The sequence below is a fragment of the Candidatus Enterococcus ikei genome (assembly GCF_017316105.1).
Lineage (GTDB): Bacteria > Bacillota > Bacilli > Lactobacillales > Enterococcaceae > Enterococcus_L > Enterococcus_L ikei.
The window spans coordinates 1-57,671 of sequence record NZ_JAFLWD010000006.1 but is presented as its reverse complement, the minus strand read 5'-3'; the positions used below and the strand labels follow the sequence as shown (position 1 = coordinate 57,671).

55 protein-coding genes and 1 tRNA gene are annotated in these 57,671 nt (G+C 34.0%); 52 read left to right on the top strand and 4 right to left on the bottom strand.

Annotated elements, in window-relative coordinates; translation table 11 throughout:
- Genes hisD through hisE form a run of 7 tightly spaced genes read left to right on the top strand, consistent with a single transcriptional unit; the run spans nt 1 to nt 4,668 of the window.
- Nucleotides 1–1,296, top strand: a complete 1,296-nt coding sequence (gene hisD / locus JZO69_RS02010; protein ID WP_207111240.1) for a histidinol dehydrogenase — start codon at nt 1–3, stop codon at nt 1,294–1,296.
- A gap of 55 nt (nt 1,297–1,351) precedes the next feature.
- Nucleotides 1,352–1,936: an imidazoleglycerol-phosphate dehydratase HisB gene (gene hisB, locus JZO69_RS02005; RefSeq protein ID WP_207111239.1), complete on the top strand. Its 585-nt coding sequence runs from the start codon at nt 1,352–1,354 to the stop codon at nt 1,934–1,936.
- On the top strand, nt 1,937–2,563 hold the full coding sequence (hisH, locus tag JZO69_RS02000) for an imidazole glycerol phosphate synthase subunit HisH (RefSeq protein ID WP_207111238.1): 627 nt from the start codon (nt 1,937–1,939) through the stop codon (nt 2,561–2,563).
- Nucleotides 2,541–3,266 carry a 1-(5-phosphoribosyl)-5-[(5-phosphoribosylamino)methylideneamino]imidazole-4-carboxamide isomerase gene (hisA, locus tag JZO69_RS01995; RefSeq protein ID WP_207111237.1) on the top strand — a complete coding sequence of 242 codons (726 nt, stop codon included), beginning with the start codon at nt 2,541–2,543 and terminating at the stop codon, nt 3,264–3,266. Before hisH ends, hisA begins: the two co-directional genes overlap by 23 nt.
- Nucleotides 3,256–4,008 carry an imidazole glycerol phosphate synthase subunit HisF gene (gene hisF, locus JZO69_RS01990; RefSeq protein ID WP_207111236.1) on the top strand — a complete coding sequence of 251 codons (753 nt, stop codon included), beginning with the start codon at nt 3,256–3,258 and terminating at the stop codon, nt 4,006–4,008. Before hisA ends, hisF begins: the two co-directional genes overlap by 11 nt.
- Nucleotides 4,008–4,313 carry a phosphoribosyl-AMP cyclohydrolase gene (gene hisI / locus JZO69_RS01985; protein ID WP_207111235.1) on the top strand — a complete coding sequence of 102 codons (306 nt, stop codon included), beginning with the start codon at nt 4,008–4,010 and terminating at the stop codon, nt 4,311–4,313. Before hisF ends, hisI begins: the two co-directional genes overlap by 1 nt.
- A 43-nt stretch (nt 4,314–4,356) precedes the next feature.
- Nucleotides 4,357–4,668 carry a phosphoribosyl-ATP diphosphatase gene (gene hisE / locus JZO69_RS01980; RefSeq protein ID WP_207111234.1) on the top strand — a complete coding sequence of 104 codons (312 nt, stop codon included), beginning with the start codon at nt 4,357–4,359 and terminating at the stop codon, nt 4,666–4,668.
- A 44-nt stretch (nt 4,669–4,712) separates the two neighbouring features.
- Here the strand turns inward: hisE and JZO69_RS01975 are convergent, their stop codons facing one another.
- The gene (locus JZO69_RS01975; protein WP_207111233.1) at nt 4,713–5,111 is read right to left on the bottom strand and encodes a DUF4828 domain-containing protein; all 399 of its coding nucleotides are present in this window, start codon (nt 5,109–5,111) and stop codon (nt 4,713–4,715) included.
- A gap of 219 nt (nt 5,112–5,330) precedes the next feature.
- Between JZO69_RS01975 and sfsA the strand changes: the two genes are divergently transcribed.
- From sfsA to JZO69_RS01875, 21 genes are all read left to right on the top strand, one after another.
- Nucleotides 5,331–6,068: a DNA/RNA nuclease SfsA gene (gene sfsA, locus JZO69_RS01970; protein WP_207111380.1), complete on the top strand. Its 738-nt coding sequence runs from the start codon at nt 5,331–5,333 to the stop codon at nt 6,066–6,068.
- Between the two features lie 8 nt (nt 6,069–6,076).
- Nucleotides 6,077–7,078 carry a Gfo/Idh/MocA family protein gene (locus JZO69_RS01965; RefSeq protein WP_207111232.1) on the top strand — a complete coding sequence of 334 codons (1,002 nt, stop codon included), beginning with the start codon at nt 6,077–6,079 and terminating at the stop codon, nt 7,076–7,078.
- A gap of 26 nt (nt 7,079–7,104) precedes the next feature.
- The gene (locus JZO69_RS01960; RefSeq protein ID WP_207111231.1) at nt 7,105–8,385 is read left to right on the top strand and encodes a DEAD/DEAH box helicase; all 1,281 of its coding nucleotides are present in this window, start codon (nt 7,105–7,107) and stop codon (nt 8,383–8,385) included.
- Nucleotides 8,386–8,426: 41 nt separating this feature from the next.
- Nucleotides 8,427–11,141 (top strand): sigma-54-dependent transcriptional regulator, encoded by a 2,715-nt coding sequence (locus JZO69_RS01955; RefSeq protein ID WP_207111230.1) that lies wholly within the window; start codon nt 8,427–8,429, stop codon nt 11,139–11,141.
- Nucleotides 11,142–11,289: 148 nt separating this feature from the next.
- Nucleotides 11,290–11,610, top strand: a complete 321-nt coding sequence (locus JZO69_RS01950) for a PTS sugar transporter subunit IIB (protein WP_207111229.1) — start codon at nt 11,290–11,292, stop codon at nt 11,608–11,610.
- A gap of 28 nt (nt 11,611–11,638) precedes the next feature.
- Nucleotides 11,639–11,959 (top strand): PTS lactose/cellobiose transporter subunit IIA, encoded by a 321-nt coding sequence (locus JZO69_RS01945; protein ID WP_207111228.1) that lies wholly within the window; start codon nt 11,639–11,641, stop codon nt 11,957–11,959.
- Nucleotides 11,960–12,081: 122 nt separating this feature from the next.
- Nucleotides 12,082–13,368 carry a PTS sugar transporter subunit IIC gene (locus tag JZO69_RS01940; RefSeq protein WP_207111227.1) on the top strand — a complete coding sequence of 429 codons (1,287 nt, stop codon included), beginning with the start codon at nt 12,082–12,084 and terminating at the stop codon, nt 13,366–13,368.
- A 129-nt stretch (nt 13,369–13,497) separates the two neighbouring features.
- On the top strand, nt 13,498–14,895 hold the full coding sequence (locus JZO69_RS01935) for a glycoside hydrolase family 1 protein (RefSeq protein ID WP_207111226.1): 1,398 nt from the start codon (nt 13,498–13,500) through the stop codon (nt 14,893–14,895).
- 226 nt (nt 14,896–15,121) lie between these two features.
- Nucleotides 15,122–15,442: a PTS sugar transporter subunit IIB gene (locus JZO69_RS01930; RefSeq protein ID WP_207111225.1), complete on the top strand. Its 321-nt coding sequence runs from the start codon at nt 15,122–15,124 to the stop codon at nt 15,440–15,442.
- Between the two features lie 34 nt (nt 15,443–15,476).
- Complete coding sequence (locus tag JZO69_RS01925; RefSeq protein ID WP_207111224.1) at nt 15,477–15,797, top strand: PTS lactose/cellobiose transporter subunit IIA; 321 nt, start codon at nt 15,477–15,479, stop codon at nt 15,795–15,797.
- 160 nt (nt 15,798–15,957) lie between these two features.
- Complete coding sequence (locus JZO69_RS01920) at nt 15,958–17,433, top strand: PTS sugar transporter subunit IIC (RefSeq protein ID WP_207111223.1); 1,476 nt, start codon at nt 15,958–15,960, stop codon at nt 17,431–17,433.
- A 124-nt stretch (nt 17,434–17,557) separates the two neighbouring features.
- Complete coding sequence (locus tag JZO69_RS01915) at nt 17,558–17,755, top strand: DUF3188 domain-containing protein (RefSeq protein ID WP_207111222.1); 198 nt, start codon at nt 17,558–17,560, stop codon at nt 17,753–17,755.
- Nucleotides 17,755–18,168 carry a DUF3284 domain-containing protein gene (locus JZO69_RS01910; protein WP_207111221.1) on the top strand — a complete coding sequence of 138 codons (414 nt, stop codon included), beginning with the start codon at nt 17,755–17,757 and terminating at the stop codon, nt 18,166–18,168. The genes JZO69_RS01915 and JZO69_RS01910 overlap by 1 nt, the downstream gene beginning before the upstream one ends.
- A gap of 169 nt (nt 18,169–18,337) precedes the next feature.
- A complete protein-coding gene (locus tag JZO69_RS01905) occupies nt 18,338–20,116 on the top strand; it encodes an ABC transporter ATP-binding protein (RefSeq protein WP_207111220.1) in 1,779 nt (592 codons plus the stop codon).
- A 62-nt stretch (nt 20,117–20,178) separates the two neighbouring features.
- Nucleotides 20,179–20,340: a hypothetical protein gene (locus JZO69_RS01900; RefSeq protein ID WP_207111219.1), complete on the top strand. Its 162-nt coding sequence runs from the start codon at nt 20,179–20,181 to the stop codon at nt 20,338–20,340.
- Nucleotides 20,341–20,438: 98 nt separating this feature from the next.
- Nucleotides 20,439–21,809, top strand: coding sequence for a glycosyltransferase (locus tag JZO69_RS01895; protein ID WP_207111218.1), 1,371 nt, complete (start codon nt 20,439–20,441; stop codon nt 21,807–21,809).
- A complete protein-coding gene (locus tag JZO69_RS01890) occupies nt 21,809–24,781 on the top strand; it encodes a thiopeptide-type bacteriocin biosynthesis protein (protein WP_207111217.1) in 2,973 nt (990 codons plus the stop codon). Before JZO69_RS01895 ends, JZO69_RS01890 begins: the two co-directional genes overlap by 1 nt.
- Before the next feature lie 16 nt (nt 24,782–24,797).
- Nucleotides 24,798–25,976: a lanthionine synthetase LanC family protein gene (locus tag JZO69_RS01885; RefSeq protein WP_207111216.1), complete on the top strand. Its 1,179-nt coding sequence runs from the start codon at nt 24,798–24,800 to the stop codon at nt 25,974–25,976.
- Between the two features lie 69 nt (nt 25,977–26,045).
- Nucleotides 26,046–27,239: a GNAT family N-acetyltransferase gene (locus JZO69_RS01880; RefSeq protein ID WP_277989616.1), complete on the top strand. Its 1,194-nt coding sequence runs from the start codon at nt 26,046–26,048 to the stop codon at nt 27,237–27,239.
- Between the two features lie 213 nt (nt 27,240–27,452).
- Nucleotides 27,453–27,575: a hypothetical protein gene (locus JZO69_RS16725; RefSeq protein WP_277989615.1), complete on the top strand. Its 123-nt coding sequence runs from the start codon at nt 27,453–27,455 to the stop codon at nt 27,573–27,575.
- A 146-nt stretch (nt 27,576–27,721) separates the two neighbouring features.
- A tRNA-Arg gene (locus JZO69_RS01875) sits at nt 27,722–27,795 on the top strand.
- A gap of 125 nt (nt 27,796–27,920) precedes the next feature.
- Here the strand turns inward: JZO69_RS01875 and JZO69_RS01870 are convergent.
- Nucleotides 27,921–28,565, bottom strand: a complete 645-nt coding sequence (locus tag JZO69_RS01870) for a uracil-DNA glycosylase (protein WP_207111214.1) — start codon at nt 28,563–28,565, stop codon at nt 27,921–27,923.
- Between the two features lie 82 nt (nt 28,566–28,647).
- Entirely contained in the window at nt 28,648–29,886 is a 1,239-nt protein-coding gene (locus JZO69_RS01865) for an aminopeptidase (RefSeq protein WP_207111213.1), read from the bottom strand.
- 255 nt (nt 29,887–30,141) lie between these two features.
- Here JZO69_RS01865 and JZO69_RS01860 point away from each other — a divergent pair, with 255 nt between their 5' ends.
- Nucleotides 30,142–30,708, top strand: coding sequence for a TetR/AcrR family transcriptional regulator (locus JZO69_RS01860; protein WP_207111212.1), 567 nt, complete (start codon nt 30,142–30,144; stop codon nt 30,706–30,708).
- 50 nt (nt 30,709–30,758) lie between these two features.
- Here the strand turns inward: JZO69_RS01860 and JZO69_RS01855 are convergent, their stop codons facing one another.
- Nucleotides 30,759–31,202, bottom strand: coding sequence for a flavodoxin (locus JZO69_RS01855; RefSeq protein ID WP_207111211.1), 444 nt, complete (start codon nt 31,200–31,202; stop codon nt 30,759–30,761).
- Between the two features lie 342 nt (nt 31,203–31,544).
- Between JZO69_RS01855 and map the strand changes: the two genes are divergently transcribed.
- The 23 genes from map to JZO69_RS01740 form a co-directional block, all read left to right on the top strand.
- Nucleotides 31,545–32,309 (top strand): type I methionyl aminopeptidase, encoded by a 765-nt coding sequence (gene map, locus JZO69_RS01850; RefSeq protein WP_207111210.1) that lies wholly within the window; start codon nt 31,545–31,547, stop codon nt 32,307–32,309.
- Between the two features lie 150 nt (nt 32,310–32,459).
- Entirely contained in the window at nt 32,460–33,374 is a 915-nt protein-coding gene (locus tag JZO69_RS01845; protein WP_207111209.1) for a YihY/virulence factor BrkB family protein, read from the top strand.
- A gap of 133 nt (nt 33,375–33,507) precedes the next feature.
- Complete coding sequence (locus tag JZO69_RS01840; RefSeq protein WP_207111208.1) at nt 33,508–34,644, top strand: glycosyltransferase family 4 protein; 1,137 nt, start codon at nt 33,508–33,510, stop codon at nt 34,642–34,644.
- A gap of 270 nt (nt 34,645–34,914) precedes the next feature.
- Complete coding sequence (locus JZO69_RS01835; RefSeq protein WP_207111207.1) at nt 34,915–35,697, top strand: glycosyltransferase family 2 protein; 783 nt, start codon at nt 34,915–34,917, stop codon at nt 35,695–35,697.
- Nucleotides 35,697–36,530, top strand: a complete 834-nt coding sequence (locus JZO69_RS01830) for a glycosyltransferase family protein (RefSeq protein WP_207111206.1) — start codon at nt 35,697–35,699, stop codon at nt 36,528–36,530. Before JZO69_RS01835 ends, JZO69_RS01830 begins: the two co-directional genes overlap by 1 nt.
- On the top strand, nt 36,531–37,247 hold the full coding sequence (locus tag JZO69_RS01825) for a glycosyltransferase family 2 protein (protein WP_207111205.1): 717 nt from the start codon (nt 36,531–36,533) through the stop codon (nt 37,245–37,247).
- A gap of 119 nt (nt 37,248–37,366) precedes the next feature.
- On the top strand, nt 37,367–38,236 hold the full coding sequence (rfbA, locus tag JZO69_RS01820) for a glucose-1-phosphate thymidylyltransferase RfbA (protein ID WP_207111204.1): 870 nt from the start codon (nt 37,367–37,369) through the stop codon (nt 38,234–38,236).
- Nucleotides 38,237–38,250: 14 nt separating this feature from the next.
- Complete coding sequence (rfbC, locus tag JZO69_RS01815) at nt 38,251–38,823, top strand: dTDP-4-dehydrorhamnose 3,5-epimerase (protein WP_207111203.1); 573 nt, start codon at nt 38,251–38,253, stop codon at nt 38,821–38,823.
- 24 nt (nt 38,824–38,847) lie between these two features.
- Nucleotides 38,848–39,876 carry a dTDP-glucose 4,6-dehydratase gene (gene rfbB, locus JZO69_RS01810; protein WP_207111202.1) on the top strand — a complete coding sequence of 343 codons (1,029 nt, stop codon included), beginning with the start codon at nt 38,848–38,850 and terminating at the stop codon, nt 39,874–39,876.
- A 106-nt stretch (nt 39,877–39,982) separates the two neighbouring features.
- A complete protein-coding gene (gene rfbD, locus JZO69_RS01805) occupies nt 39,983–40,813 on the top strand; it encodes a dTDP-4-dehydrorhamnose reductase (protein WP_207111201.1) in 831 nt (276 codons plus the stop codon).
- Between the two features lie 161 nt (nt 40,814–40,974).
- Nucleotides 40,975–42,144 carry a nucleotide sugar dehydrogenase gene (locus tag JZO69_RS01800; RefSeq protein ID WP_207111200.1) on the top strand — a complete coding sequence of 390 codons (1,170 nt, stop codon included), beginning with the start codon at nt 40,975–40,977 and terminating at the stop codon, nt 42,142–42,144.
- A 281-nt stretch (nt 42,145–42,425) separates the two neighbouring features.
- Nucleotides 42,426–43,226, top strand: a complete 801-nt coding sequence (locus JZO69_RS01795) for an ABC transporter permease (RefSeq protein ID WP_207111199.1) — start codon at nt 42,426–42,428, stop codon at nt 43,224–43,226.
- A gap of 2 nt (nt 43,227–43,228) precedes the next feature.
- On the top strand, nt 43,229–44,461 hold the full coding sequence (locus JZO69_RS01790; RefSeq protein ID WP_207111198.1) for an ABC transporter ATP-binding protein: 1,233 nt from the start codon (nt 43,229–43,231) through the stop codon (nt 44,459–44,461).
- A 75-nt stretch (nt 44,462–44,536) separates the two neighbouring features.
- On the top strand, nt 44,537–47,635 hold the full coding sequence (locus JZO69_RS01785) for a rhamnan synthesis F family protein (protein ID WP_207111197.1): 3,099 nt from the start codon (nt 44,537–44,539) through the stop codon (nt 47,633–47,635).
- Entirely contained in the window at nt 47,619–48,971 is a 1,353-nt protein-coding gene (locus JZO69_RS01780) for a DUF2142 domain-containing protein (RefSeq protein WP_207111196.1), read from the top strand. The genes JZO69_RS01785 and JZO69_RS01780 overlap by 17 nt, the downstream gene beginning before the upstream one ends.
- 2 nt (nt 48,972–48,973) lie before the next feature.
- A complete protein-coding gene (locus JZO69_RS01775) occupies nt 48,974–50,227 on the top strand; it encodes a glycosyltransferase family 4 protein (RefSeq protein WP_375270048.1) in 1,254 nt (417 codons plus the stop codon).
- 218 nt (nt 50,228–50,445) lie between these two features.
- A complete protein-coding gene (locus JZO69_RS01770; RefSeq protein ID WP_207111194.1) occupies nt 50,446–51,240 on the top strand; it encodes a glycosyltransferase family 2 protein in 795 nt (264 codons plus the stop codon).
- A 22-nt stretch (nt 51,241–51,262) separates the two neighbouring features.
- Nucleotides 51,263–51,991, top strand: a complete 729-nt coding sequence (locus JZO69_RS01765) for a glycosyltransferase family 2 protein (RefSeq protein ID WP_207111193.1) — start codon at nt 51,263–51,265, stop codon at nt 51,989–51,991.
- Nucleotides 51,991–52,341: a DUF2304 domain-containing protein gene (locus JZO69_RS01760; protein WP_207111192.1), complete on the top strand. Its 351-nt coding sequence runs from the start codon at nt 51,991–51,993 to the stop codon at nt 52,339–52,341. The genes JZO69_RS01765 and JZO69_RS01760 overlap by 1 nt, the downstream gene beginning before the upstream one ends.
- Before the next feature lie 3 nt (nt 52,342–52,344).
- Nucleotides 52,345–53,445: a glycosyltransferase gene (locus JZO69_RS01755; protein WP_207111191.1), complete on the top strand. Its 1,101-nt coding sequence runs from the start codon at nt 52,345–52,347 to the stop codon at nt 53,443–53,445.
- The gene (locus JZO69_RS01750; RefSeq protein WP_207111190.1) at nt 53,438–54,439 is read left to right on the top strand and encodes a glycosyltransferase family 2 protein; all 1,002 of its coding nucleotides are present in this window, start codon (nt 53,438–53,440) and stop codon (nt 54,437–54,439) included. Before JZO69_RS01755 ends, JZO69_RS01750 begins: the two co-directional genes overlap by 8 nt.
- A 131-nt stretch (nt 54,440–54,570) precedes the next feature.
- Complete coding sequence (locus JZO69_RS01745; RefSeq protein ID WP_207111189.1) at nt 54,571–56,013, top strand: lipopolysaccharide biosynthesis protein; 1,443 nt, start codon at nt 54,571–54,573, stop codon at nt 56,011–56,013.
- Between the two features lie 294 nt (nt 56,014–56,307).
- Nucleotides 56,308–57,671, top strand: a 1,364-nt coding sequence (locus JZO69_RS01740; protein ID WP_207111188.1) for a GH25 family lysozyme, incomplete at its 3' end; no start/stop codon positions are given.

Sequence of the window (57,671 nt, the reverse complement as noted above, 5' to 3'; positions counted from 1 at the left end):
ATGAAATGGCTAACAGGAAACACTTCAGAAATTTTGTTAGAATTAGCAAATGAGAATCAGCTTACACAAGAAGACAATCGTCAAGTGGAAAAACAAGTTCAACAGATCATTCAAAACGTGATTCAAAATGGAGATCAAGCGTTGAGAGAGTTTTCTGAAACATTTGATCAAGTGACATTAAACAATTTATTTATAACAGAAGAAACGATCGATCGTGGTTATCAGCAGGTGGAAAAAGAAGTGATCATGGCCTTGGAAGTAGCTAAAGAAAACATTATTAGTTATCATCAAAAACAAAAACAATACGATTTTATGGACACAGAAAAAGCTGGTGTTCTACGTGGACAATTGGTTCAACCTTTGAATCGTGTAGGTGTTTATGTACCAGGAGGAACAGCTGCTTATCCTTCATCGGTGTTGATGAATGTTTTGCCGGCAAAAATAGCAGGGGTCGAAGAGATTATCATGGTCACACCGCCATCAACAGACGGAATTCCAGATGTGATTTTAGCGGCAGCCAAAATCGCCGGTGTGGATAAGATTTTTCAAATCGGCGGCGCACAAGGTATTGCAGCACTTGCGTATGGAACAGAAACTGTACCTAAAGTAGATAAAATCGTCGGACCGGGGAATATCTATGTTGCAACAGCAAAAAAACAAGTATTTGGTGTTGTTGGGATCGATATGATAGCAGGTCCATCAGAGATTGGTATTTTAGCAGATGAGACAGCTAATCCAACCTATGTTGCTGCCGATTTGCTGTCTCAAGCAGAACATGATACGCTTGCCAGAGCAATATTAGTGACAGACTCAGTTGTTTTTGCAGAGCAAGTCGAAAAAGAAGTTTACAGACAATTACAAACCTTGCCACGAAAAAAAATAGCAGAAAAAGCAATCAAAGATCACGGACGAATCATCATCGTTTCCTCAATTGCAGAGATGTTCACGATTATCAATGAGATTGCACCAGAGCACTTAGAAGTCCAATTACCTGATCCAATCAGTTATCTACACGAAATAAAAAATGCAGGATCGATCTTTTTAGGTGAATATGCGTCTGAACCTGTAGGCGATTATTTATCAGGAACAAACCATGTATTGCCGACAAGCGGGACTGCTAAATTTTATTCGCCATTGGGTGTGTATGATTTTGTAAAGTATAGCCAAGTCACCTATTATACAAAAGAGGCGTTAGCACAAACGAAAGAAGCGATAGCTATTTTAGCACGAAAAGAAGGTTTGGAAGCACATGCTCGGGCGGTTGAATGCCGATTTACTTTGGAACACGGAGAATAAAAAGAAATTGCTGCGTTTTTATATTCTAGCTTTTTAAATTGAAAGGAGATAAAGAATGAGAACAGCTGAACTTAAAAGGGAAACTGCTGAAACAAAAATCGAGATGACGCTTGATTTAGACCAGCAAGAACCTGTTACTATTCAAACGGGCGTGGGATTTTTTGATCATATGCTAATTTTGTTTGCTCGTCATAGCCGGATTTCTTTGGTTGTGAAAGTAGAGGGAGATTTAGAAGTAGACAGTCATCATACGGTGGAAGATGTTGGGATTGTTTTAGGTCAATGTATGCGAGAAGCGTTAGGGGATAAATCTGGAATCAATCGGTATGGAACTAGTTTTGTGCCGATGGATGAGTCTTTAGGAATGGCTTCTTTAGATTTAAGCGGACGTTCTTATTTGGTTTTCGATGCTGTGTTTGATAATCCTAAGCTTGGGGATTTTGATACAGAGCTGGTCGAAGAATTTTTTCAAGCATTCGCATTTAATACTCAAATGAATCTTCACTTAAAAATTTTACATGGGAAAAATACGCATCATAAAATAGAAGCCTTGTTTAAAGCGACTGGACGAGCGCTGAGAGAAGCAATCACCAAAAATCCAGAAATTCAAGGTGTGAACTCCACGAAAGGAATTTTATAAATGATCATTATCATTGATTACGATACAGGAAATACCCGCAATGTCCAAAAGGCATTAGACCATGTCGGTTTAGCAAATAAAATTTCTGCTGATCCTAACGAAATTCAGGAAGCCGAGGGATTGATTTTACCTGGTGTAGGTGCCTTTTCACTGGCAATGAAAGAATTAAAAGAGCGCGGATTAGTCTCTGTGATTCAAGAAGCGGCTCAAAAAGGTACACCGATTTTAGGCGTTTGTTTAGGGATGCAATTGTTATTAGAAGGCAGCATGGAAAATGGTTTTACCGAAGGATTGGGATTGATCGAAGGTATTTGTGAAAAATTACCAGAAGATCCTGATTTACCTGTTCCGCATATGGGGTGGAATGAGCTGATTGTTACGAATGAAACGCTGTTAACAAAAGAAATAGATAGTGAATATGTTTATTTTGTTCATTCTTATTATGCTGATTGTGAACCAGATTTGATCGATGCTTTAGTACAATATTCAATTAAAATACCTGCAATGATTTCTAAAGGCAATATTTATGGAACTCAGTTTCATCCTGAAAAAAGTAGTGAAGCAGGGCTGAAGATTTTAAGTGGATTTAAGGAGGTAGTGGAGCATGCACGTTTTACCAGCGATTGATATCAGAGAAGGCAAAGCTGTTCGGTTGATTCAAGGTGATTTTTTACAGAAAACGATCGTAAATCATGATCCAATTGCTCAGGCACAGGAATTCAAAGATGCGGGAATACAAATGATACATGTCGTTGATCTAGACGGTGCTTTGATGGGAAAAGCTGAAAACAGATCTTTGATCGAGCAGATGAAAAAAACAACAGGATTAAAAATCGAAGTCGGCGGAGGCATCCGCACATTGGAGCAAGTCGATGATTATGTGGCACTTGGAATCGATCGAATCATTATTGGCTCTGCAGCCTTGCGCGATCCCGACCTAGTCAAAGAAGCAGTCAAACAACATGGCGATAAAATTGCAGTCGGTATTGATGCTAAAAATGGGAAAGTAGCTATTGACGGCTGGCTGGATGTTAGTGAAACGGATTACCTGCAAATGGCTAAAGAAATGGCTGCGATTGGAGTCAAAACAATTATCTACACAGATATCGCTAAGGATGGTACCTTGACGGGACCTACATTTGCAGACTATAAAAAATTATCAGAAGCTATACCTGAAGTGCAAATCATCGCTTCTGGCGGGATCAGCAGTAAAGACGACTTAGTGAAATTAGCTGAATTAAGAATATACGGAGCAATCGTTGGGAAAGCATTTTATAACGGAGCAATCACTTTAGCAGATATGTTGGAGGTGGCAAAAAATGCTGACTAAACGAATTATTCCTTGTTTAGATGTAACCGAAGGACGAGTGGTCAAAGGTGTGAATTTCGTTGATTTACAAGATATCGGAGATCCAGTAGCAATCGCACGAGCATATAATGAACAAGGAGCAGATGAACTAGTTTTTTTAGATATTACGGCCACCAGTGATGATCGTGAGACGATGATTGAGGTGATTGAGCGAACGGCAGCAGAAGTTTTTATTCCTTTGACTGTGGGTGGAGGCATCCGCAGTATTTCTGATATGAAAAAAATGCTGCAGGCAGGCGCTGATAAAGTCTCTCTTAATTCAGCGGCGATCCAACAGCCGGAGTTGATCAAAAATGGGGCTGAAAAATTTGGCTCACAATGTATTGTTGTCGCAATCGATGCTAAACGGATCGGTGATTCTTGGCATGTTTTTGTTAAAGGTGGACGCGAAGACACTGGACTAGATGCGATAGAATGGGCGAAAAAAGCGGTTGATTTAGGGGCAGGCGAAATTTTACTAACAAGTATGGATGCAGACGGAACCAAAGCAGGTTATGATCTCGCATTAAATCAGGCGATCTGTAAAGCAGTAAATGTTCCTGTAATTGCTTCAGGAGGCTGCGGCAGTGCAAATGATATTGTAGAAGTTTTTGAAAAGACAAAAGTTTCGGCTGCTTTAGCAGCAAGTATTTTCCATTATGGTGAGATAAAAATTCCTGAACTAAAAGAAGAATTGGCTCAAAGTGGAATGGAGGTACGTTGATGAAACCAGATTTTACCAAAGGCTTATTACCAGCAATTATTATAGAAGAAAAAACGAATGATGTTCTGATGTTGGCTTATATGAATGAAGAAAGTTACAAAAAAACGTTGGAAACAGGAACAACTTGGTTTTATTCGCGTTCTCGTCAACAGTTGTGGAATAAAGGCGAAACGAGTGGTCATCGTCAAAAAGTAAAAAGTATCCTTACCGATTGTGACAAAGATACCTTACTGATCACAGTCGAACAAATTGGACCTGCTTGTCATACTGGGGAACATAGCTGCTTTTTCAATGTTATTGTTTAGTTTGAAAGGCTAATTTATAGTCAAGGAAGGTAGGGAATCAAGCATGATTGAACAACTATATGAAGAAATAGTAACACGTAAAAAAGAACCTAAAAAAGGTTCGTACACTAATTATTTATTCGATCAAGGCTTAGATAAAATTCTCAAAAAAGTGGGAGAAGAGGCCACCGAAGTAATCATTGCTGCTAAAAACGATCAACACGAATTAGTTAGTGAGACTTCTGATTTGATTTATCACATGTTGGTTTTGTTAGCTGAAAAAAATATTCCTTTAGAAGCAATCAAAAAGGAGCTAAAGTTGCGAGAGGGAAAATTAAGTAAGACAGAAGATCGTAAGCAAATCAAAGAGTTATAAAAGAAAAAAAGCGACCCTTATAAAATAAATAGAGGTTCGCTTTTTTATTGTTCAATCAAATCTTCTAAAGAATCAGTTGCTTCTAAAACATAAGTAGCATCATCTGCTTCGTCATATAATGAGGCAGGTTTGTCATTCAGACATTGCACAATCAAATGATAACCATATTCATCTTGGGCAACTAATCGTTTATTGGTTAATTCCACCAACATATAACTCAATTTTTTACCATCGATAATGATTTGTAAATCGTCTTTGATTTTTAACGTATGTTGCGTAGCTTTTTGTTTGTTAACAAACCACCAACTACCTAAATAACTTTTATATAAATTAGGAATATCTGAATCAGTCTGCTGTTTCTCTTGTTTCTTTTTCAAGAACAATGAGCCGGCAATACCTGTAATAAGTGATGCACCTAAAAATAATGACCAATGTTTTTTCATAGTATCATTCTCCTCCAAAACAATCATAGCACGAAATTAAAAAACAAACTATTCGAAAATCTCTTCCTATAAAAAAACTTAATGAAGTTGAAATTTTTGTCATTAGAAAGGTGTGTTTCGGTAATAATCAGATGAAATAGCGGAAGGGTTGTCTGAAAAGTTTGACGATGCTTTTTCATCCAAAATATGGTATTGTTTTGAAGAAAGGGTGTTACAATGATTACATATCCGAACGTGCATTTAGCACATTTTATTGATAGACCAAATCGTTTTATTGCTGAGTGTCGATTGCAAGAAACGGGTGAAATGGTAACGGTTCACGTAAAAAATACTGGCCGCTGCAAAGAATTGTTTCATCCAGAAGTTGAAGTTGCGTTGTCGTATCAGCCATCGCCAAAAAGAAAAACAGATTATGATCTGATTGCTGTCAAAAAAGACACAGCTTGGTTTAATATAGACAGCCAAGTGCCGAATGCATTAGCGGCTCATGCAATTCAAAACGGTACGATCATTCTACCTGGTTTAAAAGGAAACATCATTTCAGTAAAAAGAGAAAAACGCTTTGCTCAATCACAATTCGACATATTGGTGGAGACAGATACTGGCAATCAAGCCTTTGTTGAAGTCAAAGGGATGACCTTAGAAAATCATGCAGTAGGTGCATTTCCTGATGCGCCAACATTGCGAGGATTAAAGCATGTGACAGAATTGATCGAAGCGATGCATAAAGGCTATCAAAGTTACGTATTATTTGTTGTTCAATTTGAAAAAATTGAAATGGCAACAATCCACACAGACATGCAGCCAGCTTTAGCACAAATGGTTTTATCGGGTCAAAAACAAGGACTAAGCGTGATTGCTTACAATTGTAGTGTGACTCCTGATACAATAGCAATAGAACATCAAGTGCCATTTGATGTTACAAAAACGTTTGAAGATCCAAATTCAGAAAGGTGAGGGTAAATATGATTCACTTAGGTATTATTGGAACAAACTGGATTAGTCATCAATTTGTCAAAGCAGCATTGGAAACAAATCGTTACGATTTAACGGCTGTCTATTCACGCAAGCTGGAAACAGCACAAAAATTCGGTGAAGAATATGGTGATGTTGAATATGCAACGGATTTAAAAACATTTTTTGGTATTGCACACATGGATACAGTCTATATCGCCTCGCCTAATTCACTCCATTTTGAGCAAGCAAAACAGGGAATTCTGGCAGGAAAAAATATTATTGTTGAAAAACCAGCTTTCTCAACGCCAGAAGAAATGGCAGAAATCATTGAGTTGGCGAATCAGCAAAATGTCTTCTTTTTTGAAGCTGCTCGCAATATTCATGAGCAAAGTTTCAAAAAAATTCGTGATCTATTGCCATTGAAAAATCAAATAATCGGTGCAAACTTTACTTATATGAAATATTCTTCACGCTATGACCAAGTGCTTGATGGTCAAGAACCAAATATCTTTTCTCCACATTTTTCAGGAGGCGCTCTGGCGGATCTTGGTGTCTATTTAGTCTATGCTGCTGTTGGCTGGTTTGGTATGCCGAATGAAAGTCATTATTTTGCAAGAAAAATCCCAACCAATGTAGATGGGCTGGGTATTGCGATTTTAAGATATGATTTGTTTGATGTGACTTTGCAGACTGGTAAAAATGCTGATTCATTCTTAGATTCTGAGATCTATTTTGACGGTGGAACTTTAATTTTAGATAGTGTGAATGCTATTTCTAAAGCAGAATATCACGATCGAAATCATCAAGAACGTGACATCATTTCTGTAACAGCGCAGGAAAATCCGATGATCGAAGAAGCCAATGATTTTGCGGATGTACTTGAAAATCCTAATGATCCAACGCAAGGTGTGCGTTATGAAGAATGGGTAGAATTATCACGCAATGTGAATAAAGTAGTAACAACATTAAGAAAAAGTGCCGGCATTGTTTTTGATGCGGACAAAGAATAAAGCGCGTTAATGAAGAAAGGACTATTATGACATTTATCAAACATTTACCAGAAGCTTTGCAAGAACATTGGCAAGCTTCTGGTTTTAGCGAGCCATCATTGATTCAAGAAAAAAGTTTTCAACCTTTAAAGGACAAGGAAAATGTTTTGGGAATTTCTCCAACAGGGTCAGGTAAAACCTTGGCTTACGTTTTACCTCTACTTTTAAATGTAGAAAAAGATCAAGGGAGTCAATTATTGATCTTAGCGCCTTCACAAGAATTAGCCGTACAAATCAGTCAAGTTGTGCGTGATTGGGCGACATTACTTCAATTAAAAACCCAAAGTTTGATCGGTGGGGCGAATGTCGGTCGTCAAATCGAAAAATTAAAAAAGAAGCCAGAAATTTTAGTAGGAACACCCGGGCGCGTATTGGAACTGATCAAAACCAAGAAAATCAAAAGTCATTTGCTAAAAACTGTTGTGATGGATGAAGTGGATCAACTATTCCATGAAAAGGAACTGAATTTAACGAAACAAATTTTAGCAAGTGCACCAACAGAATTTCAGTTAGTCTTTTACTCTGCAACAGCGGATCGTGTTGAAAAAGAGGCACAAAAATTAACGAAAGACCTGACAATCATTGATGTAACCGAGGAAGATCAATCTGCTGGCGTTGTGAATCATTATTTCATGGCATTATCTCCTAGAAAGAAAAGTGATTATTTAAGAAGTTTAGCTTATACACCAAATTTTCGGGCAATGGTTTTCTTCAATCAAGTGGCTGATTTAGGTTCAGTAGAAGAAAAGTTGATTTATGAAGGTCTGGCAGTAGCTGGATTGGCGTCAGATCAGAATAAAACATTGCGTAAATTAGCAATCGATCAATTTTCTAAAAAACGAGCGGTGTTGCTTTTAACAACAGATATTGCAGCCAGAGGATTGGATTTTGAAGCCATTCCATTTGTTGTCAACGCCGAAGTTCCTTTGTCAGAAGAAAGCTATATCCATAGAGCTGGACGTGTTGGACGAATGGGCGCCGCAGGTTCTGTTATTACTTTTGTTAATGATGCGACTAAGAGAGATTACCAACGTTTAATGAAAAAAATAGAACTACCTTCACAAGAGGTTTTTCTTTATAAAGGTGCGATTCACCTGACTAGAAAAGAAAAAAGATTATCTGAAGAAAAGCTTACGAATGCAAAAATGACTAACAAAAAAGAACACGTAGTCAAACAAACAACAAATGAACGGACGGAAAAAGTTAAAAAGCGTCCTAAAAACAATAAAAACAAAGGGGCTAGACGTAAACCTTCTAACCCTGAGTAATAGAGAATAAGTAAGAACGTCCTGATTTGAGGAGGCTATCCATGAAATCTAGAAAAGACGAGATTTTAGCAGTTTTAGAATTAAAAAAACAAGGTATGACGGCAGCGGAGGTTGCAAAAGAATTAACTATCGATCGTAGTAATGCTAGTCGTTATTTAAGTGAATTGTTCAAAGAACGAAAAATCATCAAAAGTGACGGCCGCCCAGTCATCTATTCAGTGGTCACAGAAGCAGAAAAATTTCATGTAGATGATTCGAGTGAAGTGACTTTTGATAATTTAGTAGGAGCTCAGGATTCCTTAAAAGTCAGTATCCAACAAGCAAAAGCGGCAATTTTGTATCCGCCGCGAGGCTTGCATACGATCATCTTTGGTGAAACAGGTACTGGTAAATCATTATTTGCGGAATGTATGTATCATTTTGCGGTCGAATCTAAAACATTGACGGCTGATGCTCCTTTTGTCTCCTTTAATTGTGCGGATTATGCCCAAAATCCTCAGTTGCTTTTTGGTCATATATTTGGTGTGAAAAAAGGAGCTTACACTGGAGCGAATGAAGATAGCCCAGGTTTGATGTCAAAGGCAGATGGAGGAATTTTATTTTTAGATGAGATTCATCGGTTACCGCCAGAAGGGCAAGAAATGTTGTTCACCTTTATTGATAAAGGGGTCTATCGTCCGTTAGGAGAAAGTGGGCAGACCTATGAAGCGTCCGTTCAAATTCTTGGTGCGACCACAGAATCTTCTGAAAGTTTTTTGACTACATTCAATCGTAGAATTCCAATGGCCATCACGATGCCTTCATTAGATGCTCGTTCACTGGATGAGCGTTATGAAATTATTTCATTATTTATCAAGCAAGAAGCTAACCGTTTAAATCAGCGTATTGATATTAAAAGAGAAGCCATTTTGGCGTTTATGTTGTACGATGCAGAAGGCAATATCGGACAAGTGAAACGAGATTTAAAACTTGTATGTGCAAAATCCTTTCTCCATTATCGAACGCATGATGAGGCGAGCTTGCTGATCCAAAAACGTGATCTTCCTTTACAAGTACAAAAAGGATTACTAAAAATCAAAGAAGTTTCTGATCGTTTAGATCGTTTTGTTGATAGTAAAAGTAATTATTTAAGTTTTGAACCTGGCACAAATGAAGTGGTTTGGTCACAAGATCCAGCTCGTGATATGCAGGTATATAATGAAATTGAAGAAAAAGTTGCGACATTATCCGCGAATGAATTGGAAAATGTCAATTTAGAACAATTGATTTCCAGCGATATGGATGCTTATTTTCAAACTTATGTGGATGAATTGACACAAAACCCTGTGCATAAAGAATTGTTACCAGAACCTATCTGGAAACTGACCGATCAATTATATGACATTGCAGAAAAAAGATTAGAACGCACTTATAACGAAAAAGTCAGATTCGCTTTTGCTTTGCATTTACAAAGTACGATCGAACGGGTCAAAGAAGGACATGTAATCGTTCATCCCAACTTGAATAATGTTCGTAAGAAGATGAAAAAAGAATTCCAAGTAGCGATGGATCTATCAGCTATCATTGAAGAAGAAAATAATATCGAAATTCCTTTTGATGAAATTGGTTTTATCAGTATGTTTTTATCGATCAATGTCGGCAGTAAAGAAAAAGTCCATGCTAATAATGTTGGTGTGGTCGTTTTGATGCATGGGGATTCAACTGCTTCAAGCATGCTGAAAACAGCTCAGGAATTACTTGGAACAGAAACTGGTGTCGCGATGAATATGCCGCTGACCATGGAAGTTCAGACGATGTATGAACAATTGAAAAATTTTGTATTGAGCCATCGTGACAAGTTAGTTAATGGGATGTTGCTTTTAACGGATATGGGTTCTCTGAATTCTTTTGGAAATCTGATCTTTGAAGAAACAGGCATTCGTACAAAGGCGATTACAATGACGAGTACGATGATCGTTTTAGAAGCGATTCGGATGGCTAGTGTTGGACGAAGTTTAGAAGATATCTACCAAAATATTCAAATGTCTTTTGAAAGTATTATCAGAGAACAGTTTCGTACCAGTCCGCAAAATCGGGAAGATGTCAAAAAAGCAGTGATCGTTACTTGCTTCACGGGCGAAGGCGTTGCAGCAAAATTATATCAACGAATTTTACCAGTGATCGATGAAAATAAAGTAGAAATTATCCAAATGCAGTTTTTAGAAAGAGAAGCCTTTAAAAAACACATTGATAGCTTAATGGAAGATTACGAAATCAAAGCAATTGCAGGAACGGTCGATGTGGAGTATCAGAATATTCCATTCTTTTCAGCATATGATATCTTTGATGATGAAAAATTGAATGTCCTAAAACGCATTGCTGGTGATGAAGTTCCGACAGAAAAAATCGTAAAATCATTAGGTGGAACGATTACAGCAGTCGATTCATTGCAAAAATTGATCGTGATGTTGCAAAAAACAGTTCATCAAATTCAAACAGATATGCACATTATTGTTGAACCAGGTGTTGATGCAGGTATTGTGATTCATCTAGCATTTCTTGTAGATGGTATTTTAAAGGGTGAGAAATCGAAAGAATTTGATAATTTAGCTGAATTTATGAAAAAGAATCGTCTAGAAACAGATGTTACTAGAACCAATTTAATGGTGATCGAAAAAGCCTATCGGCTAGCTTTTACTGAATCGGACGTTGCACATTTGACACAGTTATTCTTGGAAAATAGAATCGAAGTAGTCACCGAATATCAACAAAAATGATTAGTGTGTATACCTAAAAATAATAGTGTGTACACAAGATGTATAGACCAAAACCCTATGATTATGGGATTTGGTCTATATTTTTTTTGGCACGCTTCTTGCTTTATATAAAAGTGTAAATACAACTAACTAGAAGGAGAGACTAATAATGACTAAAAAAACAATCATGCTTGTATGTTCAGCAGGAATGAGCACCAGCTTATTAGTAACAAAAATGCAAAAAGCAGCAGAAGATCGTGGAATGGAAGCCGATATCTTTGCAGTATCAGCATCAGATGCTGATAACAATTTAGAATCGAAAGATGTAAACGTATTACTTTTAGGCCCGCAAGTTCGTTTTATGAAAGCCCAATTCGAACAAAAATTAGCACCAAAAGGCATTCCTTTTGATGTAATCAATATGTCTGACTATGGCATGATGAACGGTGAAAAAGTTTTAGATCAAGCAATTGCTTTAATGGACAAATAATAATAAAAAATGAATGGAGTTTTTAACTATGGAAGATCAACAAAATTTAGAAGCAGTTATGGGATTAATCATGTATGGAGGAAACGCAAAAAGCGATGCAATGGAAGCGATTGCTGCAGCTAAAGCAGGAAACTTTGAATTAGCTGATCAAAAAATCGTTGATGCAGAAGAATCTTTAGTTCAAGCACATCATTCTCAAACAGGAATGTTGACACAAGAAGCACAAGGAAATCATATCCAAGTCACATTATTGACAGTTCACAGTCAAGACCATTTAATGACAGCGATTGCTTTTACTGATTTAGCAAAAGAAATCATTGATTTATATCGACGTATGGATAGCGAGTAATTTATTTCGATTTTGTTTTGAATCAAAATAAAAGTTAGTGTTTCATTCGAAACGTTAATAACGAATGATTTGAAGAGCTTAAACGCTTTTTAGATAAATATTGTTTAGGGGGATATACAACTATGGACGGATTTGTTCAATGGATGGAAAAACATTTTATGCCGAAGGCTTCAGTAATTGCAGCCCAACGCCACTTAGTAGCAATTCGTGATGCTTTTGTCGTTACGATGCCATTAATGATTTTAGGAGCACTTGCAGTACTTATCAATAATTTACCAATACCTGGATTTCCAGAATTGATGGATAAATTATTCCCAATGATCGTCAATGACGCACCCATTTGGAAGAGTTTCGGTGGAAACATCTGGAACGGAACATTTGCAATTTTTTCAATTTTAGTTGCCTTTTTAGTAGCGTATAACTTAGTGAAATCATACGGTAAAGACGGAATTGCAGCAGGAACTGTTTCAGTTGCTTCATTCTTTGCGGTTGGTGGATTAAGCGGAACGGATGCTACAGGATTATTTATTGCTTTAGTTATTGCACTTATTTCAGGTGAAATTTTCCAAAGATTAGTTGGAAACGAAAAATTAGTAATCAAAATGCCGGATGGTGTACCACCAGCGGTTGCTAAATCTTTTGCAGCGTTACTACCTGCAATGATCACAATCAGTTTGTTTAGTTTGATTACATCAATTTTATTAGGATTTGGTGTTGAAAATATCGTAGTATCATTCTACGAAGCAGTTCAAAAACCATTTATGGGATTAGCAAATAGCTATCCATCAGCATTACTATTAGCGTTTATTACACCTTTCTTATGGTTCTTTGGTTTACATGGAGCAAATATGGTCGATCCATTAATGCAAACAATCAATGTACCAGCGATCGATGCTAATATCAAAGCGTTAGAAGCAGGAGAAAAAATTCCTTATATTGTAAACAAACCTTTCTTTGATTCATTTGTAAACTTAGGTGGAACAGGTGCTACTTTAGGTTTGCTGATCGCAATTTTCTTAGTGGGACGTAAAAACAAACCATTTAAAGTCATCACGAACTTAAGTTTAGCACCAGGTATTTTTAATATTAATGAACCAGTAATGTTTGGACTACCGATCGTATTGAATCCGATCATGTTCATTCCATTCATCATTACACCGATGGTTCTTGTAACAACAGCATACATTGCAACATCAACAGGTATTGTGCCAGCTGCGACATTTATGCCACCATGGGTAACACCGCCGATTATTGGTGGATTCTTAGCAACTAAGAGTATTGCTGGTGGAGTGTTAGCTGCAGTGAACTTATTGATCTCTGTCTTGATTTATATTCCGTTTGTTAAAGTAGCAACGGATCAATTCTTAAAACAAGAAGCTGAAGCACTAGCTCAAGAAGTAAAAGCGTAAGCTTAATGAAATAACTAATAGATAAAATCTCCTAAAAAAAGGTTGGGATAAAACTAAACAATAGTTTTTCTCGACTTGAAGGAGATTTTATCTATTTTCAAATCAAATTATTTTTAGGAGATGACGATTATGAATTATCAGTTCCCAGAAGGTTTTTGGTGGGGATCAGCAGCAAGTGGACCTCAAACAGAAGGTGTTTTTGAAGGAGATGGAAAAGCACAAAATATATGGGATTTTTGGTATGAGGAAAAACCCGAAAAATTTTTTAATAATTTAGGGCCGGATAAAACTTCTCAATTTTACAAAAAATACCATGAAGATATTCAATTGATGAAAGCGACAGGTCATAATTCTTTTCGTACATCGATTCAATGGAGCCGATTGATTCCTGATCCGCAAACAGGAGAGGTTAACCCAAAAGCAGTCGCTTTTTATAATGATGTGATCAACAGCTTACTAGAAAATAATATAGAACCTTTCATGAATTTATATCACTTTGACATGCCGATGGCGTTACAAGAAAAAGGTGGTTGGTTGAATCGAGAAGTGGTTGATCAATATGTTTTCTACGCTAAAACTTGTTTTGAGTTATTTGGAGACCGAGTAAAAAAATGGTTTACACACAACGAACCTATCGTTCCAGTTGAAGGCGGCTATTTATACGGCTGGCACTATCCTGATGAAGTGAACTTGAAACATGGTGTTCAAGTCGCTTATCACGAAGCCTTAGCTAGTGCTAAAGCAATTGAAGTTTATCACAACATGAATCTAGATGGAGAAATCGGAATTGTTCTTAATTTAACACCTACTTATCCAAGGGATCCTGAAAATGAAGCGGATGTTCAAGCAGCTCGTTTAGTTGATGGGTTGTTTAATCGCTCATTTTTAGATCCAGCTGTAAAAGGTCATTTTCCACAAGATATAGTAGCATGGGTCAAAGACCAGGACTTGATGCCGGAAACAACATCAGAAGATCTAGCGATTATTGCAGAAAATACGATCGATCTTTTAGGTGTAAATTATTATCAGCCACGTAGAGTAAAAGCTAAAGAGACACCAGTAGAAATATCTGGAAACAGTATTTTACCAGAAGATTTTTATGATGTGTACGATATGCCAGGTAAAAAAATGAACCCTTATCGAGGCTGGGAAATTTATGAAAAAGGGATTTACGACACCTTGATGAATATAAAAGAAAACTATGGCAACATTCGTTGTTACATTTCTGAAAATGGGATGGGTGTTGAAGGCGAAGAACGCTTTGTCAATAATGATGGAATGATCGAAGATGATTATCGAATCGAATTTGTAACCGATCATTTGAAATGGGTACACCAAGCAATCCAAGAAGGAAGTCAAGTTCAAGGCTATCATATGTGGACATGTATGGATAATTGGTCATGGCTGAATGCCTATAAAAATCGCTATGGATTTATCGCGGTTGATTTAGATAATGAAGCTAAAAGAACAATCAAAAAAAGTGGGTATTGGTTTAAAGATCTAACAGAAAATAATGGATTTAACTAAAAATTTTCCTTTTTAAATTATGTACTTAAAATGAAACAAATGTACGTATATAAGTAAAGAAAGCGCACACAATTTATAGTGTGTAGTGAAAAAGAACAGTAGTGTGTACACAAGATGTATAGACCAAAAACGTGCTATTACAAGGTTTGGTCTATACATCTTGTTTGGCATGCTTCTTGCTTTATATAAAAGTGTAAATACAACTAACGAAAAGGAGAGAGTAATAATGACTAAAAAAACAATTATGCTTGTATGTTCAGCAGGAATGAGCACCAGCTTATTAGTAACAAAAATGCAAAAAGCAGCAGAAGATCGTGGAATGGAAGCCGATATCTTTGCAGTATCAGCATCAGATGCTGATAACAATTTAGAAGCGAAAGATGTAAACGTATTACTTTTAGGCCCACAAGTTCGTTTTATGAAAGCTCAATTCGAACAAAAATTAGCACCAAAAGGCATTCCTTTTGATGTAATCAATATGTCTGATTATGGCATGATGAACGGTGAAAAAGTCTTAGACCAAGCAATTGCCTTAATGGACAATTAACAAAGAAAAATAAAAAATGAATGGGGTTACAAAGTTGGAAAATCAACAAAATTTAGAAGCAGTTATGGGATTGATCATGTATGGAGGAAACGCAAAAAGCGATGCAATGGAAGCAATTGCTGCAGCTAAAGCAGGAAACTTTGAACTAGCTGATCAAAAAATCGTTGATGCAGAAGAATCTTTAGTCCAAGCCCATCATTCTCAAACAGGAATGTTGACGCAAGAAGCTCAAGGAGATCATATTCAAGTCACATTATTGACAGTTCATAGTCAAGATCATTTAATGACAGCGATTGCTTTCACTGATTTAGCAAAAGAAATCATTGATCTACATCGACGTATGGGTAACGAATAAATCGTGTTCTTTTCTTTTTTGAACGGAAGAAAACAACCACTAAAACGATTGTTTGGTTTAGCATTTGGATAAAACTTTGAACGGATTTTATTCAAATGAATTTTGGTTATCGTGAAGGCAACTTCACTAACAAATAAAATATTTATAGGGAGGTTATACCATGAATGGTTTAACAATGTGGATGGAAAAGTATTTAGTACCCATTGCAGGTAAGATAGGTTCGGAGAAGCACTTAGTTGCACTTCGTGACGCTTTTATTGGAACAATGCCCGCAACGATGGCAGGATCAGTTGCACTGATGATCAATGCCATTATCAGAAATTTACCGGAACAATTTAACAAGAATTATGATTACACACAAATTCCGGTAATTAATGAAATTGTTGGGATCAACGGGTATATTTGGAATGGGACAATTGCTATTGCTGGACTTATTTTTGCTTTTTCTTGGGGCTACAATTTAGCTAAAGCATACAAGGTCAATGAACTAGCTGGAGGGATCGTTTCACTTTCTGCTTTGATCCAAGGTATTGCTTTTTCTGCTACAGGAATCGTCAATGTTCCTCAAGGAGATCTTGGTAAAAAAGCGATTGATGCCTTGACAACAGCTGGATCAGTTGTTTCTACTGTTTCTGAAACAGATCCAGTAACAGGAGAAATTCTAAAATTTGATTCTGTTCAAAATGCAGCTTGGGGTTGGCTGAATTTAAATCATTTAAACGGGAATGCATTCTTTACAGCAATGATTTTAGGTGCGTTGGCGGTAATCATTTTTGCAAAACTAATGCAAAAAAATATTACGATCAAACTACCTGACACAGTACCACCTGCAGTTTCAAAAGCTTTTGCTGCAATTATACCAGCAACAGTTGCACTATATGTGATTGGTATTATAAATTATTTCTTCTTTAGATTTACTGATATGTTGTTGATTGATGCTGTTCAAAAATATATTGCGGAACCTTTGATGGGATTCTCGCAAGGTTTTGTAGCTGTTGTCATTATTACGTTATTTGTCCAAATTTTGTGGTTCTTTGGTTTACATGGACCAAATATTTTAGCACCGATTTTAGAAGGTGTTTTTGGACAAGGTCAATTGATCAACCAAGCAATTTATCAAACAGGATATGCTGGTAAAACTGGTTCGGCTGCAGTAATCGAAGCAGCTAAAGACGGAAAAGCTTTCTTGTGGGTTCGTGGTTCATTTGATGCTTATTCATGGTTCGGCGGATCAGGTGGGACGTTAACCTTGATTCTAGCGATATTGATTTTCTCTAAACGGGCAGACTATCTAACAATCGGGAAATTAACGTTAGGCCCTGGTATTTTCAATATTAATGAACCGATTATGTTTGGACTACCGATTGTATTAAATGCAATCATGTTCATTCCATTCTTACTTGCACCAATCGTATCAGTTTCTATTGGATACTTTGCAACTATACTGGGCTGGGTAAATCCTGTTACACAAGCAGTTACCTGGGTAACGCCTCCATTGTTGCTGTCATTTTTAGCAACCGTCGACTGGCGTGCACCAATCGTAACATTAGTTTGTATGATCGTAACATTCTTTATCTGGACACCATTTGTTATTGCAGCTAACAAAATTGACCCATCTTTAGGAGAAAATGAATAATTCTGTTAGCTAGGTTTTAAAATGAAGCAATCAAAGTTTGCTTTATAAAATAATCAGTTCTGTGCTGTACGCTATAAAGTTATAGCACAGAATTGATAAAATAAAAGAAAAAGGTGAATGACAAATGATCAAAAATGGCTTATTTTTATGTAGTATAGGATTATTAGTTTTTCTATTTTCTTTAGACCCCAGTTCAATGCAATTTAATTTTTTAAACCTGTTTATAGGAATTATTCTGATTGCAAGTGGTGGATACATAGTGTACAAAGGGAATAAAAAACAAAAAGAAGAGCAACGTAAAACTAAGGGAGGAGTGAAGTAATGGAAATTATTAAGAAATTAAATATACCGTCAACTTACTTTTATGAAAAAATGATCGATTCAGTCATTTTTGATATACGAAAACATACAGGGAAGACAGTGACCCCAAAACAATTAACTAATTTTGAATACACAAAGCAATTTTCTAAAAGTAGTCGGGCCAAAATCAAGGTCGAAAAAATCATTGAAAATTCAGCGTATCATTTTACTACAGCTACGACAAAAAATAATTTTCAGGTGCAATATGAAATAAAGAAAATAGATGACCAATCTTGTGAAATACATTATACAGAAACCATCGAATCATTCGGTTTTATGCAAAAAATGAACGATGCAGTGGTTGGACTAGTTCTTGGATTTTTAAAGAAACGTCAATTTAAAAGAATGCTGCAAATGATTGAGGAATCTTATTGATTAAGGTTAGAATATATATATATATAAAGCAATAAATTGGTTTTTCCATTCAATTTATTGCTTTTTATTATTGTTTAGAAGTTACTTTTTAACTTTTTATCGTATTTACTTTAGATGTTACTTCATGTATACTAAATGTATACTATTAATTTTATTGGTGGGGAACGTTTTGAGAGAAAGATTATCTATTTTAAAACAAATTTCAGAAAGCGCTTACTCAGTTGGTGAGGGATACTTTATTTTAATTATTGTTACAAATATTCTAACAATTATTTTTCCTATTGTTAGTTTATTTAACACGCAAAATATTATAAATAATATTCAATTACATGTTTCGTTCTCGACACCGCAATTTTTCTTTCCGCTATTATTGATGATTTGCTTAAATATTTTAAGTTCTGTAACGAGTCAATCGGCAGCATACTTGATGCAAAGATACAAAGATATTTTGGATTATCAGTTCAGCAAATTAATTTTGCAAAAAGTAAATGAACAAAAATTAACGGACTTTGAAAATCCCGTTTTTTATGACTTAATGCAAAGAGCAGAACAAGCTGGAGGTGTCTATCCATACAGTATTATGATTGGCATAATATCATTAACTGCACAATTGTTTTCTTCCATCAGTTATATTTTAATTTTAGCCAGTTGGAAATGGTGGACCATCTTTATTATGGCGATCTTTCCAATTCTTAGCAGTATTCAAATTGCTAAATTGAGTAAAAGTGAACATCAAATATTATATAATCGGTCGACAATTGAACGGAAAAGTTGGTACTATGCTCATTTGTTGAATAAAGATGAAAATATTAAAGAAACACGTTTATACGGCTTAGAAGCATTTTTTCTTTCAAAATTCAAAAACATTAGAATGAATTTTATTAAGGAAAATCAAGAAATGTATCGTAAAAGAAATTTTTTCACATTATCTTTTCAAATTATTTCAATTCTGGCAACTGCTGCTGTTTTGTTACTATTATTCTATGAAGCAAGTCTAGGTATTCTTTTAATAGGATCTTTGATGACGTTCATCAGTTCAATTTCTAATACAAAAGAAAGTGTGAATTCAATAGTAACAAGTGTACATAAGCTATATCAAGATTCACTTTATGCAGAAAATATCATTAAATTACTAAACTACAATGAAGAAATACTATCAATAAAAGAATCGACAGAAGTGAAACGCTCAGTAGAAACAATCCATACAATAGAATTAGTGGATGTTTCTTATAAATACATCTCATCTAATAGATATGCCTTAAAAAATATAAATTTGTTATTTGAAAAAGGTAAAAATTATGTTTTAGTTGGGAAAAATGGCTCTGGCAAAACGACATTGATCAAAATCTTGTTAGGATTTTATGACAATTATGAAGGAGAAATCTTGATTAATGGTTATCCATTAAAAGAAATTGATGAAACTAGTTATAAACATAGTTTAACCGCTATTTTTCAAGATTATACTAAATATCAATTCACCGTAAATGAAGCGATTGGGATTAGTGATAAAGAAGCTATTGATGAAAAAAAAGTTTTAGAAGCTGCTGAGAAAGCCAATTGCACTGAAACCATCGAAAAGCTTCCTTTAGGCTATTGTCAGCAATTAGGTTATTGGTTTGAAAATGGTATTCAGTTATCTGGCGGGGAGTGGCAAAAATTAGCCATTGCACGTGCTTTTTATAAAAAGAATGCACAAGTTATTGTAATGGATGAACCGAGTAGTGCATTGGATCCACTCGCTGAAAAAGATATTTACCAGAATTTTAACACGCTGAGCCAGGATAAGATTGGATTGTTTATCACACATCGCTTGAAGAATTTTAATATCAAGGGTGAAATTATTGTTCTAGATAATGGAAGCGTTTTAGAGGAAGGGACACAAGCGGAACTATTAGAAAATAATGGTCTCTTTCATGATTTATATTTAGCAGAGAACACAATAGAGTAAAAAAAGGCTACAACTGACTATTTGGTCGTTGATATAAAAAATATTGATAGGTGGTTATTAAAATGACAGAAAACGATTTTGATTTAAATGCTCAATTAAAAGAAGAAGATTTAGTAGCTCATCCAACAGCTTCTTGTTGGCCATCAACATTAACTTCACTGGAAAATGGTCAGTGTAGTATGGCAAGTTGCCCTGCGGCTGGTCCGTATACTTGTAGAAACTAATTTTAGATCAGCAATAAATAATTTGATAAAGAAATAATCCTCATAGTTAGTTGTAGCTTTTTTGAGGATTTTTTTATTAAAAAAATGAAGGTGAAAAAATGAAAATTGCTATATTTACAGCTATTAGATCGTCACATATTTTTCCTATAATTGATTATTTAGAACAATTTTTTACAGAAAATAACGAAGTAACTGTTTTTACGGATCAATCATTAGCAAAATATTTTAAAGATGATTCCTGCCGTTTTGTATTTTATAAAGGCGATGATATCGATCCGCCTGCATTTGCTGAAAAAATTGCCAAGCAACAAAAGGAATATGATAATGTTCAGCAAAACTATATCGAAGCGGTTGTCGAAAAAAAAGCAAATAGTCAAGCGATTGCGGAACAACTAATGGTCGAATTTGCTAAATGTTATAGCATGATATTTATTCATACGGATAAAAAAGCTGTTGCTCCATATTTTCATAAAATGGATGAGATACAGCCTGACTTGATTATTAGAGACAGTTTAGATGTGATTGGTTTAGAATACGGCAAAGAAAATAATATTCCGATCATTTCATATATAACGAATAATTACTATTCACCAGAGGTTCTATTAAAAGAAAATTATTTCCTATATTATTTTGAATTATTAAAAAGCAAACCCGAATACCAATTGGTGTATCAAACTAATTTCAAGAAGCGAATGAATGATACGGTATTGCCATTTCTTAAAGAAATGACAGGATTTTCATCAATCTATTCTTTTTTTCAGCAAGGACCTAAAGAAGCTGCGAATATAATTTGTTCAACGTCTTTTTTACAGCCCTATAGTAGTTCGTTTGAATACAATAGATTTCAACTATTAGCACCATCGAAGAGCAAGTTTACTATTGATACTGGTTTAGTAGATGCGCATTTACAAGCTATTTTAGATACAGAGTCACCAATAGTCTATATCTCAGCAGGAAGTTATTTAACATTGCCGATTGATTATTACAAGCATTTAAGTTCTTTATTTTTATCTCATGGGTACAAAGTGATTCTTTCGGTTAAACATTATGAGACAGAAGAAATCTATCAACTGATTGACGAGCGTTATAAAAAAGATATCTATATTAGTGACTGGATACCGCAAAATTTAGTTTTAAGCAAATCGGCCTTATTTATAACTGCTGGTGGGATGAATAGCATTGAAGAAGCCATTTACTTTGGTGTACCGATGTATATTGTATCGTATGCCTCTGAGCAACATGTTAATGGAATCATCATAGAAGAATTAGGGCTTGGCTTAACGGATTACAATATCAGAAATCCTTATGCGACTACTGCTGACAATTTAAAACATATGCTTAGTGAAATCGATGTCTATACACAAAAAGCTCAGCATTATTCTCAAAAATTAAAACAAGCCATAGCAGAAAATGATTTAAAAAAGATTGCATCATGGTCTATGAAGCAAGTGAAGTTGGAGGATGAATAATGTATAAATTATATGATGATTTTTCAGTTAGAACAGCGTTGCTTTCACCTAAAAAAAATGTTTCTTTAGCAGACATGCAAGTGCAAGAAGCTGTTTATCTTTCCTCGCCTACATTTTATGAGCTATATTCGGAAAATGAGCAAGAACCAGAATACCAGTTGAAGCTAAAACAATTTTTGCTACGGATGACAACTAGAGCTACTCCATTTGGTTTATCTTCCTTGTATTCTTTGAAAAATTTTTCTGAAGAACTAGGTAATTCCCCCAAAAAAAATGAAACTGTCATAACAAGAAATATTCGTCCGGACGGGGAATGGCTGATACCCGTACTTAAAAAGTTGGAACTAGAGTATTTACAATTAGAAAATTTAAAAGTTATTTATAATGAGGCAGTTGAGATACGTGCTGATAAACTTATAAATCGCTGGATAAAGAGAAGTCAATATAATCTTAAAGGAACACAACAAATCATAGTAGACAGAACAAATGCAGTAAAATTAGTTCAAGAATTGGCTGTTAAACCTATTGAAATAAAAGAGTTGATCAATCAAATTCTTTTGAGTTCTCCGAAAATAGCCCGGCATGTTATTTCTGGTTTTCTACAAGAATTGATCCAAAAGAATATTTTAATTTCTGAACTCTTTTTTTTGCCAAATAAAGGTGATCGTTTTAATTTTATTATCAAGCAAATCCAACAAAAAACGCTGACGGATACAAGCAATGCGTTGATAGTGATAGCTGAGAGTATAGCTACAGTGGAAAACAATCCTACAATAGAAAACTATCGAGTGCTCAAAGAAAAAATGAGCATGCTTTTTAAGGCACCAGAAGATAAGTATCTTCAAGTTGACGGTTACAGAAATTCCCTTGATTTTTTACTGAACAAAGAACAAATAGAAGAAAAATTTACGGACTTATTTGAGTATTTGGAAGAGTTAGGACTTAATATTCCACGAATTCAAAATAAAGATCTTCAAATGATGTTGATTGACAAATATGGCTTAAATGTAGCAGTTCCGCTAACATACGTGTTAGATGATGTTGGTTTACAAGTATTTTTGGAAGAAAAGCCAAATGAAGATATAAAACAGATGATTGGAACGATTGGGCAAAAATTAGATGAAAGTTGTTTGCTCAATAAAAAAGCCATTTCCTTAGATGAGCTCTTTTCAAAAATCACGCCACCTAAAAAAGTATTGACGAATCATGCGTTAGATATTGAAGTTGGAGCAAGTTTATATCAAACAGGCGACCAAGAATTAGGAATTTGTTTATCAACAGGACTAAATAGTTTTACGTATAATAAATTAAACAGCCGATTTTTAAAAGCAGAATCTGAGCATGTGGTAAAAGCAAAGAAAAACTATGAGCAAACTATTGAAGTAGATATCGTTACAGATGCAAAATATTATATGATGGATAATGTGATGCAAGGTGGGATTACCAATAAATTTATTTTTGAATGTAACGCTTATCTTGCTGACACAGAATATGAACGTATCGAATTAACTGATATTTATCTGTTTGCAGATTATGAACGTTTAGGCTTGTACTCTAAAAAACATGACAAACAATTGAAATTTGCTCTAAACAGTGCGGTCAATCCAGCATCTTTACCACCTTTACCGAGAATACTTTTGAAAATTGCTGGCATTCAGTACGACAATCCATTGTCTAGTTTAAATTTTTTAGAAGAGATCTCCACGACTCGTGTGCATACACCAAAAGTGATGTATAAAGATATCATTCTTTTACCAGAAAAATGGGATTTATCCAGTCACTTTTATGAACATGATACGTATCAAATATTTGAGAATAAATTAATGATGCTCATGAAAAACGAAATTATTCCAAAACTGGTTCTATTTATGAAGATGGATAAGCGTCTTCAGTTTGATTTAACAAAAGCTATAGATAGAAAGATTTTGTTTAAAGAGTGGAAAAAATCAAGCCAACTATTTTTGAGTGAAGTTATTTATCCAATCGATTACTCTCTTGCTAAAAATGAGATCAATCAACCTGTACAAAATGAATTTATTTTTGAATTTTATTATTCAGGTGAAGAAACCAAACGTCACCCAGATTGTTTTTGGGATGATGTGGCACAGCGGGTAGTTTATCCAAATAATCAATGGATGTATTATATTTTAAAAACAAATGATTTAGTTTTTTATGACCAGCTGATCGGGCAATATTTCCACCAGCTGCAAAATGTGCTGAATGAACAAGGAAGCCGGCTATTTTTTATTAGATATTTAGATGAGCACGGCCCTCAGTTAAGAGTGAGAATATATAATAAGGCGCCTGAAAAATTAAGTCAGTCCATAGCTATTTTCAATGAGAAGTTAGAAAAATGGCATCAAGAAAAAGTGATTTCTGGTTACTTAGTTGATATTTATGAAAGAGAAGGAGAACGGTACGGCGGGTTATCGATTTATCCTTATGTAGAAGACTTTTTTGAAGCAGATAGTTATTTGGTTATGCTGTATTATAATTTGGAGAAAAAATTAACATTGTCATTTTCAAGTGATGCATTGGGGATTTTTTCGATCATTACATTAGTGACTAGTACAACCTTTGATGAAGAAAAGCGTATAGAAGTAGTCAAAGACTTAAATGAAAGAAAAGCATTTCGCAAGCAATTTCGGCAAGTAAAATCAGAATTGATCACATTGTTAGAGCTATATGAGAATGAAGAGCTTTTGCAAACAGCCAGTGTGGAGACTAGAGCATTTTTGACGACATTACATTGGCGAAATGGTATATTTAACAAATTTTGGGAACAACTAGATAAAAAAATTACTGATCCTTGGCGTAAAAGGTATATTGTTCGAAGTATTATTCATTTATTTTGTAATCGTTTTTTTGGAATTGATTCGGAAAAAGAGCGACAATTATGCATTAATTCTGGGTATGGAATCTATGAACTAGAACAATATAAAAAATTTAAGCATTATCGAAATAAAAAATAGGTAGGAGGAAAATCGATTGAACGAGATCAAAACAGAGATAGATCGATTAGAAAAAATGTTCGAAGAATCGATTTTTTCACCAAAAGGAGTAGAAAATACTCGGTTTGCATTGTCGTTAGCATTGATTTTTTTATTAGAGGGTGATAAAAACAAAGCTTCCTATTATTTTGATTTTTGTTTGCATCATTTGAAGCATCTTCACATACCTGGGATTCAATATGGCTATACTGAGCTAGCTTATATCGCACAAATGATGAATAAAAAATTTGGAACATACCAACAATTAACCGAGCAATTAAATGACTTGCTTCTGGGAATGGTAACAAATATTCAGTTAAGCAAAGAAAATAAATTCAATGTGTTAGATCCGCTGAATGGTGTATGGGGGATTTTCCGTTATTTAGACAATACGTCGATGGATTTTAAATTCGAATATACTCAGTTTTTAAAAGACTATTATTCGCTAACTGAAGCGGAACCACCATTTATCGATTTCGTTCAACTAAGTTATCCAGGACAAAACCAAAATTTTCGTTTAGAAAACTATGTTGATCTTGGGTTAGCTCATGGCTTGGCTGGTCATCTTTGGACATTAGGCAATTCAAGGATTTCAATTATTGAAAAAGAGTTACTGATTGAGCGAATCAGTAATTGCCTGTTTCAACATATCGTGACATCTGGTGATAAAAAATACTTTCCTGGCTGGCTTTTAAAAAAGGATAACCAATTAGTTTTGCCAGATGATGCTGAACTGTTTTTTTCGAAACAGACGTATAAATGGTGTTATGGTTCTTTGGGAATATTGACGGCTTTATATCCGGTCCAATTGTATTTATCCAAACAAAATAAAGAACTAGTAGATACCGTGCTTAGGAGCTCATTAAATAATATTGCTGATACACCATTAACCGATCATTGTTATTGTCATGGGACAAGTGGACAATATCGCATGCTAAAGGTTATCGATGAAGAGTATCAGCTTATCGGTAAAACAAAATTGGCCGCTTTAAAACAAGATCTGCAACATGGATTTGAGAAAGAACAGGCGATGCTTTGTCAGGAATCATTTATTCAATTTCCTGAATCGCTTTACTCTCATATCGACGGATATGCTTCTTTGATCATCACAATGCTCCAAGAAAAAGAAAAGCCTGAAATCAACGCATTGGTTGATCAATTACGATTGATTCGTTGAAAATAGCGATCACTTGACAACAATGGGAAAGACTCCTAAACTGTTTTGTTAAGTGAGAGGATGAGCGCGTTGAATAAAGTAAGAAAAATCGGATCAGATCAAATAGAAGAAATGTTTCAATTAGCTGCTTATGCATTTAATTCAGAAACTACAGACAAGCGTAAAAAGCGATTTGAAAAAATTGTTGAACATTCGTTGAATTATGGCTATTACTCCGAGGATGTATTAACAAGCCAAGTTATCTCTACGCCATTTGAAGTTGCTTTTCACGGAACAACCTATAACATGGCTGGAATCGGTTGTGTTTCTTCCTATCCTGAATATCGTGGACAAGGCGGTATTTCAGCTATTATGAAACAGCTGTTAACTGAACTAGCTGAAAGCAAAGTTGAACTTGCCTATTTAGCACCATTTTCTTATCCATTTTACAGAAAATATGGTTTTGAACAACTATTTGAGCAAATCAGTTATACAGTCAAGGCTGAAAATTGGCCTAATGTACCAGCAACTCCAGGTAAAATGAGACGTGTTTTATTTAAAGAAGCCAAAAGTGCTTGTTTAGGTATCTATTCAGCTATACCCAAAAATAAGCGTGGAGCTCTTATTCGAGAATCTTGGTGGTTGGATTACACGCTTGGCATGGATCAAGAAAATCAGTTTGCGCTTTATGAAGATGAAGCTGGTGAGGTAAAAGGGTATTTGATCTATCAATCTAGTGCTGAGTGTTTTGTGATTAAAGAATGGGGCTATTTAACGAATCAAGCGTTTCAATCGATCATTCGGTTCATCGGTTCTCATAATGGCTCATCCCGAGAATTCCAGTTTAAAACAGGATTTGATGGTCAAAATTTGAGTTATTTAATGCCTGCTCCTTTAGTGGAAATGGAAGTCGTTCCTTTTATGATGGGAAGAATTGTGGACTTAGAGAGTTTTTTGAGTAAGTATCCGTTTAATTCTGGAAAAAAAGAAAGCTATTATCTGGCTGTTGAAGATATGTATGGGTCGTGGAACGAAGGAATATGGGAATTAGTGATCAATGAATTAGGAAAAAGCGAAGTAAGAAAGCTTGAACAACTGCCTGAAACCTTGACTAAAGCAGAGCTGATCACTAGTACGATTCAATCGTTGACGCAAGTCTTTATGGGGTATCGATCAAGTAACGAGCTAAGATTCTATGGAAAAATTTCTGGAAAAGAAGAACTGATGCAGTGCTTGGATGAACGTTTGGTAAAAGAACGACCAACATTAGAAGATTATTTTTAAAAGACAAAATATGAGCATTTACTTATAGAGAATTGTGACTCTTGTTATGTCAGGGATAGTCATTTAACCTCCCTTTTGTTTTCCTTAATGGACTTAAGATTCTTATAAAACAAAACGTTTATAAGCAGATGAGTGGCAGAACATGCTTGAAGTTCATATAATAATAGTAAGGAAAGATATAAAAGTTTAAGGACGAAAGGCAGGAGAAAAAATATGAGTAAAACAAAAGAAGAAAAAATCGCTAGAAATGGTAAAATCGGTAAAACTTTAGCAATTGTTGCTGGTGGGCTTTATTTAGTCAAAATGCTAAAAGGTAAAAAAGAAATCAAAAAGTAAACGTAGCATACTGAGTGCAAGAAGGCAGCAGAGTTGTTTTTTTGATTGGAAGTAGGGAAGCAAACTATTTTTTTAGTTTACTTCCCTACTTTCTTTTTATTTGTTATTGACACTGATTGGAAAGACTTCTAAAATGAATGAAGAATGTTCTCGTAGCTCAGTAGGATAGAGCAATCGCCTCCTAAGCGATAGGTCGCTGGTTCGATTCCAGTCGGGAACGTAAAGATGGGGATAGGATAACAGTCTCTAACTCCAAGAAATAAGCTACACTCCATGAAAATTTTCTTTAATTTTCGTGGAGTGCAGCTTATTTTTCAAGGAATTGTTTCTATTTTCACCGCTAATCTAATCACATTGTTTTATAAGAGAAGCTAAAAAGGTCCAATCCTTTTGAATAAGAGGGTCAAGTTTTTGATTATAAAAAACAGCAGCTGGATGATAAGTTGGAAAGATCGTATAAATATTTGCTGATTTTATCAGTTGATTTTTACTTTTTGAATATTTCAAAATGGGTAAGTGCAGCAGTTGTCCATGATAAGCTGAAATCGTGAATTTACTTCCTAACAATCGTTGTAACCCAGTATTTCCCATCGGTACGAGAATTTTTGGTTGGATTTTATTGATCTCATAATCTAGCAAGGGAGCATAAGCTACAACTTCTGCTTTAGTTGGCGTACGATTAGGATACTTTGTTTCTAGGAGACCTGTTTTTTTGTTAAGTTGTTCTTTTATACTAAACGGTCTGCTTCTGACTGCACTAGTAATATAGATATCTTCTCGTGTCAATGCTGCTTGAGCTAACCAGCCATTGAGCTTTTCACCAGATCTGCCGCTAAAAGGGATTTTTGTTTTTATTTCTGTTTCTCCAGGAGCTTCGCCTATCAACATCAAAGCTGCATTTTTCGGTCCTTGACCGGAAAGAAAACCTTCTAAGTGATGACCTTTCATCTTCTTAGCAACTGTTTCTACTAACTTTTTTGGATAGTCCAATCGAAACATCTCCTTCTAATTTTGAAAAAGGGCAGAGATCGAGAAAAAAGTTTCTTTTTCTTGATCTCTACCTCTTTATTTTTTAAGCCCAATCGCCATTACGGAAAATTGGAACGCGTGTACCATCTTCTCTAATGCCATCGATATTCATTTTATCTGACCCAACCATGAAATCAACATGTGTATGACTACGATTTAAGCCAGCTTCTTTTAATTCTTCTTCAGTCATTTCAGTTCCGTCTTGTAAGTTAAACGAATAAGCTGAACCGAAAGCTAAATGGTTTGAAGCATTTTCATCGAATAAAGTATTATAGAAAATGATTCCAGATTGAGAAATCGGTGAAGGATCTGGAACTAGTGCAACTTCACCTAAATGACGTGCCCCTTCGTCTGTATCTAATAATTTTGCTAAAACTTCTTGACCTTGCTCAGCAGAAAAATCAATGACTTTCCCATCTTTAAATGTAAATTTCATCCCTGAAATAGTTGTTCCGGCATAACTTAGTGGTTTAGTACTAGAAACAACTCCGTCCACTCGGCGGCTATCTGGGGCAGTGAAGACTTCTTCAGTCGGCATATTAGCCATAAACGTTTCACCGCGAGCATTATCGCTACCTGCACCTTCCCATAGATGATTCTTGGGTAATCCGATTACTAAGTCTGTTCCAGGTGCTGTATAGTGTAAAGCGTTAAATTGTTCTTTGTTTAATTCAGCGGCTTTAGTGGCTAATTTGTTGTCATGTTTTTTCCAAGCAGCAACAGGATCTTCTTCGTAAACGCGAGTTGTTTTGAAAATTTCATTCCAAAGAGCATCCACTTGTTGTTCGCTGTCATTTAAATCTGGGAAAACTTTAGCTGCCCATTCTTTGCCGGAAGCTGCAACAACTGTCCAGCTGACTTTGTTCGCTTGAGTAACTTTTCTTAAATTAGCCAAAGCTTTGCCAGAAGCTGATTGGAAAGCGGCTACGCGATCTGTATCTACACCAGCTAAAGCATCTGGATTAGCGGAAACAACGCTGATTCGGCTAGCGCCTTTATTGACCCAATCATCTGTCTGATCTATTTTATATTGAGGAACATTTTCCAAATATGTTTTATCTGCATGTAATAAAAATTCACGCTGAACGACATCATCATTCCATTGAACGATTACTTCGCCTGCTCCTAATTTGTACGCTTCTTCTGTGATCAATCGAGCTAAGGGTGCTTGATCAACACTAATTTGTAAAACAATACTTTGTCCTTTTTGAACATTGACACCCGTTTCAACAATCAGCCTAGCATATTTTTTTAATGTCTTATTAAAATTTGTTAATGTCATAGAATAACCTCCTAGTTTTTCATACATCTAATCGTCCATATCATAACACGTACCTTTCATGAACTCAAACAAACAAGTAGGTTATAGACCTTATTTAATTTCAGCAAAAACCGTTCAAAAGTCCCGTATAATCAAATAAATAAAATAATATAAAACGAAGGACTAGTATTTTGCAGAATAAACAAATCGTGTTACAATAACTGTAGTATTTATATGGAAGCGTTGTAAAGGATAGGTAGAGGGGATTGAAAGATTATGGCAAGAAAAAAAACAATTACTAAAGATCAGATTTTAAATGCTGCATACGAAGTAGTGGCCACTGAAGGCTTTTCGAAATTCACCGCACGAAACATTGCAACCAGAATGAAATGCTCAACACAACCTATTTACTTAGAATTCAAAAACATGGATGATTTAAAAGAAGAGTTATTTGAAAAGATTCATCAATATTTGGCAAAAGAGGTGTTTCCTGTTACACAAACGGGTAATACAATCGTGGATTTAGCTTTAAATTATATTCATTTTGCCAAAAACGAAAGCAAACTATACCGAGCGTTATATTTAGAAGAATACGGCGGCGGAAAGAGGATGCAGGAATTTTCTTACAGCTATTTTTCCAATGCAGTCAAGCAAGATTCTGAATATGAAAAATTAAACGATACTGAAATCAATTCGCTTCATATGGGGACATGGATCGTTGCAACAGGAATTGCGGCATTGATGACTTCAGGAATCATTCATCCGAGCGATAAACAAATTGAGCAACTAATGAGAGAATCCATTGAGCAAATTTTAGAACGAAAAGACCCAATCGACATTTAAACAAAAGCACTCACTTTTCAGCTGAAAGGTGAGTGCTTTTGTTTAAATAGTTATTTTTCTGCTTCCGCTAATTTTTTAGCAAAGGCTTCAAGGTTTTGAATATCTTCTTCTTCTGCTGCCAAATCAACTTTTACACTATCGGCTCCTTTAGTAGCACCGATTTTTGTGAAAACAGCATCAAAATCATCAACTGATTTGCAGAATTCGTCATAAAATGTATCGCCAGAACCACATACACCGTATGTTTTTCCAGATAAATTGATTTCTTGTAATTCTTCATAGAAATCCACGATTTCATCTGGAAGTTCACCATCACCATAAGTGTATGTTGCAACAACACAAATGTCTGCATCTTCAAAATCTTCTGGATCAACTTGTGTACATTCATTGATTTCAACTTCAATATTTAAATTTTCAAAAGCTTCAGCAACGATATCTGCGATCTCTTCTGTATTGCCAGTCATGCTTGCATAAACGATTTTAGCTAAGGTCATTAGATTTCCTCCTTTAAATAGTACAATCTTGATTATATCAGAAGAACGAAGGTTGTGTAAATTACAAAATTAAGGCTAGGGAAGATCTGATTTGTCCAGAGAAATAAGGGAAGAAGTTGCTTTTGTACCAATGATTATGTTGATCAAGAGAGTATGAAGAGGAATGAAATGTATATTTGCTAACTACTTTTCAGTGAAATTTTCACAAATTATGATAAAATACTCTTATATAAAGATTATCTAGCTTCGCGGGCTAGTTTTATAGAAAAAAGCTATTGTCTTATTTTTCTACGAGACTGAGCAAGCCCACTGCGCTTTTAAATTTTAGGAGGACTATATTAAATGATTACATTAAAATCACCAAGAGAAATTGAAATGATGGATGAATCTGGAGAATTATTGGCAGATGTTCACCGTCATTTACGGACATTTATCAAGCCTGGAGTGACTAGCTGGGATATAGAAGTATTTGTAAGAGACTTTATTGAAAGTCATGGTGGAATTGCGGCACAAATTGGCTTTGAAGATTATAAATATGCAACTTGTTGCAGCATCAATGATGAGATTTGTCACGGTTTTCCTAGAAAAAAACCATTAAAAGATGGCGATTTGATCAAAGTTGATATGTGTATCGATTTAAAAGGTGCTGTATCTGATTCTTGCTGGGCTTATGTGGTTGGAGAATCTACACCAGAATTAGATCATTTGATGGAAGTAACAAGAAAAGCATTGTATCTAGGCATCGAACAAGCACAAGTTGGTAACCGCATCGGAGATATTGGGCATGCAATCCAAACATATGTTGAAAGTGAAAATTTATCTGTCGTAAGAGATTTTGTAGGGCACGGAGTTGGGCCAACTATTCATGAAAGTCCTCTTATCCCACATTATGGTGAGGCAGGAAAAGGACTTCGCTTAAAAGAAGGTATGGTCATTACGATCGAGCCGATGGTCAATACTGGCACTTGGCGTATGAAAATGGACCCAAATGGCTGGACAGCTTACACTTTAGACGGAGGGATCAGCTGTCAGTTTGAACACACTTTAGCTGTTACTAAAGATGGACCAAAAATTTTAACTTCTCAAGGAGAAGAACTGACATATTAATTAAGAGTGAGACGATCATGTTTTTCTCTGAGGAGTAAATTCTTCGCTAGTTATGAAATGATGTAGCTTGAAGGTTTGCTCGTTTACTTTTAGCTCACTGTTAGGTGAGTAGGAATAACAGCTTGTATTAACTAATTAGAGGAGAATTTTATGAAACTGGTGGACAAAGTAAAAAATAATGATAATTTAATGCGTTTCATAGAAACAACTCAACGGCGTATGGTCGATTCAGAGATAGGGAATACGTCCGTTGTTGTGGCTTATTACTTACTTTTGTCCTTGTTTCCTCTCTTGATTGCGGTGGGAAATATCCTACCGTATTTACATATTGATCCAAATGATGTGCTGCCTTATATTGCTGAGGCAATTCCAAAGGCTATTTTTGATGACTTAAAACCAGCGATCCAATCTTTGCTTACACAACGCTCTGGTGGGTTGCTGTCGATTTCTGCATTAGCGGCTTTATGGAGTGCTAGTCAAAGTATCAACGCGCTACAGACTGCAATGAACAAAGCATTTGGTGTTGAACAACGTAAAAATTTTATTATTGTTCGAATTATGTCTTTGTTGGTGATTCTCTTGTTTATGATTGCAATCGTCGGCGTAGTCGGTGTTTTAGGGTTAGGTAAAACGATTTTAGATTTGCTGCAACCTATATTCAATTTTTCAACTGATTTTATTGATACCTTTCAAGCATTGAAGTGGCCGATTACGTCTTTGGTTTTACTTGTTATTATGTGTTTGATTTATCGTGTTGTCCCTAATGCAAAGCTGAGTTTTCGTTCGATTATCCCAGGTGCTGTATTTGCAACAGTCGGTTGGATGTTGTTGTCACAAGTTTTTGGGTTGTATATCAAATACTTCAGCTCAAAAATCGCCAGCTATCAAATTATAGGAAGTTTTATTATATTGATGTTATGGTTGAATTTTGCCGCAACGATCATTATTCTAGGTGGTATCATCAATGCGGTCGTCAAAGAATATTTATCCAATGAAAAAATTCAGCATCGTTATGGATTGATTAACCGCCTTATAGATAAAATAAACGAAAAATTTAAGAAATAGATTAAATGCTCTGGATTTAAATAAATAAGGGAAGGTGTTTCCCACTCTCATTCGGTGGAAACACCTGTTCCAACTTGTAAATGCAGAATGATTCGGTATAATATACGATGTACATTAAGAAAGTGGGTTCATCATGTCGATGTTTATTTATGAAATTGTTATACGTCTATTTTTGACGTTTATTTTATCCTTGATCTTAACTCCGATAGTTAAGTTGTTGACTTTTAGAATGGGCGCGTATGATGCGCCAGGGGAAAGAAGAGTGAATACCAAAAATATGCCGACAGCTGGCGGATTGAGTATTTATTTTGTTTTTTCATTTTCTTGTCTCGTGTTGTTCCAGTCAATCATCCCGGTCGGTTATATTTGGCCGATTATTTTAGGCGCAGGAATTGTGGTTGCTACAGGTTTGATCGATGATATTTATGAATTGACACCAAAGAAAAAAACATTGGGGATTCTGTTAGGAGCCTTGGTTATTTATTTTGTAGCAGAAATTCGGATCGATGCTGTAACATTGCCGTTTTTTGGTCATATTGATTTAAGCTGGTTTAGTTTACCGCTGACGTTATTTTGGATACTGGCTATTACAAATGCAATTAATTTGATCGACGGATTAGATGGACTTGCCTCTGGTGTGTCTATTATCAGTTTAACGACGATTGGTGTCATTGGTTATTTTTTCCTTCATGCCAAAACAGTTTATATTCCAATCGTGATTTTTGCTTTAGTTGCTAGTATTGCGGGATTTTTCCCATATAATTTTTATCCAGCTAAGGTTTTTCTTGGCGATACCGGGGCGTTGTTTTTAGGCTTTATGATTGCTGTTATGTCTTTACAAGGCTTGAAAAATGCTACATTCATTACAGTGATCACGCCGATGATTATTTTAGGTGTACCAATTACAGATACGGTTTATGCGATTATTAGACGTTTGATGAACAAACGTCCGATTTCTTCTGCTGATAAGATGCATTTGCATCATAGATTGCTGTCCCTTGGATTTACGCACAAAGGTGCGGTTATGACGATTTATGGTTTGGCTTTAGTTTTTTCATTTGTTGCTTTGCTGTTCAGTTATGCAAGTAACATCGCAGCAATTCTGTTGATTGTTTTTAGTATAATTGGACTAGAATTGTTTATTGAAATGATTGGATTGGTTGGAGAAAATCATCAACCGTTGATGTATATTTTACGTATATTTGGTAATCGAGAATTTCGTCAACAACAGTTAGAGAAACGCTTAGGCAAACATTCTAAGAAAAAGTAAATAATCATTGAGAAAAATTATTGAGGCTCTAAGCTATGTTATAATTTATTGACTAAATAAATGAAGAGAACGAGACATAAGGGTGAATTTTTGCTTCGTTCTCCAATGATTAACTAAAGAATTTGAAAATATACTTTATGAAGTTTTACGCATAAAAGTGAGATCGGATTAAAGACTAGCAAATAAAATTAGAAGTAGTTGCTGCTTTTAATTAGGGGATAGAAAAGCTTTAGTTTCACTATCCTATCTTATAATGAGGTGCAAAAAAATATGAATGATAGAATAGCAATTTCCATTGTTACTCACAATAGCCGTCATATTTTTGATGTGCTTGATAATTTGAAAAATGAATTATCTTTAGAATCAAAATATGACATACATATATTTGACAATGCTTCCGAGCAAAGTTACATAAACAAATTAGAAAACTACGGTACGTTCATTACCTTGCACCGTTCTACTGAAAATAAAGGTTTTGGGTATGGGCATAATCAGATTATAAATGAAGTGGCTGCACATTTTAGTGTTATTTTTAATCCGGACGTCTTGATTACCAAAGAAGCTTTAGAAAAAATGGTTCAACGAATCCAAGCAGATGAACAGCTAGCGGCAGTCTGCCCTAAAGTGTTGAACTCAGATGGGACTACCCAATATTTAGTACGACAAAAACTAGACGTGTTTGATTATATGCTTCGATTTGTTCCTTTTAAAGCAGTTAAAAAGTTATTTGATAAACGGTTAAGTTATTACGAATGCCGAGATTTACCGGATGATAAGACTTCTTTTATAAAAATGGGCTCTGGCTGTTTTATGATTATCGATAACGATAAATTCAAGCAAATTGGTGGCTTTGATGAACGATTTTTTATGTATTTTGAAGACAATGATCTTTGTTTGCGTTTTGGAAAAGCTGGCTACAAGATTTTATACACACCTTTTGAAACAGTAACTCATATGTATGAAAAAGGAGCACATAAAAACAAAAAGTTATTTAAGGTTTTTATACAATCAATGGTTAAATTCTTTAATAAATGGGGCTGGAGGTTTTTCTAGTGAGAAATAAGTTAGTCGTTACACTTGTTTTATATCAAACTGACTTTTCACAAACATCTAGCTATCATCTATTAAAAAAAATGACTGTAGAAAAAGAAACAGTATATTTATTTATTTATGATAATAGTAAAAAAGCGCAGGATGATGAACTATTTCATCATAAGAACGTTCGCTATGTTCATGATGAGACAAACCCTGGATTGGCTAAAGCATACAATGCTGCCAGTCAATATTTATTGGATATTCAAGGAGATTTACTGCTATTGCTTGATCAAGATACCTTGATTGATGAGTTGTATCTTGATAAACTTTTACACATAGAATTGAATGAAGAGATTGGTGCATATGTCCCAATCGTCATTTCTCATGGCAGACAGATATCTCCAGTATTTTCCGATAAATACATTGGAGGTCAGTCGCAGTTTCCCAAAGCTGGTGTTTATACAGAGATGATTATGAGTATTAATTCTGGAACAGCATTACCAAGAGAAACGTTAAACAGTATTGGTAAGTTTAACTTAGAATTCCCACTAGATTTTTTGGATCACTGGCTTTTTTGGGAAATTCATCAGCTGTATAAAAAAATCAGTGTATTAGATTATCAACTGGCGCATGATTTATCTGTATTAGATTATCGAACAATCAGTAGTCAAAGATATGAATCTATTATTCGTGCAGAAACACTATTTTATCAAAAATATGATCAAGATAAGTTTTATATTCATAGAAAACATCTCTTTCTAAGAACAATCAAGCAATTTTTGCGTGTTAAAAATAGGAAGATATGGCGGCGGACATTTCGAGAGTTCTGGTCACTGATGAAAGGAAAGTAAATGATCTCAGTTTGTATTGCAACATATAATGGAGAGAAATATTTAGAAGAACAGCTTAATAGTATCTTGGCCCAAATCAGTGTAGGTGATGAGTTAATCATTTCTGATGATGGGTCCGTAGATGCAACGATCGCTATCCTTAAACGATATGCAGCTCAAGATCAGCGGATAAAATTGTTTAAAGGTCCAGGTAAAGGATTAATTGCGAACTTTGAATTTGCGATTACTCAAAGCCAAGGAGATTTTATTTTTTTAGCAGATCAAGATGATGTGTGGCTTCCAGAAAAAGTTCAAACAACGCTAGGTTTTTTTCAAGAACATGATGAAATAGATTTGGTGATTAGCGACTTGGTGATTGTTGATGAGCAATTGGAAGTAATTGAACCTTCTTATTTTGAGTATCGAAAAGTAAAGTTAGGTTTTCTTCACAATCTTGTGAAAAATAAGTATATCGGTGCAGGTATGGCTTTTCGCAGTAGAATGAAAACAAAGATATTACCAATTCCAGCAAACGTACCTATGCATGATATGTGGATTGGTTTGATTGCAGCGTTTAGGAAGAAGAGTGCATTGATTCCTCGAAAGCTTACTTTGTATCGTAGACATAACAATAATGCGAGTGAAATCAATACAAAGTCTAGTTTTATACAACAATTAAAATGGCGATCTGTACTTATTTTAGCTCTGATTAAACGCGGTGTAGTAAAAATAAAATGAGAATTATTTTACAGTTTTGTAAAATAATTTCAAAAGGCATGACAAGTCTCAATGATAATGCGATAATGTTTAGTGATATTATTAAGTAAACGAAATAAATAATTTAAAGGAGTTTTTCCATGAAAGGAATAATTTTAGCTGGGGGAAGTGGAACAAGACTGTATCCATTAACGAAAGCGACATCAAAACAATTAATGCCGATTTATGATAAACCAATGATTTACTATCCAATGTCAACATTAATGTTAGCAGGGATAAAAGAGATTTTAATTATCTCTACACCTGATGATACACCACGTTTTGAAAGTTTGTTTGGTGATGGGAAAGATTTGGGTATCAAGATTGAATATGCAGTCCAAGAAAGTCCAGATGGATTAGCGCAAGCGTTCATCATTGGAGAAGAGTTCATTGGTGATGATAGTGTTTGTCTTGTTTTAGGAGATAATATTTATTATGGCGGCGGTTTATCTAATATGTTGCAGCGTGCAGCATCAAAAGAAAGTGGAGCGACTGTTTTCGGTTATCATGTGAATGACCCTGAACGATTTGGTGTTGTTGAATTTGACAATAACATGCAAGCTCTTTCTATTGAGGAAAAACCAACGGAGCCAAAATCCAATTATGCTGTAACTGGTCTTTATTTTTACGATAACGAAGTCGTTGAGATTGCAAAAAATATCAAGCCTTCTGAACGTGGAGAATTAGAAATTACAGATGTGAATAAAGTCTATTTAGAAAAAAATAAATTATCAGTTGAATTGATGGGACGAGGATTTGCATGGTTAGATACTGGTACCCATGAGTCACTATTAGAAGCGTCAACGTTTATTGAAACAATTGAGAAACGTCAAAATTTAAAAGTAGCTTGTTTAGAAGAAATTGCTTACCGTATGAGTTATATTACAAAAGAGCAATTAGTTGAATTAGCACAACCATTAAAGAAAAATGGTTACGGACAATATTTATTACGATTAGCAGAAACTGAGTAGGAGCGAATAGTATAATGAAAGTTATCGATACAAAATTGCAAGATGTAAAAATCATTGAAATGGATGTTTTTGGCGACCATCGCGGTTTTTTTACTGAAAGTTATTCTAAAGAAAAATTTGCTGAACAAGGATTAGATTTTGATTTTGTACAAGACAATCATTCCCTATCAAGCGAAGCTGGCGTATTAAGAGGTTTACACTTTCAAAAAGGTGAGGCAGCTCAAACAAAATTGATTCGTGTAGTGACTGGTGCGGTTTTAGACGTGATTGTGGATATCCGTAAAGGCAGCCCAACTTATGGACAATGGGAAGGTTATATTTTGTCAGAACATAACCATCGTCAATTATTGGTTCCTAAGGGTTATGCACATGGTTTTGTAACGTTGACACCAAATGTTAACTTTATGTATAAGTGTGATAACTATTATAATGCAGCTGCAGATGGCGGCATTGCTTTTGATGATCCTAACTTAGCCATTGATTGGCCAATCGATATCCAAAAAGCAATCACGTCTGAAAAGGACAAAAATCATCCGACATTAAAAGAATTTGAAGCAGAGAATCCTTTCGTTTATGGTGAAATCTAAAAAAATTTAGGAGCGATTTTGAAGATGAAAAAAATCATTGTTACTGGTGGAGCTGGATTCATCGGGTCAAACTTTGTTCATTATGTTGTGAACAATCATCCAGAAGTTCATGTAACTGTATTAGATAAATTAACGTATGCAGGAAATAAAAAAAATCTTGAAGGACTACCAACGGATCGTGTTGAATTAGTCGTTGGCGATATCGCTGATGCTGAATTAGTCGATCGCTTGGTTAAAGAGACAGATGCAGTGGTTCATTATGCGGCAGAATCTCATAATGACAATTCTTTAAACGATCCATTTCCGTTTGTACAAACAAATATTATTGGAACGTATACTTTGATTGAAGCATGCCGTAAACATGATGTTCGTTATCATCATGTCTCAACAGATGAAGTTTATGGTGATTTACCATTACGTGAGGATTTACCAGGACATGGAGAAGGAGCTGGAGAGAAATTTACAGCTGATACTCCGTACAATCCATCAAGTCCCTACTCTTCAACGAAGGCAGGTTCAGATTTATTAGTAAAAGCCTGGGGTCGCTCATTTGGCTTGAAAGCAACAATTTCAAACTGCTCAAATAACTATGGACCGTATCAGCATATTGAAAAATTCATTCCACGCCAAATTACGAATGTTTTAAGTGGAATTACACCAAAATTATATGGTGCAGGCAAGAATGTACGTGACTGGATTCATACTAATGACCATTCTTCCGCTGTTTGGACGATTTTAACTAAAGGTCGCTTAGGCGAAACGTACCTAATTGGTGCGGATGGTGAAGAAGATAACAAAGCAGTCATGGAATTGATTTTAGAATTAATGGGTCAACCAAAAGATGCTTATGAGCATGTAAATGATCGACCAGGACATGACTTACGTTATGCTATAGACTCTACAAAGTTACGTGAAGAATTAGGCTGGGTACCTGAGTTTACTAACTTCCGTGACGGTTTAGCTGACACAATTCAGTGGTATACAGATAACAAAGACTGGTGGCAAGCTGATAAAGAAGCTGTAGAAGCAAATTACGCTAAAAATGGACAATAAATTGTTGTGATTGTACTTTAGAAATAAACGCTCAACATACTTGATTGAAATAAGAATTTGTGAGGCAGGAGCAGTCCTGCCTTTTTTCTTGAAGGAGGAAATAATAATGATACTTTTAACTGGTGGAAACGGGCAATTAGGAACAGAATTACGTCATTTATTAGATGAACAAGGCTTAGAGTATGTTTCAACAGACTCAAAAGAAATGGATATCACAGATGCTGAACAGACAATGGCATTCATCACTAATTTAAAACCAGAGCTTATTTATCATTGTGCAGCTTATACCGCAGTAGATAAGGCAGAAGATGAAGGCAAAGAATTAGATGAAAAAATAAATGTGAACGGCACACAAAATGTAGTTGATGCTGCGAAAGCTGTAGACGCAACATTGGTTTATATTAGTACAGATTATGTATTTGATGGAACGAAAAAAGACGATATGTACAAAGTAGATGATCAAACCAATCCACAAAACGAATATGGCCGCACTAAATTGTTAGGTGAACAAATCGTTCAAAAATCAATGGAAAAATATTATATTATTCGTACTTCATGGGTGTTTGGTCAGTATGGACACAATTTTGTTTTCACTATGCAAAAATTAGCTGAAACACGTGACCAACTTACAGTCGTCAATGATCAATTTGGACGCCCAACATGGACTAGAACTTTAGCGGAGTTTATGACATTTGTGATTAAAGAGAATGCGCCGTATGGTGTATATCATTTATCTAACGATAATAGCTGCAGCTGGTATGAATTTGCTAAAGAAATTTTAAAAGATGTTAAAGTAGAAGTACTACCTGTGGACTCAAGTAAGTTTCCTCAAAAAGCTATCCGTCCTAAGTATTCTGTAATGGATATCAGCAAGGCTAAAAACTTGGGCTTTGATATTCCAACTTGGGAAGAAGCATTGAAAATGATGCTGAATTAATTGACTAAAAAAGCAAATAGACCGTATTTATTTGCTTTTTACATAGCTCTTGTATCAGTTAACCATTGCGCGTAAATTAGAGCATCTTTTATTTTACAAGCATCTAAGTTATAATTATTGAGTTGAAATCTTTAGTTACTATTGATTGGAGGAAGTACAAAATGAAAAAAATTTCAGTATTTGGTTTAGGCTATGTAGGACTTGCTAACGCTTTATTATTAAGTCAAAATGAGCAAGTGAAAGCCTACGACATCGTTGAAGAAAAAATTGATTTATTAAATAAGGGAATTTCACCTATAGAAGATAAAGAAATACATGCTTTTCTAGATAGAAAAGACCTAAATGTCGAGTTTTCGAAAGATTTCGAAGATGCGGTTAAATTTGGTGAGTACTTAATCATTGCAACGCCAACTGATTATAATGAAGAGAAAAATTACTTTGACACTTCTACTGTTGAAAATGTTATAGAACGAGCATTAGCTATTCGTAAAGATGCTATATTTATAATAAAATCAACTGTACCTGTTGGATATACAGATACTATAAAAGAAAAGTACCAAACGGAAAACATTATCTTTTCTCCTGAATTTTTACGTGAAGGTAAGGCATTATATGATAACCTTTATCCATCAAGAATTATTGTTGGTGAATGTTCTGAACGTGGGAAAGAAATTTCTACGATGTTTTTAGAAAATACAGTTGATAAGAATGCTGAAGTATTGCTGACTCATGCGACAGAGGCAGAAGCAATAAAATTATTCTCTAACACGTATCTAGCGCTTAGAGTCGCTTATTTCAATGAATTGGATACTTATGCTGAAGTAAGAGGATTAGATGCAAAGCAAATCATTGAAGGTGTTGGATTAGATCCAAGAATCGGTTCACATTACAATAATCCATCTTTTGGTTATGGCGGTTATTGCCTACCTAAAGATACAAAACAATTGCGTGCGAATTATGATAAAGTACCAAATAATATTATTGGTGCGATTGTAGATGCTAATACTACTCGTAAAGATTTTATTGCTGAACAGATAGCAGCTAGAAAGCCTAAAGTAGTTGGGATTTATCGTTTAACAATGAAAGCAAATTCAGATAATTTTAGATATTCTTCTATTCAAGGAATTATGAAACGATTGAAAGCAAAAGGAATAGAAGTTATTGTTTACGAACCAAACTTAGCTGAAGAAGAGTTCTTCAATTCTAAAGTTGAGAAAGATTTGGAAACTTTTAAACAACTTTCTGATGTCATTGTGGTAAATCGAATGGAAACAGCTTTGTCTGATGTTGAACAAAAAATTTATACAAGAGATATTTTTAAAAGAGATTGATAGCTGATAATATACAAAAAGCTGTTCTGAATCAGGTAAACGACTACTTCTCTTTGTTTTTTCCTAATTAATAAATTCAACTTTTTGTATGCACTGTTCGACACTGTAGCGTTGAATGCGAAAATTTAGTATAATAAACAGATTAATGAATTTGCTTGCGGTGCGATAACAGGTATTTTTATTTTTACAAAGCTGTTTCATTAATGTTTTTTATGATATATGACGATGAAGTTATCAATGTTGTCATTCTTCAAAAACTGAGATTTGAGGGAGATTTATTAATGTTTGAAAAAAAGAATAGAATTTTATTAAAAGAACTGGTAAAAACTGATTTTAAATTAAGGTATCAAGGAAGTGTTATTGGTTATTTATGGTCGGTTTTAAGACCAGTGATGTTGTTTGCAGTTATGTACGTGGTGTTCATTTATTTTCTCCGTTTTGGAGATGATGTTCCTCATTTTGCAGTAGCATTACTTTTGGGTCAAGTATTATGGGGCTTTTTCAATGAAACGACTAACTTAGGGATGGTATCGATCGTTAATAGAGGAGATTTATTAAGAAAACTTAATTTCCCAACATATATCGTTGTTGTTTCAGTTTCTATAAATGCATTCATTAATCTGATGATCAGTCTTGTTATAGTATTTGTCTTTGGATTGATCAACAATGTTGATTTATCAGTATTTGGCTTTTTGGCTCCGCTTATTTTCATAGAATTGTATGCTTTTTCATTGGGAATTGCGTTTATCTTAGCTACAGTTTATGTAAGATTTAGAGATATTGGGCCAATCTGGGAAGTTATTTTACAGATTGGATTGTATATGACGCCGATTATTTATCCAGTAACATTGATTATTGAAAGAGCGGATATTAGAATTGCGAAGTTGCTACTATTAAATCCTATGGCGCAGATGATCCAGGATATGCGTTATTGGTTCACAAGTCCTGTGAATGTCACAGTATGGCAATTGATTGATAATAAATTTATTATGGTTATTCCATATATTATACCTTTCATCGTATTGATAGTCGGGTTTTTGATTTTTAATAAAAATTCTAAGAAGTTTGCGGAGATTCTTTAATTATGAAAAATGACGTAGCAGTAAAAGTAGATGGTATAAGTAAAAGTTTCCGACTCCCAACGGAAAATACAACGAGTCTGAAAAGGACGATTGTTAATTATTTTCAGGGAATCAAGGGATACAGAGAACAAAAAGTACTTAGAGATATTTCATTTGAAGTTAAAAAAGGAGACTTTTTTGGGATTGTAGGACGAAATGGTAGTGGGAAATCTACACTACTAAAAATCATATCTCAAATTTATGTACCTGAACACGGTAGTGTAGAAATTAATGGTAAGTTAGTCTCATTTATCGAATTAGGTGTAGGATTCAACCCAGAGTTATCTGGGAAGGAAAACGTTTATTTGAATGGTGCTTTATTAGGATTTTCAACCGTTGAGATTGATGATATGTATGATGATATTGTAGAGTTTGCTGAATTATCGGATTTCATGAATCAAAAATTAAAAAATTATTCAAGTGGTATGCAAGTTCGTTTAGCTTTTTCAGTTGCGATTCAATCAAAAAGTGACATTCTAGTTTTAGATGAAGTTTTGGCTGTAGGGGATGAAGCATTTCAACGTAAGTGTAATGACTATTTTATGCAGGCAAGAGAAGATAAAAAGACGATTATTTTAGTAACACATTCAATGGATGCTGTCCGTAAATATTGTAATAAAGCAATGATGATCGATAAAGGTGAAGTGAAGATCATTGGCACTCCAGAAGATGTTGCGAATCAGTATTCATTATCAAACGTTTTAGATAGCGGGTCAGCTACTGTGATTGAAGGATCTAACGACGAAGAAAATGAAATTGAAGAAGAGCAAAAAACAAAAATGATCGAAAATTTAAAGGTAGAATTACTTTCTGACACAATTATAGATAAAGAGAACTCTTTAGTTGAATTTACAGTTTCATATGATGTGATTGACAATATGAAAACCTATGTGGCTTTTTCAATGGTTGATATTGATAAGAATGTTTGGATCTATAATGATAATTCTTTTGATTCTATGACATCTGGTGAAGGTCAGAAAAAATTTAGATATAAATGCAATCTAAATAGCATCAATGGTTGTACTATAAAGTTGAATGTTTCAATTCGTAACGATGGTGACGAACCTTGCGCTTTTGCAGATAAAGAAAATTCTCCAGTAATTATAGTGGCGAAAAAAGATAATATGAGCAAAAGCGAGAGAATTTCAAGTAGTGGTATTTTAAAAAGAAATGGTTCGTGGACATCAGAAGAGTAATTGTCTGTTATAGATGGATTTTTAAAACACATTTTAAAAAAATATGACAAAACTTAGATAAAGGTGAAGTGGAAATTGAAGGATTTAGTATCTATTATTATAACTTGCTATAATCATGAAAAGTATATTGCACAATGCCTAAAAAGCGTTTTTTCGCAATCGTATAGCAATATCGAACTATTAATTATAAATGACGGATCAACAGATAACTCTAGTCAAATTATTACAGAACTACTGCCAAGCTCACCCTACCAAAAGACAGAGTTTGTTTCACAAGATAATGCTGGTATCTGTGTTGTGAGAAATCAGGGATTACAGTGGGCTACTGGAGAATTCATTTTATTTGTAGATAGTGACAATTATCTTGATGATGATTATGTTGAAAAGTTGATGTTGACAGCGCAGAATGAACAGACAGATATTATTTACACAGATTTATTTGATGTTGATGCAAATGATGTCTTTATGGAAGCCAAAGAATTTGACTTAGAAACATATTTATCATCAAATTATATTGATAATTGCTCTTTGATCCGAATGTCAAAAATCAAAGATAGCAGATATGATATAGAACTTAATCGTAAAAAACTGGTTGATTATGATTTTATTATGAATATGATTTTGATGAATGGTGCCATACCCAAAAAATGTCATAATACAAAATTGAATTATCGAGTATTAAATGAGTCTATTTCCAGAAAAGATAACCATGTATCTGAAAGATTTTATTTTGAAGTTTATTTGTACATATTGAGTAAATATGTACAACTGTTTCCTATGGAAATTATGGAGGCAGTCAAAAATAATATCTTTGTATTGTCAGATAGAATAAGTGAACTTGTACAGCATATGGAAGGCGTAACGAAACATGTTCATAATCAAGAACATGATTTAGTTCAACTCTCGGAACAAATTGAAACATTAAAGAATGAAATTCTTGTAAGGATCGATACAGAAGAGAAAATATCCTTAGAAAATGAAAATTTAATAAACAAAAACACGCAATTAGTAACCGAACAGACAGATTTGTTAAATGATAACCAACACTTAAAAAATGTTATAGCCATGCTGGAAGTAGAGAAAAATCAAATTTTGAATTCTCGATCGTTTCGAGTAGGTAATCATATAATCAAACCATTTAGCATGGGGATGAAAATTATAAAAAAACCTCAATTGGTTGGTAAAGGAATTCGAAAAATAAATCGAGTTTTATCAAGAAAGGTAAAACAATTACCTAATATTAAAACAATCTATCTAAAACGTGTAAGAGAGATTCAGAGAAATAAAAATAACTATGATCAACCAAGTAGAGTTTTGATTTTTGTGATCTATGAAGATCAAGAAAAACTTCAAAAATATAAACTTCATTTTTTAAAAGCTCTTGCTGAAATTGTGGATAATGTTTTGATAGTGGTCAATGGTGTTTTACCAGAAGAAGATATTTTAGAGCTCTCAGAAATTGGACATGTTGAGTTAAGAAGTAATAAAGGCTATGATACAGCCGCATTTCGATATGGTATCAACTATTTCGGAAAAGATCAATTGAGTAAATATGATGAACTCTTATTAGTCAATGATACAAATGTCGGACCGATTGGGGATATTTCTTCTGCTTTTTCTAAAATGGCAAAAAGAAAATTAGATTTTTGGGGTATTTCATATGGGGAAGAACAAAATGATTTTACGCAATATAATAAGTATGGCTTTATCCCAGTTCATTTACAATCATATTTTCTGATTATTGAAAAATCATTGTTAACTTATGATGGATTTTACGACTATTGGAGAAGTTTGGATGATACTGATTCAAGAAACAAAGCGATAGGGAAGCATGAAACTGTTTTTACTAAACATTTTGAAGAGTTAGGCTTCAAACATGGCGCTTTTAATGAAAATAATGTTGATAGCCCAATGTACATTCATCCATTAAAGATGGTAAAAGAAGGTGTACCTTTAATAAAATATACTGCTTTTTCCAACTATAATAATGATAAATTTGCTTGGCAAGGTTTACTTAGAGAAACAGAAATACCTGACCTGATAGAATATATTAAGTCAGAAACAGATTATCCAATAGAAATTATTGATCAAATCATGGATGACGTTAAAAATAAACAGGCAAAAGAACATATATTGATTATTGATGGTGTAGAAAATGCTATTCCTCAATTGACTAAATACCGGGTGCAAAACAAAATAGAACAATTAGAATCACTTGGCTATGATGTTTGGAGTATAAATTTATCTTCTTTTCAAATGGGGTATGCGGAACATGCAAGCCATATAATCATTTATCGCGCACCGATTGATAATAAGCTGGTTGAGTTGATTCATTTGGCTCGGAAGTATAATAAAGTGATCTTGTATGATATAGACGATTTAGTCATTGATACAAAGTATACGGACCAGTTAACGTACGTGAAAGAATTATCAGCACCGGATAAGCAAAATTATGATAATGGTGTGATTAGCTATGGAGAGATGCTAAAATTATGTGATGGAGTGGTTACTTCTACACAAAAAATGCAAAGCGAACTTTTCAACTATAAAGATTTAGTATTATTAAATCGAAACTTAGCAAATATGGAGTTAGTCGAACTAAGTCAAGCAACGATGAAAAATTATGACGAATTTGATGAGAAAGTAAAGATAGGATACTTCTCTGGATCAATTACACATAATGAGAACTTCGAATTGGTGAAGGGGGCTATCATAAAATTACTAGAAAAATATGATAATTTAGAACTTCACTTAGTTGGACACTTAGATTTGCCTAGTGACCTTAAACCTTTTAACAATAGAATCAAAATTCATCCTTTTGTTGCATGGCAAAAATTGCCTGAGTTGATTAGTGATGTTGATATTAATCTAGCACCTTTGGTAACTTCAATTTTTAATGAAGCTAAGTCAGAAATCAAATGGATCGAAGCAGCCCTTGTAAAGGTACCGACAGTTGCTAGTGATATTGGGGCTTTTAAAGAAATGATTATAGATAATGAGACGGGGATATTGGTTTCTGATGATGAGTGGTATGTTAAGTTGGAATTGCTGATTCAATCCAAAGATATGAGGAAAGAAATTGCCGAGAATGCGTATAAATACGTTTTGGAGCATTGCACGACCAATCATAAAATAGATGAGTTAGTAGGGTATATTAATGAAAAAACAATTTGAAAAACCAGAAAAAATATTTTTACTATTGGCTTCTGTATTTATTAGTTTAAGTATTTTTTTGATGCCAATTGCTAGAGTTCCTGATGAGGCGAGCCATGCTAGAATGGCTTGGGGAATTTTATATGAGAAGACTGATAAGAGCTTTCAATGGCAAAAAATTGATAGTACTAAAGGAGAAATTGATACAGAAGAATATTATCAATTATTCACTAAGAAATTAGATTTTAGTAATGAGAAGGTCAAGCTTTCTCTGCCACCAAAAAGAATAATGCAATTGCCGCAGTTATTAGGTATGTCGTTAGGAAAGATTGTTTATCCATCAGTAGGAATTATGATTACCCTTGGACGCATATTCAACGCTATATTTTATATTTTGATGATGTATTTTATTATAAAACACCTAAAATATGGGAAAATGGCATTAATGTTTATATCTCTTTTACCGATAATGATTCAACAGAGTTCATCGCTTTCGTATGATGTCATGAATTTTGTTGCAGTCACAGGTTTCTTCGCAATTTTAAGTAATTTATCAGTAGAAAAATTACTTACGAAAAAATATATGATTCTGTTATTACTTGCTACAGTAGGATTATATATAACTAAGATCAATAATTTATTCTTAGTAGCTTTATTGTTGACTTTAAGCTTAAGACTCCCAGAAAAATTTGCTAAGACAAATGTCTGGATTGAAAACTGCGAAAGATTGACCAAAAAATACAAATATATTCTAATCGTTTTTGTCTTGGGACTTTTAATGACATTTTCAGTTTTTTACTTGAAAGATAAAGGCGGAATAACAAATTTTGCACAAGTAATGCTGAATACCATTTTAGATAATAACTTAAATCCTCATTTAAATACGTATTTAACAACTGGGATGTTTGGTTATTTAGGAATATTCGATTTTCAAATTCCTATGTGGTTGATCTTTATTGATATTGCTGTGCTAACAATTCTATTAATGAAAAATGAACCATATAAATTAAATAAAAGTTTCGGGGTATTGTCTGGTGGAATGTTACCTTTTCAAGCAATTGTTATTATAGGTGGTATGTATTTCGCATGGACACCTCTTGTCTTGGGAGACGATGCGTTGATATCCCAAGGAGCACAAGGAAGATACTTTACACCGTTTTTAATATATTTAGCACCACTCTTTATTAGTTGCAAAGAAAAGATGACTGTTGTTTTTAATGAAAAGAGTATAACCAAGCTTGCTGTAATTACGATTATCATGAATTTTGTTATGATGATTTACCTAATCCTTTTAACCTATTGGTTCCCATTACAAGAAGCTGAGTGGTTGATAAATTTAAGACAATTGATAGGATGATGATTATGAAAACAATTCTCTTTGTTTCACCAACAGGTACATTAGACAACGGAGCGGAAGTATCAATTTTTAATTTGATGAAATTTTTGGCTTTTGAAGGATACAAAGTAATAAACATCGCCCCAACACAGCAAAAAGTTACTGAAAATGATTATTCGAAGAGGTTTACAGAATGTGGCATTGACTGTATTTTGATAAATAGTCAACGCTGGTGGTGGGAAGATGCACCAGGACATTTATTTGGTACTGAGGCTCAGAGAGCTAACTCATATAGAGAAACGATCAAAAAAATCACTGATGTAATTGAAGAGAATAAAGTGGACATTGTTATTAGTAACACTGTAAACATTTTTCAAGGAGCAGTAGCTGCTGCATTAAAAGAAACGCCCCATTTTTGGTTAATCCATGAATTTCCAGAAAATGAATTTGCTTATTATATCAATAAGCTAGATTTTATTGATGACTATTCAACTGAAATTTTTGCGGTCAATGGCCAATTAAGTGAAAAAATAGCAGAGTTATTTCCTAATAGAAAAATAAAATCTTTTTCTCCGTATACGGAAATTGATACAATAGAGCCAAAAGCCGGAAAGAAACAAAGAATTGTATCAATAGGACGGATATCTGAACGAAAGAATCAACTTGAACTGATTCAAGCATTTGAAAATTTGAATCGCTCCGATATAGAACTCGTTTTTATAGGTGGATGGGATGAAGAGTACAAAAAAGAATGTACGGATCATATTAAAAAAAATCGAGTGAAAAATATTTCATTTTTAGGAAATATGGAGAATCCTTGGGAGAACTTAACAGATCAAGATTTATGTGTATTTCCTTCTGCAATGGAAACATTCGGTTTAGTCTATGTTGAAGCTTTATTAAATGGTATTCCTGTAATACTATCAGACAATCCGGGGCACTCTTCTGCGTACGAAATGTTTAAATTTGGACAATTATATAAAACTGGTAATGTTGAGGAATTAACATCATTGATTGAGACAACATTAGACAACTTTACACAGGTCCGAAAGGATGCTTTTAAATTTATAACAGAGGCTAAAAATATTTATGAGTTATCAGTTGTTTATAAAGAAATTATTAAAGAAATAGACACTAATGATCATAAACAAGAAAATTCAGTTCGACATATTAGTAATCTACTTACTTTAGATGAAAAGAAAAGCAAATTAGCACGTTTAGAATTTAAAGTCAGACAAAAGTTACAAAGAATTATTTATAAAGTATTTCGTAAATAAGAAGCAATTGTTTTATTATTTTTGAAACCTTCAGCATTTAGCTGTTAATAGTCTAGCAAAAGAAGTGTTTCCTAAGTAAACTTGAATATAATATTTTTAAATAGTACAATACAATTAAGTTATCAGTAGTGGAATCACTCTGTATTCTAAAGTGATAACTTAATTTTTTTCTGTGTATTATTTATTTTAATAGCTAATAGTGATAAGGAAGGAATAATATGGAAAAGTTAAAACATACCTTTATGATATGTGCTTATGGAGAATCTCCTTATCTTAGAGCGTGTATTGAATCTTGTGTTAATCAAACTTTGGTAAAAGCTGGAAAATCACAAGTACAGTTGTACACAAGTACACCAAATGATTTTATCGAAAATTTATGTAAAGCTTTTAATATTCCTATGTTTACTCTCCAAGGTGGAGGTATTGGTAAAGATTGGAATAATGCTTTATCATTTGTAGAAACAACCTATGCAACAATTGCACATCAAGATGATGTATACATACCTGACTACGGCAATCTTGTGGTCCAAACGTTTGAAAAACATAAAAAGTGTAATATTGTTTTTACTGATTACAGTGAGATAGACAATAAAGGGGATTTAAGAAAAAGGAATATCAATTTATATATAAAAACCGCTGGTCTACACATGTTATCTATATTACCGTTTAAATGGTATCAAAGACGAATTTATGCTTTTGGTAATTTTATTTCTTGTCCAGCTGTTACGTACAATATGGAAAGGCTGAAAGGCTTTAAATTCGATGAGTCACTGAAGATGACATTAGACTGGGATGCCTGGGAAAGAATCATGAAAAAAGAAGGCAGCGTTAAGTACATTCCAAAAAGACTAATGCTTCACCGAATACATGAAGAGTCTGAAACAACAAATAACACGATTGATAAAACAAGGGAAGTTGAAGAGCAATTATTGTTTGAACGTTATTGGGGAAAAAATATTTCAAAGCTCATAATGAAATTCTATACTTTTAACCAAAAATCAAATAATACTTAATTTATTTTTTAGGGACGGTAAAATGAAAACTAATAAAATTTTATTGATTATTCCAGCTTATAATGAAGCTGATGGAATTGTAGAGGTAATAAAAAAAGTAGAAGAATATAGACGGTCATGCTCTTACCATCTTGATTATGTGGTAATTAATGATGGTTCCACTGACAATGAAGAAGAGGTTTTACAGGCTAACAACATCAATCATATCGAGCTTGTTTATAATTTAGGCATTGGTGGAGCTGTTCAAACGGGCTACAAATATGCTTTAAATGAAGGGTACGATATTGCTGTGCAATTTGATGGTGATGGGCAACATGATATTTATTCTTTAGCTAAACTAATCGATCCAATCATTTTAAATCAAGCTGATTTTACTGTAGGTTCAAGATTTGTTTTAGATAGTGATTCAGAATTTAAATCATCTGGTGCTAGACAACTTGGCATTAAAATTTTATCCAATTTGATTCGTGTGTTGACAGGTGTAAATATTAAAGATGTAACTAGCGGATACCGAGCTGGTAATAGAAAAATAATCCAGCAATTTGTGGATAGATACCCAAGCCAATATCCTGAACCTGAGAGTTATATGTATTTGATAGCGAATAAGTTTAAAATCAAAGAAGTCGGAGTTAAGATGTTTGAGCGAGAAACAGGGAAATCGAGTATTAGCATCATAAATTCAATTAGCTATATGATTAATGTTTCATTATCGATATTAATTGCTTCATTAATAGATAAGGAGGAATATTAATGCCTTTTCAATTACAAATTTTAGCGGTTTTGATAGCGATTATTTTTTTTGTTTCTACTATTCATTTGACACGAAAAGGTCATGCTGAAGTTCGTCAGATGAACAAATGGCTGTTGTTAGGTATTGTTATGATAGTGGGTGCATTATTCCCTCCAATAGGAAATGCAGTAGCTAAATTGTTAGGCATTACTACTTTGACATCGTTAGCTCTTTTCTTATTAACAGGAATTCTCCTGTTTTTCTCTTTGGTTACGCAAATCACGTTGATCAATACAGAAAAACAGTTAAGAGTACTAACACAAGAATTATCTCTTTTAAAGAAGAAGATGAATGAAACAGAAGAGGATTAGTTTATGAATGGAATTTATTTGTCTCAAGATCTGACTCATGCATATGGGATCTTGGAAAAAATCAATAAGCAAATTAACGAATTTGAAAAAAATGATTTCCATATGACTAGACATATAAATGGGAAAAGGAATATAGTTCATTTATTAAGAAATCTAGTCCCATTTTTTTCAGAACAATACTTTAATACTAAAAATATAAACTGGAAAAATTTTGACTTTGTTTATATTCGCAAAGGTGCTGTTTTAGATAAAAGTGTAGTTAATTTAGTAAGAAAAGCGAAAAGACTTAACCCTAGTATAATAATAATTCTTGAAGTTCCGACATACCCTTATCTCGATGAATTTAATGGTTTAGTAAAACTTGATATCATGATGAAAGAGCGAATATGGACCCGAGAATTGTCGAAATATGTTGATAGAATAGTTACTTATTCAGATGATCGGGAAATTTTCGGAATTGAATGTATCAATATTTCTAATGCATATGAATTTACAACGATGAAGTTTGATAGTAAAAAAGTAGGTCAATCCATAAATTTGTTGGGTGTGGCGACGCTTTGTTTTTATCATGGATATGACCGATTGATTGAAGGGTTGAAAAATTATTATGCTGATGACAAAAAGAAAACAGAAGTTAGTTTTACCCTCATAGGAGATGGACCTGTTTTAAAGAAATATCAAAAAATGGTCACAGATTATAAACTTGATCATGCAGTTCATTTAAAAGGAAGAAAAAAACTTTCTGAGCTTGAAGATTACTATCAAGCGGCTGATATAGGTGTTGATTCTTTAGCAAGACATCGTTCAGGTGTTTCGTACAATAGTAGTTTAAAAGGGAAAGAATATCTTGCTAAGGGGTTGCCGATTATTTCCGGTGTAGCAACAGATTTAGATGAGCGGAAGTTACCTTTTTATTATAGAGTTCCTAGTGACGATACACCGATAGAAATTTCTGATATTGTCCATTGGTATGAGCAACTTTTGAATGATAAATCCAAAAATCAACTTTCTCAGGAAATTTACCTTTATGGGAAAAGTAATTTTACGTTTGATAAAACATTTTCTCCAGTAATTGAGTACTTGAAAGGAGTTATGCATGAGTGAATTAGTGAGTATTATTGTTCCTATTTACAATGTTGAAAAATATTTATTAGAATGCTTAGAGAGCCTTGTAACTCAAACATACAAAAATATTGAAATTGTATTGATTGATGACGGATCAACTGACCAATCTAGGGAAATCGCTCAAGAATTTTGTGAGGCTCATCCAGAGTTTAAAACTCAATTGATTGTGAAGGAAAATGGTGGTCAATCTAGTGCAAGAAATGTTGGTATTCAACATGCCAAGGGTACATACTTTATTTTTGTGGATAGTGATGATTTGATTTCTTCGACTCATGTAGAGATCTTATATAAAGCAGTGAATGAAATGAATGTAAAGCTTGCTATGTGTAAATTCACTAAAAATATTAAAGAATTATCTAACGATCTTTCAGTGAATAAGACATCTTTAAAAGGTGATTTTTTAACATTAGTAGAAAAACTATATGCATCAGATTATCATGCTGTATCAGCTTCTGGCAAAATTTATCATCGTACGCTAATTGAAGAAGTTAAGTTTCACGAAGGAATCATATATGAGGACGGTATTTTCTTCTATGAAATAATAGATAAGATCGATGAAATAATTTTAGTAGATTCTGTGTGCTATTATTATAGAACCACAGAAAATTCAACATTGACTTCTAAAATCAATAAGAAAAATTTTGATATTCTCAAAAAAAATGAACTTACACTTTCATTTTTCAAGAAAAGTCATCCAGAAGCACTGACACATTTTTATCAGAAGGCTATGAATGTAAATGATTTTATGGCTGTAAAGTGTATGGAAGATAAAACAACTTTATCGAAAGACTTGCTAAAAAAATTGTACTCACAGAATAAACAATATTCAAAAGGTTTTTTTCCACGAAATATGATCTATTTATCTTGGACAATGTATTATTTTTTTATTTTTATTATAAGTAAAGCTTATAAAACGAATCAGCCTGACAAGGATGTTTTCTTCAAAAAGTTGGTCAAGAGGGTTGTACGTTGATCATTTATGAAGCACACAAAATAGGGGGACTGTTTTGTGAGTTTCTTTAGATGGAAGGAAATATTCTAATCAAAAAAACTACGATAGACTGTTAATTAAAGAAGAGAAATATAGAAGGAAAGGGTTTTTAAATGAATAGTACTTTTCGCATAGGCATGATATTTACAGCGATTGGACAATATAGTGTTATATTGATTCAATTGTTGATAAATATCATTCTTTCAAGATTAATTCCAGTAGAGGAATTTGGTATCGTTGCAAATGCTCAAGTTTATTTGCTTTTTTTTCAACTGATAGTAACTGCTGGAATCGGACCAGCTATTATCCAAAAAAAGGAATTGAATGAGAGAGATTATGGTATCCTATTTAATTACACCATCCTTTTTTCAATTCTTCTAAGTATAATTTTTGGTTTTTCAGGTAATCTAATTGCACTTGCATACCATAATGATATGTACAAACCTTTATTTTGGTCAATGTCGGTTGTTGTCCTTTGTGAAGGAATAAATACGGTTCCTAGAGCTATTTTAAATAAAAGCCTGCGTTTTCGAGCGTTGAATTTACGCTTGTTTTTTTCAAGTTTTATTGGAGCTATATTTGGTATTACTGCCGCATTTGCCGGATGGGGTATATATGCTTTAGTTATTTGTAGCGCTGTACCGGCGATTGTTTCGCTAATATTAAATTTTTCAGCAGTAAAAATTCAATATACAAAAAGTTTAAACCCTCAACCTTTTTTATCTATTCAATCTTTTACAAGAAACCAGTTATTCTTCACTATTTTTAATTACCTTTCAAGAAATTCAGATAATTTGTTAGTGGGAAAATTTTTAGGTCCTGTTCCTATCGCTAACTATCAAAAAAGTTATCAGTTACTTACAATGCCTACAACTGTGTTCTTGGGTGTGATAACACCAGTATTGCAACCGATACTTTCTCAACACCAAGATAACGTAAAGTTAATTAGAGAAACTTTTTTCAAAATTATTCGCGTTTTAAGTTTAATTGCTTTTCCTTTAACAATTTTTATGATGCTAAATGCACAAGAAATAATCTTTTTCCTTTTTGGTTCGAGATGGTATGGAGCTGTGGTTCCTTTTTCTATATTATCGTTTAGTCTATGGGCTCAGATGTTGAATGCAGTGACTAGCAGTATATTTATGGCTCGAGACCACTCTAACAAGCTATTAGTAAATGGAATTATTTCTATTCTGATAATGATTCCTAGTATAATAATGGGAGTAAGTTTTGGAACGATTATCTATGTTTCAATTTTTGTATGTATTGCCAATCTTATTAATTTTATTGTGTCTTATTGGTTATTGATGACTAAAGTTTTAGATGGCAGACTGCAAGATGCATTGAAACAACTTATTATTCCAGCTCTTATGAGTATATTAGTAGCAATAATAATGGTTATTACAAATCCTTTCCTTAGCTTTTCTAATCTATTTTTCACTTTGTTGATAAGAGGAATCGTTTGGCTTGTAGTAGTAGTTATTTGTATGTACTTTTTTGGTGAAATTAAGGTAATCAAAAGTTTGTTCAAGGAAAACAACAATAAAAATCAATAAAATATTATCTGATAGAACTGTAAAAAGTAATTATATAAAATGATTTTCATGAGTGAAACAGAATATTATTACGATTAATACGTTGTTTCACTCATGATAAGTACTTTGTTTTTTAAGAAATTGAGATATAAGATGAAATAAAAGTATCTAAAAGAAATAGAAATGATATATTTTTAACTGCTGTCAAGCTACTATCTAAAGGAGTCTTTTTAACATCATTGCTTTATAAAGTTGAATGTTGTAAAATTAGAAAACTCATTAAATTCACTATAAAAAGTTTGGAGATTGATTTATATGAAGAAAATTTTTTCTTTAGGAACTGTTTTTTTATGTTTATCCACATATGCATATCCACCTATGCAAGTATTAGCAGAAGTTACATCAAGTCAAGAAGTAACTATTCAAGATACATCAAATACATATGCAAGTACAGATAATACACAGAGTGAAAGTTCAACAATTAGTAGCTCTAGCGAGGAAAAGACTGAAGTATCTAGTAGTACTACAAATAGCACTACAGAAGAGACTAGTCCTCTAACAGAAGAAAATCAGGATTTTTACGAACCACGTCCGTCAGATCGTTCCGACCTAGCTTCAAAAGGAAGAAGTAAAAGAGAAACTAGAGACGCAATCGATGTAGTGATGGCAGGTGAAACAAATCGTCCAACAGTCAGTTTTATTGATGTGTCCTCACATAACGGTACAATTACTGTGGCTCAATACCAAATGATGAAAAACTATGGGGTAAAAGGTGTTATCGTAAAACTGACAGAAGGAACAACCTATTTTAATCCTGAGGCAGAGTCACAAATAAGAAATGCTCAAAGTGCAGGCTTAAAAGTTTCCGTGTATCATTATGGTCATTACACTTCAGCTGCAGGCGCACAAGCAGAAGCAGCATATTTTGCTAGTAAGGCTAATGCACTAGGTCTATCTAAAGAAACAGTTATGGTATCTGATATTGAAGAACCAGCTATGCGAATTGATTCTCTAAATGCAAACACAATGGCTTTTAAAAATAAATTGAATAGTTCTGGATACAGTAAAGTTGCATACTATTTGTCAAGAAGTTGGTTGGATGTTGCAGGAGGTATTTTTGATACTGGACTATTTGGTAAGAATAATACTTGGGTAGCGCAGTATCCATATTCACCTACAGCTTCTCAAAATTGGAATAGTGACTTTTCTTCATGGCAATGGTCTTCAAATTTTTATTTTCCAGGAATTGCTCATGCATTTGATATAAATACGGATTATACAGGATTGTTTACCGGAGATGCAGCGTGGGATGAAAGTATTCCGGTTACAGGAACAACCTCAATTGTAGATACAACAGGCTCTGAGACTGTATATAATGCTACAGGAAATATAGAAATGGGTGGACAAATTCCAAAGTCTGTCCAATTTGCTACTTGGTCGGATAAAAATGGGCAAGATGATCTTCAATGGTATTCTGGTAAGAGAAATAGCAACGGGACATACAGCACAAGCATCGATATAAAAAAACATAAAGATGCAGGTAATTACAATGTACACACGTATATCCAACTTCCAAATGGAACAATGAAATTTATAACAAGCAACAAATTTACAGTTTCTACTCCAAAATTGAGTGCAGAAGTAGGAGCATATAACGCAAACAAAGGTACGTTTGATGT

Bases quoted from the DNA above. Each gene is read 5' to 3' on its own strand.
- hisD (WP_207111240.1), top strand. From the start codon at position 1: ATGAAATGGCTAACAGGAAACACTTCAGAAATTTTGTTAGAATTAGCA.
- hisB (WP_207111239.1), top strand. From the start codon at position 1,352: ATGAGAACAGCTGAACTTAAAAGGGAAACTGCTGAAACAAAAATCGAG.
- hisH (WP_207111238.1), top strand. From the start codon at position 1,937: ATGATCATTATCATTGATTACGATACAGGAAATACCCGCAATGTCCAA.
- hisA (WP_207111237.1), top strand. From the start codon at position 2,541: ATGCACGTTTTACCAGCGATTGATATCAGAGAAGGCAAAGCTGTTCGG.
- hisF (WP_207111236.1), top strand. From the start codon at position 3,256: ATGCTGACTAAACGAATTATTCCTTGTTTAGATGTAACCGAAGGACGA.
- hisI (WP_207111235.1), top strand. From the start codon at position 4,008: ATGAAACCAGATTTTACCAAAGGCTTATTACCAGCAATTATTATAGAA.
- hisE (WP_207111234.1), top strand. From the start codon at position 4,357: ATGATTGAACAACTATATGAAGAAATAGTAACACGTAAAAAAGAACCT.
- JZO69_RS01975 (WP_207111233.1), bottom strand. From the start codon at position 5,111: ATGAAAAAACATTGGTCATTATTTTTAGGTGCATCACTTATTACAGGT.
- JZO69_RS01965 (WP_207111232.1), top strand. From the start codon at position 6,077: ATGATTCACTTAGGTATTATTGGAACAAACTGGATTAGTCATCAATTT.
- JZO69_RS01960 (WP_207111231.1), top strand. From the start codon at position 7,105: ATGACATTTATCAAACATTTACCAGAAGCTTTGCAAGAACATTGGCAA.
- JZO69_RS01955 (WP_207111230.1), top strand. From the start codon at position 8,427: ATGAAATCTAGAAAAGACGAGATTTTAGCAGTTTTAGAATTAAAAAAA.
- JZO69_RS01950 (WP_207111229.1), top strand. From the start codon at position 11,290: ATGACTAAAAAAACAATCATGCTTGTATGTTCAGCAGGAATGAGCACC.
- JZO69_RS01945 (WP_207111228.1), top strand. From the start codon at position 11,639: ATGGAAGATCAACAAAATTTAGAAGCAGTTATGGGATTAATCATGTAT.
- JZO69_RS01940 (WP_207111227.1), top strand. From the start codon at position 12,082: ATGGACGGATTTGTTCAATGGATGGAAAAACATTTTATGCCGAAGGCT.
- JZO69_RS01935 (WP_207111226.1), top strand. From the start codon at position 13,498: ATGAATTATCAGTTCCCAGAAGGTTTTTGGTGGGGATCAGCAGCAAGT.
- JZO69_RS01930 (WP_207111225.1), top strand. From the start codon at position 15,122: ATGACTAAAAAAACAATTATGCTTGTATGTTCAGCAGGAATGAGCACC.
- JZO69_RS01920 (WP_207111223.1), top strand. From the start codon at position 15,958: ATGAATGGTTTAACAATGTGGATGGAAAAGTATTTAGTACCCATTGCA.
- JZO69_RS01915 (WP_207111222.1), top strand. From the start codon at position 17,558: ATGATCAAAAATGGCTTATTTTTATGTAGTATAGGATTATTAGTTTTT.
- JZO69_RS01910 (WP_207111221.1), top strand. From the start codon at position 17,755: ATGGAAATTATTAAGAAATTAAATATACCGTCAACTTACTTTTATGAA.
- JZO69_RS01900 (WP_207111219.1), top strand. From the start codon at position 20,179: ATGACAGAAAACGATTTTGATTTAAATGCTCAATTAAAAGAAGAAGAT.
- JZO69_RS01895 (WP_207111218.1), top strand. From the start codon at position 20,439: ATGAAAATTGCTATATTTACAGCTATTAGATCGTCACATATTTTTCCT.
- JZO69_RS01890 (WP_207111217.1), top strand. From the start codon at position 21,809: ATGTATAAATTATATGATGATTTTTCAGTTAGAACAGCGTTGCTTTCA.
- JZO69_RS16725 (WP_277989615.1), top strand. From the start codon at position 27,453: ATGAGTAAAACAAAAGAAGAAAAAATCGCTAGAAATGGTAAAATCGGT.
- JZO69_RS01865 (WP_207111213.1), bottom strand. From the start codon at position 29,886: ATGACATTAACAAATTTTAATAAGACATTAAAAAAATATGCTAGGCTG.
- JZO69_RS01860 (WP_207111212.1), top strand. From the start codon at position 30,142: ATGGCAAGAAAAAAAACAATTACTAAAGATCAGATTTTAAATGCTGCA.
- JZO69_RS01855 (WP_207111211.1), bottom strand. From the start codon at position 31,202: ATGACCTTAGCTAAAATCGTTTATGCAAGCATGACTGGCAATACAGAA.
- map (WP_207111210.1), top strand. From the start codon at position 31,545: ATGATTACATTAAAATCACCAAGAGAAATTGAAATGATGGATGAATCT.
- JZO69_RS01845 (WP_207111209.1), top strand. From the start codon at position 32,460: ATGAAACTGGTGGACAAAGTAAAAAATAATGATAATTTAATGCGTTTC.
- JZO69_RS01840 (WP_207111208.1), top strand. From the start codon at position 33,508: ATGTCGATGTTTATTTATGAAATTGTTATACGTCTATTTTTGACGTTT.
- JZO69_RS01835 (WP_207111207.1), top strand. From the start codon at position 34,915: ATGAATGATAGAATAGCAATTTCCATTGTTACTCACAATAGCCGTCAT.
- JZO69_RS01825 (WP_207111205.1), top strand. From the start codon at position 36,531: ATGATCTCAGTTTGTATTGCAACATATAATGGAGAGAAATATTTAGAA.
- rfbA (WP_207111204.1), top strand. From the start codon at position 37,367: ATGAAAGGAATAATTTTAGCTGGGGGAAGTGGAACAAGACTGTATCCA.
- rfbC (WP_207111203.1), top strand. From the start codon at position 38,251: ATGAAAGTTATCGATACAAAATTGCAAGATGTAAAAATCATTGAAATG.
- rfbB (WP_207111202.1), top strand. From the start codon at position 38,848: ATGAAAAAAATCATTGTTACTGGTGGAGCTGGATTCATCGGGTCAAAC.
- rfbD (WP_207111201.1), top strand. From the start codon at position 39,983: ATGATACTTTTAACTGGTGGAAACGGGCAATTAGGAACAGAATTACGT.
- JZO69_RS01800 (WP_207111200.1), top strand. From the start codon at position 40,975: ATGAAAAAAATTTCAGTATTTGGTTTAGGCTATGTAGGACTTGCTAAC.
- JZO69_RS01795 (WP_207111199.1), top strand. From the start codon at position 42,426: ATGTTTGAAAAAAAGAATAGAATTTTATTAAAAGAACTGGTAAAAACT.
- JZO69_RS01790 (WP_207111198.1), top strand. From the start codon at position 43,229: ATGAAAAATGACGTAGCAGTAAAAGTAGATGGTATAAGTAAAAGTTTC.
- JZO69_RS01780 (WP_207111196.1), top strand. From the start codon at position 47,619: ATGAAAAAACAATTTGAAAAACCAGAAAAAATATTTTTACTATTGGCT.
- JZO69_RS01770 (WP_207111194.1), top strand. From the start codon at position 50,446: ATGGAAAAGTTAAAACATACCTTTATGATATGTGCTTATGGAGAATCT.
- JZO69_RS01765 (WP_207111193.1), top strand. From the start codon at position 51,263: ATGAAAACTAATAAAATTTTATTGATTATTCCAGCTTATAATGAAGCT.
- JZO69_RS01760 (WP_207111192.1), top strand. From the start codon at position 51,991: ATGCCTTTTCAATTACAAATTTTAGCGGTTTTGATAGCGATTATTTTT.
- JZO69_RS01755 (WP_207111191.1), top strand. From the start codon at position 52,345: ATGAATGGAATTTATTTGTCTCAAGATCTGACTCATGCATATGGGATC.
- JZO69_RS01750 (WP_207111190.1), top strand. From the start codon at position 53,438: ATGAGTGAATTAGTGAGTATTATTGTTCCTATTTACAATGTTGAAAAA.
- JZO69_RS01745 (WP_207111189.1), top strand. From the start codon at position 54,571: ATGAATAGTACTTTTCGCATAGGCATGATATTTACAGCGATTGGACAA.